The following is a 42,369-nucleotide window of genomic DNA, read 5'->3' as shown; positions in this document are numbered from 1 at the left end:
CCTGGCGGCCTACATCGCCAGCACCCGGGGCATCGGGAACGTGCAGTACCGTCTGAGGTTTGGCGATCGTTGGTTCATCGACGCCACCAACGGCACAACCGCCGGGGCGGGCACGCTGCTGCTGGATCAGCAGAAAATGGCCCTGAACTGGTACTACGACTCAAGCGTGACGGGGAAGGATTTGCCGCTCATCTCCGGCACGAGCGGACCGCTCAGCGGGGGGTGGACCGTCGACGGCGCGAACACCAACGTCTACAAGCGCACCTTCAACGTGCTGCCCAAGTGGGTTTTCTGGTCTGAAGACGATCCGGTCTATGGGCCGCTCAGCCCGGTTTTCAAAGGCAAGGGACGGGTGCTGGCCGCCGCGTCGGGTGCGATCAGGACGGCGATGAACGGCGTAGACGAAAACGCCTTCGTGGTCGAGACCGATACCAACACGATCTACGTGCGGGTTGATTCCACCCGGCTGGCGGCGATCAACAGCACGGTGCGCCTCGAGGTCGTGCTGGCCACCGGCAGCGGCGTGAAGATCACTTCGGGCGTGGACGGGTGCCGGGTCCGCGGTATACGCACGCACGGATGGGGGATGGAGAGCTTCAACAGCCAGGAATACGGCATCAAGGTGATGACCGACGGCCAGAACTGCGCCATCGTGGAGGACAGCGTTTCGCTCTTCGGACCCACGCACGCGCAGGGTCACTATTCGCCAAACGGGGGCGGGCGATGCGTCTTCAAGAACTGCGCCGCCGGCGGATGCCTCTCGAGCGCCGGGGCGTGCACCATCTGGGTGACGTACTCCCTGCTGGGCGGGAACCAGTGCGCATTTGTCAACTGCACCCCGCTCTACGGAGCGCTGGACGACGGGCAGGTCTATACGGGCGCCACCACGGTCTTCTTCGGGCACGCCGGAACGGGCTCGCCGGTGGTCTATGTCAACTTCGCCATGACGTACGGCTGCAAGGTGCGCAGGGATCTCCCGAGCGCATCGCCGGTCATCATGGCCAACTTTGACGTCGACACGCCGTCGGACCCCCTCGACCCGGCGGCGTGCCGGAACATGATCGTCAACTGCGTGCACGACGGAGGCAGCACGGCTCAGTGGGCGGCGCCACAGAAGGGCGCGGCGGTCAACAGCCAGTGGCGAGAGATGCACAACCCGATCGACAACGCCAAGGCGGGCAACGCCTGCTCGTACCACACGACCAACGCCGGCGACGTGGCGCACTGGATCAACTGCACCAACCACGTCCGGGGCGACAAGATCACCACCAAGCTCTACATGACCTTCGCATCGGGCGGGGCCGCAACGTGGTACTGGCACAGCCAAAACAGCCGGTGGCGCTGCGACCTGAAGCCCCGCGGGCAGTGGTGCGGCATCGCGCCGGACACGAAGAATCACACCGGCTCACGCTGGTACAACAACCGCGTGGAGTTCAGCGTGCACGACGTGGCGGGCGTGCCGCGCAACACCTGGGGCTTTGTCAACAGCGCTTTGTATGCGGCGGGCAACGTCTTTGTGAACTGCCAGCGCCCGGCGTTCGCCTCGTACTACGGCTATGACCAGACCGGCACGCCGATCGACTTCGCGTCGAACCCGGCCGTGCTGGACAATCGCGCCGACTTTGACGACGTGAACCCCGATCTGGAGAATATGGGCGCAAGCCCCGATTTGCCGTTCCTGGCGGTGGGTTACGACCAGGAGGGGCGGCTGCGTGTGAACGCCAAGCCCACGCCAGGCCCGATCGAGGTGCGCACGCTCTACAAAGAGACCCAGCCCGGAGGAACGCGCAAGGTTGGGTAGTTGACAGCCTCCGGCCGCGTGGTACAGTTCTCCACCTCGTCATGCGGTTATGCGGGACGCCGACGCACGGGCTCCGAAAGGACGCCCGGCTTTGCCGTTCTACACGCTGATCAACACGAAGACCGGAGAACGCAAGGAGCACTATGCCCCCATGGCGCAGGCTCCAAGCTCGCCGTGCGTGATCGACGGCACGCAGTACGTCCGCGACTTTGCGGGCGATCATGGCGCGATGGTTCCGATCGTGCGCGAGTACGGCGTCCGGGCCGCGCCCGGGAAGCTGCCGGTGAGCAACACGCTGCCGACGGTCAAAGAGCCCGGAGCGCCGGCGATCATCAACGGCCACAAGTGCATCAAGTACCCCGACGGCACCGTCACCGATCGGTTCGGGCGGCGTGTGATTGCCAATCGGAAGGACGCCGAAAGGGCCGAGGCCCTCACCGGATACAGAAAGGTCTGAACATGAACAAGTCCACTCTGCGCGCGCTGGCCGATTCGATGCGAAATCAAGACCGCCTGGTCCACGCCGATGAGCTGGTCCGTGCGATCGACGCGCTCTGTGCCGAGGAGGTTGCCGAGCCCAAGCAGCCGGGCAGTGATGCGGGCCGGACGATCCAGGACATCGCCGACGAAGGGGCGAAGAAGGCCGCGGAGGCTGAGGCCAAGGCGGAGGCCGACAAGAAAGCCAAGGCGGAGGCGAAGGCCAAAGCCAAGGCGGACGCTGAGGCAGCCAAGAAGCCCAAGTAATCCACCGGCGAAAGAACTGAGGCGAACACACTCCGCCCTTCGCATCCACCCATGACCACCAACGCCACGACAACCAGCACGCCCTCAATCCCCGGACCCGCCGCGCCCGCGTTCGACCCGCACGAACTGATCGGGCGGCGGGTCCGGTTCGTGGACTTCCGGGATCCGCTCATCCAGCGCGGAATCATCGCGGCGCGTGCCGGGTTCATCACGGGGCTTGGTGATTCTCCGGGCAGGGTGCACGTGACGTTCTTCCTCGATCCGCACCTCGAGGCGCGCGAGCAGCGTCACACCGGGGTTGCGGTCAACATCCTGCTGCTGCGCTCACGCGAAGACGGATTCGCCCTGCGAACCGCTACCCGCACGGCGCAGAACTACTGCTACCCGCACATCGACCCGATCAACAAGGCCGCATTCTTCAAGGTGTAACGCATGGCAGACCAGGACGGTCAAATCGTGCAGGGCGATCAGCCCAATCCGACCGGGCAGGGCGGTGCGAATACTCCCGCCGCTGGTTCTGCCGCGACTGCGCAAGCCGGCGGCGATGAATCCGCTGCACCGAAGGGTGCCGCCACCGTTGAGCGGAGCGATGCGGACGCGTTGAAGGAGATCCTGGGCACTGGGGCCGCACGCGAACCGGCTCCGTGGGATGAACCTGCCGCGGGTGAGGCCGATCAGGGCGGAGAGGGCGACGAGGCTGCCAAAGGTGACGGCACGGGCGAAGCCGATGCGCAGACCGGCGCCGCCGGGGATCAGCCCAAGACCAGCGACAAGGCCGGGTACGCCACCGAACAAGGCGGTAGGCCTCTGCCGCCGGCGTATGTCGCTCCCGCGTTGACGGTCCTGCGAATGCACGGCTACAGCGATGCGGAGCTCGAGACCATGACGCCGGGCGAACTGGCCCGGCGGACCTGCGCCGTAGCGCGCGATGCGCTCGGGCGATCGGGCGTGTTCGAAAAGGACGAGCTCGATTCGATGAACCTCAGCACCCTGCTGAGCAAGGGCCTGAAGCAGGCCCGCGTGCAGGCGAATCGTGACGCGGATTACCGCGATCTGACGCGGCTGCGCCGTGATGCTGCAAGCACAAAGCAAACAACCACACGCCCCGGTACCGGTGACACGACCGCCCGGGGCTCATCCACCGCCGCCGGACGTTCCGGGAGGGCGAACTCATCTGTATCGGATCGGCCTGGGACAGACCCCCAGATTGTCGAGCGGTACACCCGACTGATCGATGAATCGGTCGTTGACCCGCGCGCAGCCGATGAGCTCCGCGGGCTGGCTCGTGAACTGGTCAATGCCAGCGCAGCGAGCCAGCAGGAAACCCGAACCACCGAGGCTTCGCCGAGCGCGATCGCCGAAGAGGCCGGGCGGCTGTTCAACGAAACCGCTCAATCGCTGTCGGAGCAGTTCCCCGCCCTGAAGACCCATTCGGGTTTGCAGGCGATGGTGACGCGGATGAACCGCCTGGACCCCGACGGATTTCTCGTCGGTGATCCCAAGGCGTTTCTCGATCGCTTCCAATTCGCCTGCGAGCTTGAGTTTGGGCGGGATTCCGTGCGTTCGGCGCAGACCAAGCTGCTCGAGCGGAGCAAGGCGAACGCGGACGGCCAGCCCAGCAGGCCCAAGATCAGCACCACGACTCAGCCGATGACTCGGGAACGCTACGACGCCATTGCGGCGCGTGCGGCCATCGAGTCCAACGGCGACGAGGAGCTGTTCAAGCGCATGATGGCGAAGGTGCCGGTGCCCGCACAGTCTTGATCCATCGGGGCGGATTGATCGGCGTGAACGCGGAGGAACCGCGTCATGTCATTCACCGAAGCTCAGTTTCGCACGTTCTTCGCCACCCAGCGCGGCAAGGCCCTCTTGCCCAAGGATCTGTACCTCTCGCTCATCCAGCAGCGCAGCTACGCCACCACGTGGCTGCTCAAGGGGCGCGAGAAGGATCTGATGGCCGAGATGGGGGGCCCGAACTTCATCATGTCCCTCTCGGCCGGTTACGGCGTTGCGGGCGGGGCGATCAACCCCGGCCAGAAGCGCAGCCCGAACATCTCCAGCGACCAGCGCAACCGTGTGCTGGCGCCGCGGTTCTACGAATCGCACGTGGGGTGGACCGAGCAGGAGATCATGCTCGCCCAGGGGGCCGACGCCGAGGCGATCGTCCGCTACGCGGATGTCGTCGAGGGCAACCGCTTGCTCAAGTGCCTCGACACCATCGAGGACGTGTGGTTCAAGCGGCCGGATTCCTCGCTGATGGAGAACCCGGATCCGGCGTCGAACACTGCGCCGCTGGCGTACTCGATCCCGGCGATCCTGACCGAATCGGCCAACGGTTTGCCGCCGGCCTACACGACGGCCACCGGCCCGGTGTGGAACGCCGCGACGGTCGGCGGCTACGACCCGACGCTGCTGCCGGACGACAAGCCCCAGCGTGCCACGTACGACTCGGCGGCGTGGAACAACGAGGAGACGGGCATCCTGCCCGCCTTCGACCTCATGCTCGAGAACATGACGTACGAGCCGTTCAGCTTGGCCGCCAAGGCGGTCAAGCCCTCGGACATGAGCACCGTGACGGTCTTCACCAACACCGACGGGCGCGTGAAGCTCACTTCGCTCTACCGCGGCAAGCAGGACATGTGGGAAGACCCCAACGACGCCAACCAGGGGATGCCCAAGATCGGCGGCGCCTCGATCGTCAAGATCAGCAAGCTCGACAAGGAGTATCTGGATCAGAACAACGGCGGGCCAGGCGGTGCGGCGCAGTACACCGAGCAGCCGTACCCGAAGGACAAGCCGCGCTTCTTCTTCTGGAACAACGCTTTCGGCGGGCCGCGGTTCAAGGGCTCGAAGAACGACCTGTTCAAGGCCAAGGCGCCGAAGGACGGCGGGATCGAGTACCCCGACACCACCGTGGTCTACACGCGCTTCATCATGCAGCTCGTCTGGTCGCTGCGCAATCGCCACGGCATTGTCTGCCCGCAGTGATTGCCGTTGATGACCTCATCCCCCGGCCCTCGCACGCCGCGGCGCGGGCCGGGGATTGCCTTTGCGGCGCGTTCACAGGCATCGATCGATTGCAGTTCTGTCTGAAAGGTTTGAACCATGAAAGACCTCATCCAGTTCGGGCCCGGAGATTCGGGCAACCCGGAGTTGGTGACGGCGACGTACCGCCAGCCCAACGCCGATACGCTCAACACGGCCTTCAACACCATCAACGCCGGCGTCGTCGTGGTTTACGACGAACGCCAGCGCGGCAAGGCCACGCTGAGCGGCACCACGCGCACAGTCGTGGGCGGCACGCCGGACTATTCGGCGGGTAACGGCCCCAACACGCCCGTCGGCAACGTCACGGTGCTGGACTCGTCCAACCCCGTGGCGGCCAGCAGCCCCACCAAGGCCTCGCGGGCCAAGGCGCTGGTGTATGTCGGCGGCAAGGCGCTGAGCAACGGTCAGGAAGGCCAGTTTGTCAAGGAGGGCATCGTGCAGGCCCTTCTGAGCGGCGCGGCCGATCCGGGCGATCGGTTGTCGCTCGATATCTCGGGCGCGACGGCGGCCACCGCCGGACGCCTGAAGGTGGCGGCGGCGAACGACATTGTGCAGGCGGTCTGCCGCCAGAAGGCCAGCGGCGCGGGCAAGTACTTCGTGGAGATGCTCGCAACTCCGTACCAGACCACCACCGCCGGCAACGCCTGAACGGTCTCTACTCACTCTGACAACATCTGGGGCGGGGACACACGTCCCCGCTCCTCCCTCGTCACGGCCTTGCGGGCTTGTCGCTCTCAGGGCCGTTTGAAAGTGAAAACCCCATGAGCATGAACGCCGGACAGATCATCGAGATGATGAAGCACGCTCTGGGGGCCAAGCCGGACCCGCGGCTGAACCTTTACCGCACGCTCAACTCGGCGGGCATCAAGCTCGTTTCGGCCCACCGCTGGAGCTGGCTCGAGAACGCCGAGGCGTTGATTCAGTTTGCCGCCGGGCAGGAATCGGCGGATCTGCCGGCGGACTTTGTGATCCTCAGCGCCCTGGCACGCAAAGGGCAGGGCAGTGCGGTGCGACCGGTGACGCTCGAGCGCATCGTGACGCTTCGCGCGAGCTCGTCGTCCCTCTCGGGCGGGCTGGTGACGCACTACGCGGTCTCCTCGCGGCGGCTCTCCTCCGGCGCCGTCGTGGGCACGCTGCACGTCTGGCCCACGCCCTCGGCGGCGATGACCCTCAGCATGGTCTACCAGCGGGGCTGGGCCGACATTGCGGACAACGACGCGGGCGCCGTGCCGGGTGTGCCCGCGCAGTTCTTCCCGGCCCTCATGCACAAGGCACGCGCGGAGGCGCTGCTGCTGGAGAACCAGACCGAGGGGGCCGACGAGGCGGCGTATCAGAAGGAACTCGCCAAGCTCATCCACGAGGACGGTCTGCGGCAGATCGAGATCGGGCCGTGGCGCGGCGGGGCGTCGAAATACGAGCGGTGCGACGGCGACGGGGTGTCTTTCGAAAAGATCACCTGGAACTGAATGGCGAAGCAGAACCGTTATCCCGTGACGATCGCCCTGCCGTTGCGCGGGGTTGACGTCTCCATGCCGGCGCACCAGCAGCCCGAACTGACCTGCCGCGATGCTCGCAACGTGCGGGTGCGCAGCGCCGAGGACGGCAGCGCGTACCTTTCCCCGCGCGAGGGGTACGAACGGCTCTTCGGCACGGCCGCGGGCAGCGCAACCCCGACTGGGCGGCGTGTCAACGCGGCCGTGCCGGTGCCACGCACGATCGTGCTCCCCCCGGAGGTCACCGGAACCAAGCAGGCGATCAACGACGACCTGACGGGCTACCCCGCCGGTGGCAACGGGGTATGGCTGGCGGCGGACTTCCGCGGTGCCTACACGATCTTCCGCAAGCCCGAAAGCGGAACGGGGCTGGCGTGGGTGCTCGGCCCGAAGGTCGGCGACGTGCGGGCGCAGCTCGCGTACAACCAGTTTGCCGCCAGCAGCCCGATCTGCAAACTCTTCTGCGCGGCGGGGAACCTCACGGCCGACGGGGCCAGCGGGGTGGCGATCGCGTATCCCACGACCAACGAGATCGAGGTGGACCTGTGGGCCGACAGTGAAGTTCTGGGCAATATGTTCCAGGCCTTCGGGGTGGATGGCATCGGCCCGTTCGTGCGGGGGTCGGGTGATCTCAAGTCGTTCATCACCTGCTATTTCGAGTGGACCGGACAGGCCAACGTGGTGCGGCTGGCGATCGACAAGCACGACAACGGCGCGGTGACGCGGTTGGCCACCAGCCAGCGCGAGTTTCAACTCCGCGGGCTCTTCGGGGCGGCGCAACAGAGCACCTGCACGATGAAATTGACCGCCACCGGCACGCAGGTTGTCGCCACGGTCAATTGGCCCGAGGGGGCTGCCGGCGGGGTGATCGAAACCCTGTCGATCGACAACACCGACCTGGCGAGCCAGAACCGCGGCGGGGTGACGCTGCGGACCAACGCGGGGAGCGGGGCCGAGCCCGGGCGCTCGTTCCGGCGCCTCGCCTACACCCGCGTGCTGCCGTACGCCTACAAGGTGGCGCCCAACGGCGAACTGCGGGCCGCGCTGGTGCCCAATCAGGCCAGCCCCAACGTGTGGTTCCTGCCCCCGAACATCTCATCGAGCACGCACGCGGCGGGGATTGCCAACCTGCCGGTGAAGACCGACGGCGGGGCGCTGGGCATCGCCTACGGCGCGGCGCAGAACTTCACCACCGCCAACACCTCAACCGAGCAGCTCACCGCGGCGGCCGGATTGGGCACCACCCGCGACACCCGCACGCAGGTGATCGCGCCGACCGCAACGCCGGCGGGCATTCTGGCGGTGGACGTCTTCCACCGCGACATTGCGGCGGGGGTCGATACGGTCAACCCGGTCTTCAGGCTGACGAGTGATCACCGGTACATGATCCGCATCGAGCTGGAGCGCCAGATCGACGCCACGATGCTCCAGCACAAGCAGAGCGGGATCACCAAGCTCGAGGTGGCGGCCGTTTGGGATAACGGCGGCACGCGGACGCGCACGAGCTTGGGGGCCTTCACGTTCACCACCGCGGGGAGCCTGGGCCAGCCGATCTTCAACATCAACACCCCGGTGCGGTTCACCCACACCGGCACGGTGATCAAGCTGCTGGTCAACGGCGTGGAGATGTTCAGCTACGACTACTCGACGTCGGGCTCGTGGGCGGCGGTCTCGGCGGGGATCGGAGCGGGGACCAATGCGGGCGTCGACATCGGTTCGCAGGGCCTCGGAGACGCCGCGGCGGCGGGGTATCGCATCGTCGACCTGACACCGCCGCCGATCACCCCGGTGAGCGAGGGGATCGACATTGTGGTCGTGACGCCCGGGGCGGCGCAGGTCGGCCAGCTTGAAAACCTCCCGGCGGGGCTTTCGGCCATCACGGCGGAGGGATCGGCCTCGCCGGCGGACGCGGAGATCGTTTGGACGCTGCTGTTCAACAAGGTCTACATCGTTGACGGAGCCTCTACGCTGGTGATCGACCCGATCAAGCGGACGATCAAGCCGCTGGTGGCTTCGCGCGGGGTGGTTCCGGCGAATGGGACGTGCCGGGTGGCGGCGACGTTCCGCGGGCGGTTGGTGCTCGCCGGTGCGCAGGAGAACCGGCCCGGTGGGATCCTGTCGGCGGTGGGGCAACCGGACAACTTCGATCTGGGGTTCGGCTCGGAGGCCACGAGGGCGAGAACTTTCAGCCCTGCGGACGCCGGGCAGCCCAGCGAGGGCATCCGGGCGCTGATCCCCTTCAGCGACGATTACATGCTGGTGGGGTGCGACTCGAGCATCTGGGTGCTCGAAGGCGATCCCGGCGCCGGGGGTGTGCTGCAAAACGTCAGCTATCAGACCGGGATCATCGGCCCGCGGGCCTTCTGCTTCTCCGAGACCGGCGTGATGTTCTTCCTGGGCAGCGGCGGGCTGTGCGTCATGAAGGGAACGCGGGTCTATGAGCCGGTGGGCTCGCGGCGTCTGGGCGGGCTGGTTGACCGGCTCGATATCAACGCCACGCGCGTGGGCATGGTCTACGACCCGATCTGTCAGGCGGTGCACTGCTTCCTGACGCCGAAGAACGGCGGCAGCGGGGTTCACGCGGTCTATCTGGTCCCCGAGGACGCTTTCTGGCTCGACGATGTGCCGGCTGGGTATGACCCGCTCTGCGTGGCGCAGCTCCCCGGCGCGGCTCCGAATGACCGGCGATTTATCATCGGCTCGGCGGACGGGTATTTGCGCCGTCCAGCGGGCGGGTTCTCTGACGACGGGCAGGAGATCCGGGCCTACCTGCGATTCCCGCCGGTGGAGATCAGCGACGGGATGAACCGCTCGATGGCGCGGGAGATCCAGGCCACGCTTGGGGCTGGGAGCGGGCCGGTCGATTGGGCGTGGCTCACGGCCGATTCGTGCGAGGGGATCGGGGCGGTGCCGACCAGCGAGGCCCGCATCTCAGGGACGTGGCAGGGTGATGGGTATCAGGAGCCCGTGGGCATGCGCGAGGGTGGGGCCGCGCACCAACTGGTGGTGTCGCGCACGAGCGGCGAAACGCGGTTCCGCATCGCGCGGCTGGTAGCCCTCTTCGAAGGGCTGGGCAGGAGGCTCAAGGGTGAGTAGGTTCGGGGCACTCAACACGCTCTCGCGGGTGCGGCGGACGTTCAACGGCGCCGATGCCCGCGTGCCCGCGCAGATTGACCGGGCGGTGCTGCCCGACCGTATTGCGCAGGTGGCCAACGCGGGGTGGATCGGGCAGGAGGTTGATTTCTCGATCATTCAGCGGGGTGTTGGCGCGACGGCCACGACGTGCGATCTGGTGTTGGCCGAACTGCCGGCGGGCTCGATCGTCCACGAAGGGCTGGCGGCCAACACGCAGGTGTGGGAGAACGACGCGGCGACGGGAACGCTGACCATCGAGGTGGTGGTGGGGTTCGGCGATCCGTTCACGCCGGCGTCGATCTCCCCGTTGCCCTCGATCTCGGTGCGCGGGGTGGCGGCCTATGGGGCCCAGAGTTATCAGGTGGCGGGAAAGTCGAGCCTCGAACTCAGCAAGCCCCTGCTGGTGCTGCTGCGATTCACCACCGACGGGTGGCTGCTCAACACGTTGGCGAGCGGATCGGTTGTCGCGGGGCTCTTGGTCTCGCGTCCGCTGGCGGCCTTTGCGCTCAAGCGCTCGGCGCTGCAGGCGTTGAGGAACAGCACGGGCGGAGGCGGTGGTGGCACGGTTGGCGTCGGACCCGGGGGCGTGGTGTCGGGCGAATCGGTCTCGGCCGCCGAGACGGTGCTGGTCGGCGGGGCGGGCGAGGATGAACTCAAGGGCGCGATCGAGTCCCTCTTTCGTGCATGAAGGGAGCTGTATATGGCTGGCAACACGGGCGGATTCTGGAACCTTGCGGCGGGCGATATTCTCGGTGGGGCGGGGTCGCTGGCGTCCATCGGGATGGGCGTGTACGGCATGCAGCAGAACGCCAAGGAGGCCAAGCGGGCCCGTGAGGCGGCCGAGCGACGGCAACTGCTCATGCTCGATCTGGCGCGGCGATCTGGCCAGGCCAGCAAGGGGGCCAACGCGGCGGCGGCCGAGCAGGAGATGGGTGGGGCTGAGCAGAGCGCGATCAATCGCGGTCTGTACAACTCCAGCGTGCTGGACTCGCTGAAGGGGGCGGTGACGGAACGGCAGCGGCGGGCCGATCTGGCGGTCGACGAGGGCACGATGCGGGCCCAGATGGGTGTACTGGCCGACACGCAGGAGGTCGGTCCGGACCCCGGGGCCAGCATGGCGGCGGGCCAGGCGGTGGGGCAGGGCATCTACGGCCTGACCTCGCTGGCGCCGACCTCGCGCGAGCTGGAGCGGCGGGGGGAGATCGAGGCGATCCGGCGTGACAACTCCGATCTGGTCAAGGCGCAGATCCGGGCGCTGAACGGCGGGGCCGAAGACGGCGGCGGAGCGGTGGAAGGCCCGTACGGGATGCCACGACGACCGGCGCGGCGGCCGGTGCGCCAGCGCGGGCTCGAGGGTGCGGCGTACGGCGGCGGCCCGTACGGCGGGCGGCGCGGCGAGTATTGAGCGTCGGATCGAAGGGCGAAACGGGACGCGGACAACGACGGGTTTGCAGAGGAGCGTTCGGCATGGCCTACATCTTCCACTACGGTGATCCGCGGGGTGACTTTGCGGTCGGGCTCGCGCAGGCCTATGGGCAACAGGTCGCGCAGGCGGCCCAGCGGCGGCAGTCGCTCGACCAGCAGTCGCTGGCGGGGCAGCTCGAGCAGGCGCAGGGCCAGCTTGCCCGGACGCAGGAGATCGGGCTCCGCGGGGCGATGAGCCGGCGCGAGCGGGCCGATCAGCAGGCTTTCACGCGCGAGCGCGACGCCACCGAGCAGCAGAATCGGCTTGCCGCGCAGGCCAATCAGTTTCAACTGCGCCAGACGGCGGACGACCAGGAGCGGGCGTTGCGACGGACGCAGTACGGCGAACTCATCAAGCGCTTCCCCGAGATGGCCCAGGACCCCGAGGCGGCGATCGCCGAACTGGATTACCTCGAGGGGCGCGGGCTGGGGACGTTTCAGAGCATCCGTGCCCGGCGGGAGGCCGCGGCGGCCAAGCAGGGCGAGATGCGGCAGCGCGGGGAGGCGGCGGCGAATCTGTATGACGTGAGCGCCGCGATGCCGGATGGTGTGTTGCCGGCAGATCAGGCCGGGCCGCCCACGCCCGAGGGACAGGCCGGGCTCGCTCGCCGCGGGGCGACGATGGAGATGCTCAGGACCAATCCGGCGCTCATCACCTCGCCGGGTATCCGCAGCGAGATGGGGACACTCACCCCCGGGGAACGCAACTCGGCGGAGAGCCTTGAACTGCGACGGAGGCAGGAAGAGCGGCTTGAGCAGCAGGCGGCGGCGAGCGATCCGGTCTTCCGCGAGCTGCGGACGCAGCGCGACCTGGCGAGCCGTGAACTTGCCCGGGCGCTGGGCAACAAGTTCCTCGGCGCCGACGAGCTTGCCGCCGCTCAGGAAAAACTGCGGGCCGCTCAGGAACGCGTCGACGAACGGCTCAACCAGTTGCAGCCGCCCGCGCCGAACCCCCGGCTGCAGCAGCCGGGGATGGGCGGGCCTGGGGCCGGAATGGGCGGCAGCGGGGTGGGCCAAGATGGGCTTGGTTCACCCTCTGCCGCCTCCGTCGCCGCCGCGGGTGGAATTGCCGACGGAACGGGATCCGTGATGGGTACGCCGGGGGCGGTGGGGGCGGCGGGTGGTGCGTTGCCCGATCTGATCACACTGAAGTTGCCGGATGGCAGCGCGGACGAAGTGCCGCAGGCGTTTGTTGCGGATTTATGGAGATTGGCAGAGTCGCAGTTTGGTGTTCAGCAGTGGCCCACCATGACGGCTCAGCAGCGAAAGCAGGTTGTGGATCGGCTGTGGCTGGAACGAAAGGTGCGGATGGGCAAGGCATCGCGCGAACTGCTCATGCCGCAAGCTCCGCCGGTCCAGAACAGCCTTGACGAGATCACCCGCGGCATGATGGCGGGCGGGCAGTAACCGCGATTCGAGTTCAGAAACGTCTGTTTTTCATGCACTGGTTCATGCACACCACCCTTTTTCAAGGATCACCCCATGCCGACCGTCACGAACGTTCTGACCACCAGCACCACGATCGGCGGGGAAGACCTGCGGATCAGCCTCAACCGCACGTTGGCGGCGATTACCCAGAAGGTGAGCGATTCGGTCATCACGCTGCCGGAAGGTCAGGCCTCCACCAGCCCAACGACCCTGTGGGCCGCGGCGACGCACGGGGTGGCGACGAACCCCCAGCCCGAGACGTTCAAGCTGGCGGTGCTGATCGTCGACCCCGACGGGGAACTGCCCACGAGCCTGCCGATCGACGTGGAGATTGCCAGCACGCGGCACAACTCCACCACGGTGGACAAGGTGGTGCGCGAGGTGCGGCGTGAGACGCCGCTGCTGATTGGTTCCAGCGTGAGCGGGCAAAGCATCAGCGAAGTCGGCGACGGCACGGACCTGTTCGCTCTGCTGAACGGAACGACGCCGACGAACCCGCCGCGCGTGACGCGGATTCGGGCCCGGAACCCCAACCCGGCGGCCAGTGGCGCAAACAACGTCAAGGTGCGGTTGGTTGTGCTGGCGTGATTTTCGGCTTCGTGAGTTTGAATGCCCACATCGTCAGGCCAACGACCGGCCATCCGACCAGCGCCGAACCGTACGTCAGGGTTGGACCGAACCACTCTCCGTAGAACAACGGCACAATCGGAAAGAACAGCGGAGCCGGTGTAAGTGGCACGCTTGCCGCCGAAACCCAAAACCATCCCCAATGCGGAGCGACCGTTTGCATGCACAGCCAGTACCCGTACAAGCTGACGATGCCAAAGCCCATTATGAAAACGAAAGTCAGAGCACATCCACACATGTCTGAAAGCGGGATGGGCTCGTTTGATTTCATGGTTGATACTCGCGCCGACTAGGGCTCAATGCCTTTCCAGATGAACCCACCAACCACCAGCACAAACGCGACGTTCCAGAGCGACGACGACCAATCGACCACCGGGGTCGGAGGCGGACGGTATTGCGAGAGCAGGAGTTGCCGATGAGCGACCGAGCATTGAAAGAAGGGCGGCGGGGTGACGAAGACCCACGCACGCTCACGCTCAAAAACGGCAGACTCATGGTCGTTCAGCGGAATGAACCGGTACCACTCGGATCGTGGCGTATCGGTGGAAGGGAAACCCTCGGAAGGTGGAAGCGACACCTCGCCGGTCATCACCTGGAAGCGCGGATCGTCGTACGTCCACTTGGGGTAGATCCCGGCGCGAAACAGCAGAATCAGGGCCAGCAGCACGACCCACAGACGTTTTTCTCTGAGCAGCCGCGAAGATCGAAAACCCGAGAGTTTCATGAAATTTGTCGTCGTTGTGAAGCGCCAAAGAGCAGGCCGCCCAGACCACAGCACACCACACCGGCCAGCGCAAACGAGCGGGTGGCGGGCCAAAGAGGGGCTGGTGTTGACATCATGAGCCGATCGAGCTTGGCGAAGCCGTCTTCTTTGAGCACCTTATCCGCCAAACGATCGATCGGATCTTTCGAAGGTGGTGGCGTGAAATCGCGGCCTTCGTACCACGCCCATCGGGGACCGGTTTCCAACGTCGTGCGCGATTCAAGGTAAGCGAAGACCAGAAGGCTCAGGCCTGTGAAGAGCGAGGCAAGCCCAAGACCTCGGAGCAAACGGAAAGCAGCTTCCATAGATCGAAAGGTACATCATGGCTACATTCCCCGCAATCCCAACCAGCACCCCAACCGATCCGTTTGGGGCGTTGGATCAGCAGTTGTTGAATGGTGATCCCTTCGATCGTCTTGATGCACAGCTGCGCAGGGAAAACCCTCAAGAGTCCGCCCAGCGGGCTGCTAGGTTTATGCAGGAACAGCGGGCCATGGGGGAGTTGGCACGCTCAAACACCGGGATGCTCAGCCCTGAGCGGTTCCGCCAGCTTGTGCCGTCGACACCCGCCGAACGGGCCGAAAGTGACCGCGCCACGGCGATCCGTCGGGCCCAGATGCCTTTCATGGCCCAGGTGGGCGATGAACTGATCGCCGGGGCGGGCGACGTGGTGCGCGACACCGCGCGGTCGGTCGAGATGCTTGGCGGAATGGTCAGCCCGCGGATCGGGGAGGACTTGCGGCAGACCGCCGCGAAGGTGGCCCAGAATGCCGACGAGTACAGCCAACTTGCCCCCACGCCCGAGGGGGCGGGGACGGTGCGGGGTGTTCTGCTCGGTGCGGCGCGTTCGGTCCCGGGGCTGGCGACGCAGATGGTCGCCGGGCAGGGGGCGGGGATGATCTTCCAGAATGCCCCGAAGCTGGCGGGGTTTGCGGCCTTCGCGGGGACCGCCGCGGCGCCGGTGGTTGGGCAGACCTTCCAAGAGGCCCGCTCGGCGTGGCTGGATCGCGGCGCGGACCCCGCCACGGCCGAGGAGATGGCCCGCACGGAGGCGCTGGTGGCCGGTGGCGTCACGGTGGTGACCAACAAGCTGCCGTTCGACAAGCTGGTGATGAAGAGCCCCGAGGCGCAGGAAGCTCTGCGGTCGTCGGTCACGCGGGCGATCAAGCGATTCGGGGCTGGTGCGGTGGCGGAAGGCTCGCAGGAAGTGCTCGAGCAGGTGGGGCAGGATCTGGCGCAGTACACCCTGCGGCAGGACAACAACGCCTTCGGCGACAAGGGCGTGATGGGGTACGTCGGCGGCACGCTGGTGCCGACCTTCGGCAGCGCGGCGATCGCCGGCGGCACGCTGAACGTCGCGCGTGGCGGGCAGGGTCTCGATGCGGGCGAGAGGAAGTACACGGGGCCGGACGGTGTTGAACGCACCATCACGGCCGAGCAGGCGGCGCAGCTTGACGAGCGGGCCCGGATGAACGAACAGAGCCGCGTGGAGCGGGAAGGGATGGGGCTGGAACCCTCCCGGCCCGAGGACCTGCTGAGGCGGCGGGCGCTTGGCGTTGGACCCTCAGCGGCGGGGACGACGGCGGAACCGGCGGCGACGGCGAACGGGGGGCCGATCGTCGGGATCGATGGCCGTTCCGTCGTCGATCAGGCATCGCAGCAGCAACCACAGAATCGACAGCAACCACAGCAAGGACAACCCTCCCCAGCGTCACCACCCACGCTCGACCAGCTCAGCAACGCCGACCTGGCGCGGCTGGCGGAGATGAACGGGATCAAGCCTACCAAGAACCGCGTCACGATGATCGGGCGGCTGCGCGAGCTTGGGGCCGATCCGGCGGACCTGGGCCCACCGGCTTTACAAACGCCCCCGGCGGCTGACTCCGCTTTACAGCCCGTGGAAAGTGGGCAAGCGGCCAACTCTCCGGCAACTCCGGAGAGTTCAACGACTGTTGAATCGGCGGGGCCCGAGTTCAACCAAACGGGCCAAAACGAGAATTCGACCGCACCGATGGGCACCACGGCGTTCGATGAACCCAACCCGCAGGCCGAGCGCCGCACACCACCCCCGCCCTCGTCAACCCCACCCGCCACCCTTCCACCCCCGCAACGGGAGGTGCGGTTTGTGGAGCCCCGGGCCGGGCGGGAGGCGATGAGCCCGGAGGAACAGGAGGCCGTGCGGCTGGTGAGCAGCCTGAGCGAGACGCCGGTGCGGTTCATCGGGGCCGACGGGGAAGAGCTTGGCGGGGCCAAGGGGCTGTATGTGCCGGGTGAAGAGGGGCGGGCCGGACGGATCTACATCTCGGACGCGGAACGCAAGGGACGCCTGCCCGGGCTGCTGCCCGACCGCGAGAGCTTTGGGGCCGAGGTTCAGGCGATCGCCGAGCGGATCGGCAGCGTGGGCGAAGGGGAGAGCGGTCTTGGCGAGCGGGCGTGGGCGATCGAGCAGGAGCGGCGGCGGGCCGTGCGGGCCGACCCGATGACCGCCACCGCGCTGCACGAGGTGACGCACGCGCTGGCGGAAGAGCAGCCGTACCTGGTCGAGCAGCTCGCCGAGACGCTTGCTCCCGAGGTGAGCGCCGCGGCGCACGGGTACATCGCCGACCTGCGGCGGCTGGCGCAGCAGTGGGTCCGCAAGGGGGCGGGGAGTACGGTGGGGAGCGCCGCGCGGGCGAACGCCGAGCGGACGGCCCGGGGGCTGTACGCCGAGGCGAACCGTCTGGAAACCCAGCACCGCCAGATGATCGAGGCCAACACGCCGTACGCCAGCGACCTCATGCAGGAGGGGGTGGCGCGGCTCATGGAGGCCCGGGCCGACGGGCGCGGGGTGGCAAGCCTCTACCGGGCGGCGACGAACCAGGGCATTTTGCAGCGGGCGATGAACCGCATCCTCAACCTGCTGGCCAAGGTCGGCCTGGGGGACCGGATCAACGCGCAGCTCCGCAAGGCCCTGACGGACGCGGCACGCTACATGGAGCTCAAGCGGACGGGGGATGCGAAGCTGGGGGTGACGAGCGAGACACAGACCGCCACCGCGACACGTGAGCCGCGCGGGCGGGGGCGGATGGCGCCGGGGCAGGTCGATCAGCAGGGCGGGACCGAGCCGACGCCCGAGGAGCTTGCGACCGTCGAGCGGGCGGTGAAGACCGCCGTGAGCGAGCGGGGGCAGGGGCGGAATGTCGGGCGGCCCGAACTGGCCAACCCGGGGCTCAACGAGGAGGCCCGGGGGCTGGTGGACGCGGCGGATCGGCTCCGCAAGGACGCCAAGGAGCCCGAGACCCGCCGGCAGGCCGAGGCGTTCGCCGAGGGTTCGAAGATGCTCAGCGGGGACTACGCCGGGACGCGGGAGAAGATCATCGCCAAGGCGCGGCGGGGAGAAGTGCTGACCGACGCCGAGACGGCCGCCGCGAAGGCCATCACGGACAGCGAGGGGTGGGCCGCGGTGGTCAGCGGGGACGCCAAGCAGCTTTGGCGGGCGATGCAGTTCGCCGAGGCCTATCGGGCCACCGGGACCGCCGCCGGGCGGGCGCTGGCGATCCGGCGCGATCAGATCATGAGCCCGGCCGAACGGGCGCGGGCCCAGATCAGCGAGGCCCTGCTGTACCCGGACAACTTCGCCGTGGCGGCGTTGAAGCGACTGCGGGCCGCGCGCGAGAGCATCATCGAGCAGCCAACAACCACCGAGCAACAGAAGATCGACAGGCAGGAAAAGCTCGACGCGGTGGACCGCAAGATCCGCGATCAGGCCCGAAGGGTCGCAAAGAAGCGGGCGGAGGTGATCCAGAACCTGCGGGGGCTGGGGATCAACATCGAGACCCTGACGGACGCGCAGCTCACCGATGTGGAGTTCGTGGCGCGGATCACCAAAATGGCCTCGATCGCGGGGGCCGACTGGTCGGATCGGATGTACGAGTTCTGGATCAACTCGATCCTCTCGGGCTGGCAGACCCACACGGTCAACATCGTGGGGACCAACATCTACGGGGCGTGGGAAGTCTGGGCCCAGCGTGCGCTGGAGGCGGCGGCGGGCAAGGCCATCGGCAACAAGAACGCTCCGGTGTTCGGCGAATATGCGGCGATGATCGCCGCCATCCCCTCGGCGGCGGCCCAGACGGCGCGGAGGACGCTGCGGGCGTTGCGCACAGGGGTGCCGCTCTTCGAAGACGAAGTGATGGGCACCGTTGGGGAGTCGCTGGCGAAGATCGAGCAGGGACGCGGCGCCAAGATCGCCGGGGTGAAGGGCGAGATCGTCCGCATTCCGACGCGCATGCTGGCGGTCGAAGACGACTTCGCCAAGTCGTGGATCGGCACGCTTGAGGCGCACGCCTACGCGTACCGGCTGGCGACCCAGAAGGGCCTGAAGGGCCGCGAACGGTGGGCGTGGGTGAATGAGAACGTCAACAGCATGAACCCCGAGGTGTGGGGGCACGCGGTGGACTATGCCAAGGAGAAGACGTTCAACAACGAGGCGCAGGGGCTGGCCACGCTGGCGCGGCAGATCCGCCGCGGCGTGCCGGGGGCGGCGTATGTGCTGCCGTTCATCAACACCCCGCAGAACCTGTTTGTGCGGGCGATCGAGAAGACGCCGTTTGGTGTGCTGATCAAGGGCCTGAAGGCCCTGGCGGTGCACAGCGGGGCGATCAACTGGCACCCGTCGACGGTTGGGTGGACGTATGACAAGAGCGAGGCCACGCGGGACATCGCCAACGCGATCTTTGCGGCGGCCATGACGGCGCTGATGTGGGAACTCACCGAGCCGGGCGAAGACGATTTGCCGATGATCACCGGGAGCCGCACGCCGAGCCAGGGCGGCGGGCCCGACACGGCGGGGCTTGCCAACCGGACCGCGCCGCCGATGAGTATCAGGATCGGCGGGACGTGGTACAGCTACGGACGCCTCGACCCGTTCAGCACCATTCTGGCCACCACGGTGGACGGAATGAACGCCGTACGGGCGGTGGGGCAGGGGGGAGATCCGATCACGCCCATCGCGGGCACGATCACGAGTCTCAAGCAGTCCGTGATGGATCGCACGTTCCTGCAGGGCGTCGGTGATCTGGTGCGGGCGATCGACGACGTGGGGCCGAACCCCAAGGCGATGGTGCGGTGGGGGCAGAACTTTGCGGTGTCGTGGGTGCCGAACATCGTGCGCTCCACCGCGCGGGCGACCGACGAGAACGTCCGTAGCAGCCGCATTGCGGCCGATCCGGGGTCGCCGTTCTGGAACGAGGCGCTGCTACGCCTTCGGCAGGGGGCATTGCCCGCGCCGGGGCTGGGCAACGCGCCGCCGATTCGCTATGACCTGTGGGGGCGCGAGATGAAGAACGCCCCGACGGGGAACCCCGCGACGGACTTTGTGTATCGGCTGCTCAGCCCCGTGCAGGCCCGGCAGATCCCCGACGATCAGGCCAAGCGGCTGGACCTGCTGCTCACACGCTGGAACCAGGCCAACCCGGACAACCTCAAGGCCCCGCGGAGCCCGCAGGAGTACATCGCCCGCGAGGTGAACGGCAAGAGCGTGACGCGGTACATGAGCGACGAGGACTACGCGGCGTTCGTTCGCGACAGCGGGCGCGAGGCGGTCAAACTGCTCTCGCGCGCCCGGCTCAACTATGACAAGCCGGAACTCAAGGACGTGCAGCTCATCGAGGAGGGCATTCGGGCGGCGCGGCAGAAGGTGCTGGCCGAGATGAAGATCGAGAAGAAGCTCTTCCCGGAGTTGTACACGCGCACGCTGAAGCAGCAGGAAGGCCGCAAGTAAGCCGCACGGTCGGGCGGACGGTACCCGAACAGGTCATCTATGAACCTTGATTTCACCCGCATCGTTCACCACCCGCTGGGCGTATATCCGATGGGAGGTATACTCCACGAGTGAGCACCTGCACCATGACGAACCAGCCGCCAAGCAACCCGCCGCCCGCAGGCGAAAAGCCGCTCGATCACGAGATGGCGGTTTACGCCAAGAACCTGCCCAACTGGGTGGACCGTGAGGGACAGTTCGTCGTGATCTTCAAGGACGAGGTGCTGGGGTTCTTCAACGATTTTGGCGATGCGCTGCAGGTGGGGTACACCAAGGCCGGGCCCAAGACGGCTTTCCTGGTTAAGCGCGTGATGCAGAACGAGAAGCCCATTTTCATCCGCGGGTGCGTGGCCTGACCTGTGCCGCACGTCACGCTCGATATCGCCGCCGATGGATGCCGTGTTCAGGTGATCGTTTCGGCCACTGCGCGCTGGGCTGAGTTTCTCAAGCAGGCGAAGCTCGATGTACCGGAGCCGGTGATTTGTCAGGCACTGATCGACACCGGCGCGACGCGCACATGTGTTGATCCCACCGTGCTCAATCAGCTTTGGCTCACTCCGAAGGGCCGATTGCCGGTCCTGACACCATCGACCGGAGCGATTCCGCACTACACCAACCTTTTCGATGTCGGAATCCACCTGTATTACGCGGGAACGGTGCTCAATCCCGAATCGAAGTACCTGCTTTCGCACGAGATCGCCGCGTGCGAGTCTGACCTGCTGGCGCAGGGAATCCATGTGCTGCTCGGCATGGATGTGCTGAGCCGGTGCCTGCTGATCGTCGATGGCGCTCACCAGCGATTCACGCTGGGGATCTGACTCCGCCCGCGCGGGCGGGTATACTTTTCACGACGAGGGCGGACGCGGAGATTTCCGTGCTTCGCACACACGACCGCCCCCGCTGCCATCAGCGACAACACGATGTTGCGCTCGCCCGCGATTGCGAAAGCGGGGTGCGGTCATGAACTGCACGACCTGGCTGCGCAAAGCCCTCCAGCGCCTCGGCCTCGACAAGTGGGATTCGGTGGCCTGGACGTTCCGCCTTCAGGGCGTCTTCTTCGCCGCGCTCATCATCATCGTCATCATCGTGCTGGGCATGTTGCTCTCGGGCTGCTCGGCCCGCTCGAGCATCAGCGGCGGGGAGAGCTATCTCAAGACCGAGACGACCATCACGCCCGGATCGACGACGACGACCGTGACGGAGCGTGTGGAGCTGACCCCCGACGGCAAGCCCGCGGCGGTGACGACCACCAACCAGACCACCGTGGTGCAGCCGGTGACGAGCAAGAGCACCGAGGCCCGCGCGGTGGGCGGGCGAGCGGAGACCAGCGGGCAGGACGTCAAGCAGGACGCCACGATCGAGGCCCCGCGCGTGAAGGGTGAGAACGGCCAGTTTGCCGACGCGGGAAGCGCGGACAGCAAGAGCGAGGCGACCGGGGACGGGGGCCGCTCGATGTTCATCGTCGCGTCGATCGTGGGGATTGCTCTCGCGGCTGGGTGCGCACTGAAGCGCTGGTTCTCCGCGATGTTCGCGTGCCTGGGCTTCTCGGGGTGCTGCTTCATGGCGGGGGTCTATCCCGAGGACACGAAGCTCATCATCTTGATCGGCGGCGTGCTGGTGCTGGTGCACGTGATCTACCTCAACCGCGAGAAGCTCGGGTTGCTGCGGCGCTCCACGCTGCTGATCGACTCCATCGACAAGGCGCCGCCCGAAGCGAAGCAGGCCGTGAAGGCCGAGGTGGCCAAGAAGGCCGACGCGAGCGATGTCTCGTTCATCCGCCGCGTCAAAGACAAGCTGAAAGCAAAGAACACCGTCAAGGCCGGGGACAACCCGGCGTAACACAAGGGGATGACTATGTGCGGAAGCGCAGGCAACGAGGAATGCAAGCTGGCGGCCTTTGAGGCGTGCAACGAGGCCTATGTGGCCGCGTGGGAGCTCTATCAGGACGCGCTGAAACAGTGCTCAATCCTTGAAGGCCAAGAGAAGACCGAGTGCATCTCCGCCGCACGGGACGACTACATGGCGCGGCTCAACGCCGCCGATCGTGCGCTGGTGCGCGCGCTGGCGGCGTGCGGATGCAAGGGCGAGGGCCAGCAGTAAGTCACCCGCACCACCAACCGGCGAGGCGACGACCCGATGGCCGACACCTGTGAATGTGTACCCAAATCGCAGAAGCAAGCGCGTGTCTGGTTCAACGCCAAGGTCGTCGGTGCGGTCTGCGGCGCGCTCGCCACCGTCGCGGGGGCGGGCGTGACGGCCTACTTCTCCAGTCGCAGCGCCTCGATCAGCCGCGAACAGATCCGCGAACAGCTCCGCGAGGACGTGCGGGCCGACGTGCGGGCCGAGGTGCTGCTCATCACCGCCCCGCTCTCAACCGAGGTCAAGGAGCTCGCCCGTAGCGTCTCGAGCCTTGTGGAGGAGATGAAGAAGCTCACCGAGCGGACGAACCAGACGGCCATGCAGCTCAACGGGCATTCGATCATCATCGACGAGCTCTACCGCTACCGCGAGGAGACGCGCAAAGACGTGCGGGCGATGACGGCGGCGATCCAGGACATCAAGGCCTCACAGGCCCGCATCGAGGGCTTGCTGGAGGGCAGACGGAAGAACGGGGCCGAGGAGCCCAAGGTCGACGAGGACGGCAACCACGAACACCAGGCCGCCAACGGCCGTAGGAGCACGCCATCATGAGCACGAACTCGACCAGTTTTCGATCGAACAGCTATCGCGCGGACGTTCAGGTGGTGCTGTCTCGCACCAGCAACGCCACGCCGGGCGCCGTCACGGGCTTCTTTGCTGGCGATACTCCGCCGGCGGGCACGGTTGATCTTGGGCCTGGCGACGGTCTGCGGCTCTTCCTCGCATCTGCCGTTGGGGCTCCGGCCGCGTACAACCTCATGGTGAGCGTGCTCGTTCCGAAGCTCGATGCTTTCGGGAAGATTCTCGGGTTCTTTGAGCACCTGCTCTTTCACGCCACGATGAACACCACCGGCGGCCTTGCGGTCAACGCCGCGGGCGCCGCGCTCTTCCCCGCTGATCTGGTGGCGGGTGATCTGTTGACCGCAACACCGACGTTTGTTGCGGGGTCACGAGCAGACGCCAACACGACCGGGCGCCACGCGGTTGGGGCGGTTGCGGCCGTCGGGGCGAGCAACAACGCCTACATCGAGATCAGCGGCGTGGAGGCGAAACGCGTGCGGGTCCAGTCGTGGGGCGCCGGCGGAGCCCACGCGGTCCTGGGGTATCGTGTTCAGGGTGACGCCCAGCGCGACAACTAGCCCATTTTCCGGGCTTACCCCAAGTTCACAAATCGGTGCAGCCAATCAGGCATTTCACCGAATCATCACGCATGGGGTGGGTTCCTGAAATATGGTTCATCTTTGGCGATTTGTGCCAATGCACCCCCATTCGGGTGGTCATTGCGCTCAACGGGCGCACAGTCTCTAATGCTGAAATATCAGCCTTGGAGCCTGAAAAGATGCCCGCAGAGACCACCACCAACGCCAAGCCCACACGCCTCTGCGAGCTGCTGGACGCCTGGGCGGCGGAACGCATCGCCACCGAGGGGACCAAAAAGGCCAACGCCCACAAGCAGGCCAAGAGGCTCAAAACGCTCTTCACCGATCGGGGCTGGACAACCACCAACGACCTCACGCGCGCCGGGTTGGTGGAGGCCTTCAGCGATACGGCGCTCTCGATCAAGACCCGCGCGACGCTCATGAGTACGGTCTCGAGCTTCTGCGCGTGGGCGGTCAAGGCCGGGCACCAGAACGTTTCACCGATGGCCACCATCGCACGACCGACGGCCCGCGGGGGCCGCCGCGGACCGACCGCCCGGCGGGGCATGAGGCCCCTGAGCAACGCCGAGGTGCACGCGGTCCTGACGGCCACGATGGCCGACGAAGCGGCCGAGCGGCCACGCCTGAAGGCCTACCGGTCGCTGCGGATCGCCCTGGCGTGGATGACGGGCGGCCGCCTCGATCAGATCGCTGTTCTCCGCTGGCGGGATCTTGAGCTCGACACCGCGGCGCCCAGCGTGGTGTATGACGCCGACGAATCGAAGAACCAGGCGGGCTGGAGGATCCCCCTCACGCCGCGCGTGGTCGAGATCGCGCGGGCGTGGCGCACGCGGTGCGAGGTGGCGGGGGCGGACGACCTGGTCTTCCCGGTGTATCCGCGATACCGCATCCGCGAGTTCATCAAAGACCTGAAGGCCGCCGGCGTGCCGCGCGTGCGGGGGGGCCGCCCCGCCGGGTTCCACTCACTCCGCAAGACCTTCGCGCGGAACCTTGTTTTCGGTGGCGTGCCGATCAACGTGGCGCAGCAGCTCATGCAGCACAAGACGCTGGAGATGACCGTGAGCGTCTACGCCGAGTGCCAGCAGGAGGACAAGATCGCCGCCAGCGAGGCCGCAAGCGTGCATGTTGAAAAAGAAATTGTGACGGCGATTCATCAGCCGAATACCGGTGTTATTACCGGGCGTGGCGTGGTGGAAAATCCGCCCAACGAGGAAAAAGAGTTGACGAGGATGGGCGGAGATGCCGAAAGTAACAGCGCTCAGACTATGGTTGCCTTCCCACGCCAACTCGACTCCGCACCCCGCGCAGAGCTGCCGGCCGCACTCAAGGTGACCGGTCTGAGCAACTTGTCTCCCGCCGCCGGTAGCTCTGCGGTGGGTGCGGTGGGTTCGATCCTGGACGTGGTGGCTGGCGAGAACCGCCTCACCGGTGAACCAGAGACCTCCACCTCGAATCGGGCTGGGCGGATTCGAACCGCCCAACCTGACGCCGAGGGGCGGTTGGGGTTTGGGACGGATGCGGGCGGGGCGGGGCATCTGACGGCAACCGAACGTGCGTTGATCGCCGCCCTGCGGCGTGAGGAAGCCCTGCGGCGCCAGGTGGCCGCGTTGTCGTCCGCCCAGATGGGGCGGATCGGAGGTGTGCTGTGATACCGATCGACCGAGAAAAACAGCGTACACAGATGCAGATTACCCACGCGGTCGAGCAGGCCGACGCGGTGGGGGCCAACGACAAGGTGCGCTGTGACATCGGGTTGTATGACCTGGCCCGCCTTGTCGAACTCGCCAAAATCGGGTCGCTGCACCTGACGCTCAGCAAAGGGAACCCGTGCGGAGAGGTGCGGGCGAAGCTCTGTTCGTTTCGAGACGCCCTGATGGCGGCTGTTTATGAGCGCATCGTCGAGGTCTGCCCCGAGCATCGGCGCAGCGAGCTCTTTGCGTTCTTTACGGCCTGCAACAGCGAAATGCTCGGGCGCGTGGAAGACATGATCGACGAGATTGCGAAGAACGCCGGAGATGAGGCGTGATCCTGCACCTCGGACACGTCGACGAGTTGCCGCGCGAGGCGCGGCGGCTGGCGGCGGTGGAGCACCGCATCGCGCTCTATCGCCCCTGGCTCGAGGCCCTGCGGGGCGTGCCGGGGCTGCACGGCGTGCGCGAGCACCTGCAGCGCCGCATCAACGAACTGGAAGTGGTCGCCCGGCGGCTTGATGGCCGGGTGGGACGAACGACGGAGAAACGACCATGAGCATGTTCACCAAGGCCACAAAGTCCGCCGCCAAGCTCCGCATGTCGATTGACGGCATCAGCGGCAGCGGCAAGACCTATACGGCCCTCGCGGTCGGGTCCGCGCTGGCCAAGGCCGCCGGTGGCCGTCTGTGCGTTGTCGACACCGAGAACAACAGCGCCAGCAAGTACGCCGATATCTTCGACTTCGACGGGCTCAACATGCGCGGCCCGTTTGATCCACGCAAGCTCATCGAGGTCATGAAGGCCGCCGAACGCGAGAACTACGGCGCGCTGGTGATCGACTCGCTGAGCCACTTCTGGGCCGGGCCCGGCGGTGTGCTGGAGATCGTCGACAACGCCGCGGCACGCTCCAACAGCAAGAACAGCTTTGCCGCGTGGCGCGAGGGCACGCCGGTGCAGAACAAGCTCATCGAGGCCATCGTGCAATGTCAGATGCACCTGATCTGCTGCATGCGGTCCAAGGCCGAGTACGTCACCGAGAAGGATGAACGCACCGGCAAGGTTGCACCCCGCAAGGTCGGGCTCGCGCCGGTTCAGCGCGATCAGATGGAGTATGAGTTTGACGTGGTGGGCTCGATGAACGAGCAGCACCAGATGGTGATTACCAAATCACGCTGTCCGGCGCTCGACCGCGCGGTTATTCATCTGCCGGGCGAGTACTTGGCCACCACCCTGCTGGGGTGGCTCTCCGATGGTGAGCCAGCGCCTGTTGCGCCGCGGGCCGACGCTCCGGCGCCGGTGAACGCCCAGGCGCAGGCCACCGAGAAGCCCGAGAGCGCCAGGACCAAGCTGCTCAAGGTGCTGATGATCTGGGGCCAGTGCAAGCTGACCGAGAAGGAGAAGCTCATCGACCTGAGCCGCAAGGCGTGCCTGCTGGCCAAGATCGACCCCGAATCGACGATCGACGAAGCCGCCGCCACGGCGTGCCTGCTGGCGGTGAACAACGCCATCAAGGAAGAGGTCAAGCCCGCGGACGTTCTGGAGGATGAACTGCCCGCGGACGACCTGCCGGCAAAGACCGGCAAGAAGGCCGCGAAGAAGTCGCCGAGCGTCAAGCAGATGAACGCCGCACCGAAGCGGCCAAAGAATCTGCCGGAGTACGTCGAGCCCAGGACGATCGAAGAGGCAACCGCGATTCGCACCGACTGGACCAACCGCTACAACGCGGTGGAGAACGCCGACCAATGGGACCGCGAGGCTTCGGTCTATATCGACTGGTGCCTGCGGAACGTGAACGACTGGATCAACCGCAACGGCGCTCAAGACCCGCGCACCGGTGAGGTGGTTGGTGATCCCGATCCCGAGCCCCAAGAAGAAGAAATCCCCTTCTGATCTCTCTCCTCCCGGAGGGGCTTGGCGAACGCCTCGCCCTTCCGTTTCTTGGCCCGGGTGCTGGCTGATTGGACGCTGATTTTCGCATACGCAGCGGCCGAAAGGCGTGTGCTCTGAGGTTCGAATCCTCGCCCGGGCGTTTCCGCTACGTGAACCCACCCGCCGGTGTGTTGCCGGTGGGTGGGGTTTGGAATGCCCAATAGCTCAACTGGCAGAGCACTGGCCTTTGAAGTCAGTGGTTGCAGGTTCGAATCCTGCTTGGGCAGTTGATCGACAACCACAAGGGAGCACACCGATGACCATTTCGAAAGTCGACTGGCTGAGTATCCGGACCGCCCACGAGGAGGCGACCGCCGCCCAGGCGGCCGCCGAGCACGCCAAGAGTGCCCGCACGTCCGCGAAGGACGCCGTGGAGGACGAACGCGAGTCGATCGACCAGATGCAGACCGAGCTGATCGAGAAGTACGGCGACAAGTTGCCAGGCGGCGAGGACGGCCAACGCCTCATGAAGCAGTGCCGCGCGGTCCGCGAGGCCCTCGACCGCTTCGAGATGGCCGACCGCCGGGCCCGCCAGGCCAACCACCACTTTGGCGAGATGACCGAACGGTTCTTTCAGATCGTCGGCGAGATCGCTACCAACGAGGGCAGCCTGCCCTTCGACGCCAAAGACACCGCCCGCAACGGCCCCGACGCGTGGAAGCGCGTGGAGCTGAAGAACCTCATGGGCGATCTTCAGGCCCTGCCGTTTGAGAAGGTGGGGATCCGCACCGTCGGGGAAGCCGAGCTGGCCATCCGCGAGAAGACCCTCGGGCCGCGAGTCTCGGCCGGTGAGTTCAGCGCGGAGCAGGCCGACTACCTCCGCTTCAAGGTGATCGACCTGCTGAACCGCTTTGCCATTGAGCACCAGCTCGGCGGGCTCGACCCCAGCGTGAGCGAGAAGTTCACCATCGCGCCGCCGGAGGTGCAGAAGGCCGCGAAGACCGCGGCGGCGGTGGAGGATGGGGGGGGTGAGGGGGGTGAGGAGGAGGCGGGCGACGAAAGCCAGCCCGAAGCGAAGCCCCGCCGTGGCAAGAACGCCAAGCCCGAGATCCCCGGCGGCTACACGGTGGCTCAGTGGACCAAGGACGATCCGCCGCAGGTTGCGCAGATCGTGCTGCACCACCGCAAGGACTTCAAGACCGATCCGGCCTATCTGACGCTCACCAGCTCGTGGTTGAGCCTTTACCGCGACGACCAGCCGGACGGCAATCGCCCGGCGTGGCGGGAGATCATCACGAAGGCGATGGGTGATATGCCTGGGCACGACGAGACGATGATGGGCGTGCAGAAGCTGTTGACCGGCCGCGAGTTCCCCACGGTCGGCACGTTCGTGGACCGCATGGAACGCATCTTTGACCAGAAGAACCCGCGTGATGTGCTGAGCGATCTGGACGAGTTGCCGCATTTGGTAAGGGACATCATCTCCACCGTTCTCGAGACCGAGATGCACTACAGCGGGTCGCCCGCGCTCTACACCTTGGTGGACCGCATCGTGGCGCGCCACGTGGACGTCGTGCAAGAGCTCTTCCCCAGGCTGGTGCGGTTTGCCGAGCGGCCCGCCGAGGAGCGCTATGGGCGGAGCGACCAGCCCAACCGCGTGAAGCAGGCCGAGACGCCCAAGAAGGCGAAGGCCTCGCGGGGCAAGAAGTCGGCCAAAGAGAGCGCCGCGAGCAACTGACCCCAGAGATGAACGTCCGTGCGGCGCGCGATTCCCGATCGCGCCGTGTGGCGAGGACCGCGCCCGGTGGCTGACGCCGCCGGGCCGGATTAGGAGAACACGATGGCACGGCGAAAGTTTCTTGTGACGTATACCACGACCGAGCGGGCTCGCATTGAAACTTTCATCAAGCGCTGTCTGATCTCGCACCAGGCGATCGTGAACAGGGAGAGTTTCTATCAAAACGTCGCGCCCGAATCCAAAGTTGGCATCGTCGCCGAGCGTGTTGCTGATGATCTTTTGCAAGAGTTCCGCATCATTCGGCGCAAGTGATCGCCATGACGACCAACACTCTACAACCCGACGACGGCCGGCCCATGAGCCCCGAGGAGTTCCGCGCGAAGTACCTCCGTCAGGGTGGCGGAGCGGCGGGGATCTCATCGCCGGTCGTCGACGCCGCGCGGATGCTGGCCGGGCAGAGCGCCCAGGCGGGCGGCGAGGCTTTCGAGAAGCACCTCGCCCTGTTGCACGGGTTCTACGCCACCAAGCTCTACGCCTTCATCGACCGGCTGCCGGTCCCCACCGCGCCGGCGCCGAGGAGGTGGGGCGCTGCTGACCGCAATGGCCCGCCGCTCTTGATGCGCACCGCACGCCAGCTCAGCGACTTCGCGGGCGTCGTGGGTTGCCGCATCGCGGCCCTTGTTCCCGCCGCGCGCGGGAGCATGATCGGCCGAGCGGTCTACATGGAGGCCAAGGCGAGCAAAGAGACGGACAAGAGGCTGCCGATCCGCGGAGAGCAGCAGGAGGGGTTCGGCCTCAAGGCCCACCAGCTTCTGGGGCTCATGGCCCGCGCCCAGCAGGCCCGTGCGCTCGCCGCGGTGGTGTGGCGGAACGGCCCAAAGGACGTGCTGGTCCTGCCCACCACCGAGGTGGTGCGGTTCGGGCGCGGGTTTGTCGCCGGAAAAGAGAAGAGCATCCCGATGGCGGCCTTCCTGCCCGTGCCGGCGGACGGCGGCTGGCTCGAGTCCGTGGTGGTCGATGCGGTCATTCAGGAGGTTGGGAAGTGAAAAGCACGATCATCCCCGTCGACGCACTGAAGAGCCACGCCGCGATCCTCGGCAAGACCGGATCGGGGAAGACCTACGCCGCCAAGAGTCAGATCGAGCTGCTCCTGCGTGAAGGGCGGCAGGTGGCGATCGTGGACCCGACTGATGCGTGGTACGGCCTGCGATCCGGAGCCGACGGCAAGGCCGAAGGGGGGCACGATGTCCTGATCCTCGGCGGTCCGCACGGCGATCTGCCCCTCACGCCAAGCTCGGGCAAGGTCTGCGCCCGCCTGGTCTACTCGCCCAAGCCGCCCAACGTGATCTTCTGCACGATCGAACTGACCATCGGCGAGCGCACGGCGTGGTTCACCGACTTTGCGAGCGAGCTTTTCCGCATCTCCGATCGTCGCCCGCTCCACCTGGCGATCGACGAGGTGCACTGTTTCGCCCCGCAAGGGAAGGTGCCGGACCCGCAGACCGGCAAGATGCTGCACGCCGCCAACCAGCTCTTCTCCGGCGGACGCTCGCGCGGGCTGCGCGTGCTGGCCATCAGTCAGCGACCGGCGAAGGTCCACAAGGACGCCCTGACGAGCATCGAGACGCTGGTGGCGATGCGCATGATCGCTCCGCAGGACCGGGAGGCCGTCAAGGCCTGGATCGACGGGTGCGGAGATCCGGCGAGCGGGAGGGACGTCCTGAACTCCCTCGCCTCCCTGCGAGTCGGCGAGGCGTGGGTCTGGTGGCCTGCCGGCGGGCACCTGCAGCGCGTGATGTTTCCGAAGATCGAAAGCTACGACTCCTCATCGACCCCCGACGATGACCGCAAGGGCGTCCGGGCGCTGCCGGTGACCTGGCGGGCGATCGACCTGGAGGCCCTCAAGGGTTCGCTGGGCGAAGCCGCCAAGGAGGCCGAAGAGAACGACCCCAAAGCCCTGCGGAAGAGGATCGGCGAACTGAAGACGCAGTTGGAGCACGCGAGGACCGACAAGCCGGTTGGGGCCGACCCGCAGGTGATTGCCGACGCGAACCGTCTGAAGTTCATCGCGCCGCTGGTTAACGAAAACGCCCTTGAGATCGGTGCCTGCGTTGGGCAGATTCGTGCCGTCATGGACCATCTTGAGAAGATCAAGGTGCGGTTGCTCGATATGTCGCGGCTGGAATCCGTAGCCACCACACAGCCAAGCCTGACGTCTGCGGAGCCTCAGCAGCCCCGCGCGAATGCCCAGAAGAAGGCGTTGCCGCCCGGCGGTGAAATCGCTGGGCTCCCCGAAGATGCTCCGCTCGGCAAGGCCGAAAAGCTCATCATGGCGTACCTCAGCCGCGGCCCTCGCGCCGGGATGAACAAGATCACGCTGGCGATCCTGTGCGGGTACGCCCATTCTGGTGGCGGCTTCAACAACGCGCTGAGCAGGCTCCGCACGCTGGGGCAGATCACGACCGTCGGCATCGGAATTGTGCGACAGGCCACGCGGGGGCCAGGCTCGCTTTGCTCGCTTTATCAGATTCATGACACTCGATCCGCCTTGCGGTGGGCGAACGAAGTAGGCAAAGCCGAAAGGCTCATCCTCAACGCGCTCGCTCAAGACGGCGCGATGCCCAAGGAAGAACTGGCCAAACGCACCGGGTACGAAGCGACCGGTGGCGGCTTCAACAACGCCCTTTCGGCCCTGCGTTCGCTGGGCCTCATCACCAGTTACGAAGGCCGGATTGATCTATCGGCGGAGATGAATGAAGCCACCGAGTGGGAGGAGCGGTACACATGAGCACAGGCAACCACCAGACGAACGACGCGCTGAAGGCCGGGGAGCACGTTTGGATGCTCGACGACGGACGAACGATGCAGATTGGCCAGATGCCGCCGATCGAGCCCGTGCTGGTCACCAGCCCGCACGGGGGGATCAGGAGGACCGACGGCTCGGCGTGGTATTGCCCGCTCGATGGGCTCTTCCGCACGCTCGCCGGCGCGTTGGCGGCCGCGAGGGACCGCTGCGGGGTCGACGTCGAGCCGTACGTCCTGAAAGCCGCGCAGGAGGGGATCGACCTGAACAGCGAGCAGGAGGCCGCGGCGGAATACCTCAAGCGGTCTACCGAACTGGGAGGGGGCTGAGGTGCGAAAAGCGCAGTCCATTCAGGAGTTCACCGAGGTGCTGCTGGTGACGCTCATGAGTTCACCGCAGAACCTCATGAAGCCCGACGGCCGCACGGTCATGCTGAGCGGGACCACGCACAAGATGGTCCTCGTGCAAGCCGCCGTGCTGTCGGCCGATAATCGATACTTCTCGCGCGATCAGCTCGGCGCGTCGCTCATGATCCAGAGCGACGTAGCGATCTCTTCGATCTACCGCTGGCAGGAGGGCGGGTACTGCACGGTAGACCGCTTGGTCCTTTCGGCGCTGAAGACCGCCCGAAATGTCTTCCGCTACAACGTCAGGCTGAACGCCGAGAAACTCCGTGGTCTGCCGCGGCTTGAACTGCCACGGCGGTACGAAGACGAGTGTCTCGATCCGCTGGGATACGCCACCGGACCGCTGCTCCCAGAGGTGCTCGAGGCCCGCGCGAAGCTCCTCAAGGCGCAGTGGCTGGATCTGAAGTTGCTGAAGCAGAAAACCCGGGAGGGGTATCAGGAGCGACTCAAGGCGATCGACGCTATTAGGACGCACCTGCCCGATTGCCGCGTGGAACCCGTGTGGGCCGCGCTGGGTGTGCCGACCAGCCTGCTGTGGCGCGCGGTGCATCGGCGACCAGGACGAAAGGCTTTGGCGCAGGCGGGAGGTGCGGCGTGAAGAAGCACGTAGACCTGCGACGGTCACGACGGATCACGGTTGCCGAGGCGAAGTGGTTGCTCGTCAGGATTGACGACGCGAACGAGGCGATCGCTACCCGGATTCGGGAGAAGCTGGAGGCGGCGGTAGCTGAGGCCACCGCGCCGCTGACGGCCGCCGAGAAGAAGTTGGCCGAGTTTCGCGCGAAGAACTTCCGCAGGGCTCTGGAACGCGGCAACGTGCGACCCAAGAGGCCCGCGCCGAGGATCATCAGGTTTCCAGGCACCACCACCACCACCGAAGGGGGTGGGAAGTGAACGCGCGTCGCGTGATCCAGTTCTCGTGTGGCGCGGCCTCTGCTGTGGCCGCCAAGCTCACGATTTCAAAGGACCCCTCGGCGGTTGTCGTCAACGCCTACGTAGCCGAGGAGCACGAGGACAATCGGCGCTTTCTTCACGACGTGGAGCGGTGGCTCGGTGTCTCGATTGAGGTCCTGCGAGATGAGAAGTACGGCGCATCGGCCTACGAGGTCTTCCGCCGCGCGAAGTACACCAAGGGGATGTACGGTGCGCCGTGCAGTCGAGCGCTGAAGCGAGACCTGCTTGAAGCCTGGGCGAAGCCCGATGACATACCCGTGCTCGGATTTACCGCTGAGGAAGAAGACAGGGCCGAGCGGTACTTGGACGCCAATAACGGGCGGGCAGAGTTTCCGCTGATCGATGCCGGTTTGACGAAGGCGGACTGTCTTGCGCTGATTGAACGTGCTGGAATCCGACCGCCGGTGATGTACTCGCTCGGATACAACAACGCCAACTGCATCGGGTGCGTGAAGGGTGGCGCGGGGTACTGGAACAAAATCAGACGCGATTTCCCCGAACGATTTGAGCAGATGGCACTGATTGAAGACGCGATCGGCCCGAGCGCGTACTTGATGCGCAATCGACAAAGCGGAGTGCGGATACCGCTGCGACAGCTCGATCCGAAGGAAGGTCGGCACAACGTTGTGGTACCCGAATGCGGGTTCGCGTGCGCGGCCGCCGAAGAGGCGATGAGTGCCACCACTACCGAAGGGAGCGAGGCGTGAATAAGTACGACACCGACCTCTGTCTGGCGAAAGGATGCACGCGCAAGGCTGACATGCAGTCACCCTATTGCACCCCGCACCGCCGAGGCTGCTCGAACTCAAAGCTCGGCAGGGCGTTGCAGGCGCTCTGCGACGGAAAACTAGATGCGGTTTCGACTGTCAAGGTCGGCGGGCGATTGGTGGTGGGAACCCGGCCAAGTGTTGCGAGGAGAATCACGAAGGAGAAACCATGAGCGAGCAAAACAAAGAGATCGGCGGCGAAGCGGCCAAGCAAACACATGATGAATGGAGACGGGAGCAGGGCGACCAATGGATGGCGCGGCAACGTGAAGCCGTCGCCGAACGCGAGCGTGCGGACGTTCACGGTGGACTGGTGCGGATCAGGGAGCTCGAAGTAGAACTCACCACACTCCGCGCCCGCTTGGCGGAGTTGGAGAAGATCGAGGCTGAGGCGAAGGCGGCGGGGATGATTGGGCCAGATGGCAAGCTGATGCCATTTCGATATCGAGGCGACTTTGGTGGTCCGCTGGTTTCCGTCAGGGCCGTTTACGAAGACGGAACTGAAGTTTCATTCCCCCAGGTCGTCAGGGCACTTAAGGCCGCCGAGGCCGCGCGGGCGGCGAAGGAAGGGGGGGGGGAGTCATGAAACCCACCCAACCACACCACCGCAACGAACGACGACGCCGGCGGGGCCAAGCCGGCGCCACGCCGGCGGTCGCCGCGACGACCCCGCGGATGATCGTCTCCGGCGCGCAGTATGAGATCGTTGTGGGCAACCTTGCGGCCCTGGTGGAGCGCGACACTCGCGACCCGATGGCCCTGGGGTTTGTTCCGCTGTTCATCACCGGCGCCTACCGCCGCGCGGGGAAGCCGCTCGAGACGATGTTCTCCGCCATCGAGCTGCTCGCCCCGTTCCCCACGGCGGCCACCGGCGGGGACCACCTGCACGCCACACTGACGCGGCTCTTCGTCACCGACCCGCCGGAGCTGCGGATGGGGAGCGCCGAATCGGGGCTCAGCCGCGGGTTCCGCGTCTGCACCCTGCGGCTGGACCGCGTGCCCAACCTGGCGACCAATCACGCCGGCGTGCCGATTCGCATACAGCGGTTCGACACCGGGCGCGATGAACGCGGCGCGGCGTGCAACTTCGGCTGGGTAATAGCCATGACGACCGGCCCGATGGGCCTTCAGGCCTTCATGCGCTGGCGGTGGGGACGGGTCTCGAACGGTGGGCAGATTCAGCACAACCAGCTTGTGCTCCCCGGCGCCAGGGTCGTCCCCACACCCACCGAGCGTGATCTCTTCCACTTGCTGCGCCTGGATTACCTCGAGCCCGAGCACCGCGACCAGTGGGCCAAAATCTACGCCAGCGAGCTGAACGGCTTCAAGCTGCCCGAGTGGGCACGGGGCACGGTGGTCGTGAAGGGTTCAAAAGGGGGGCGCAGGTGAACAGAGACTATCGAAAAAGCACATTTCGCTTTGGCACCATTCGACTCCACCGGTTTCGTCGGGGTGCTGCTTTGTCGCTTGTTCCGTGTCCGCACGCCACAGCTCAGGATCTTGTCGATCTCTGTGATGTCGCGAATGTTCTTGTGTGGCAGTGGCTTGGACCGCGCGCGTTTGTAAAAGAGGTGGTGCTCCTTCGCAGGTATCGCGATTTGCTCTGGGATTATGTGCAAGACCTGAACTATCCGCATGCGCAACAAGGCGAGTCACGCGACAAGATGACCTTTGCGAACGTTCCCGTAGTGGTCGGAAAGAACTGCCAGTTTATTTGTGGATACAGGGAGGCCAGCCAATGACCACCCACACCGAACACGTTGACCGCCTGGCGGCCCGCATCGTGGCCGAGGCCCCGACGATCGCCCGGCTGCTGCTGTCGATCCTGGGCGATCTGGGGCCCGCTGGTGATGCCGCGCAGCCGGTCCTCGCTGCAGCGCCGCGAACGGCGCTCGAGCGTGCACGCGAGCGCGACCGCCTCAAGAAGGCACGCAAGCGCGCACGCGAGCGCGGCGGGGAGGGGGACGCCAAGGGGGGACAAAGGGGGACGGATGGGGGACAGGGCACGCTCAACCTGTCCCCCCTTGTCCCCCATCGTGAGGGGGACAATGTGGGGGACAAACGGGGGACGGATGGGGGACGCGCTCCCCTCTCAGACTCTCCCCTTTCCTCCTCCAACAACTGCAAAACCATGGAAACACTTCCGGAGGAGGAGGAATCCGTCCCCCTTTGCGCGTCCCCCCCCGTCCCCCTGTCCCCCTCTGTCCCCCATTCGGCGGCGCGTCCCCCTCTGTCCCCCATGTCCCCCAGCGCGTCCCCCACCACCACCCCATCACACGACGCCGAATCGGAGGCCTTTGAGACCAACCCGGCGAACAACCCTGAGGAGATCATCCGCGCATGGGTCGGCGAAGACCTTAGCTTCAGCGACAACTACCGCCTCACCAACGCCGTGAAGGCCATGCGGGGGCAGCCGCCGGTCAAGATCCATACGCGGCTGGTCAGCCGCCTGGAGCTCTTCGTGCGGGCCCTGATGAGCATGCGGGATGACGGCAAGCCCTACGACACGATGGTCCGCACGCTGAGCTACTGCGCCTCGGTGGTGGCACGCTGCGAGCGCGACCGGCTGATGCCCAACGAATGGCCGCAGAGCCCCAAGGGCCCGAAGGGCGCCGCCGCAACGGCCGCGCGGAGAAGCCGACGCGAACAGGACACCGACTGGGGCACAGAGGCCGCAGGGCAGAAAGCGAGGGCGGCATGCTGAGCTTTGACCATGAATCGTTCGCACGATTGTTCTGCAAACCCGACCCACGGAAGGGTGTTGAGGAGTTTGATTGTCCCGTTTTCAGGCTGCGCCGCTATCTGGGCAATGGTGGGAAACCCGGCACGCCCGAGCATGAACGCCTTGTGTGGGCGGTTCGAAAAGATGACGGACCGATGAACACCATGCTCGTCAACGGTCCAAAGCGTTTCATCGCTGGTCGTGGTCCGATGGTTGTACCGGGCTTTGTGATCACGACCGTGATCGTGATGTGCATACCGACGCTGCACTCGCGTGCACGCCGCAAACTGATCCGCGATGCCTTGAAGTCGGTAAACCATACCTGCCGCCGCGGCCGCCGATTCAACCGCGGCAAGGGCGGATAGCACACACCTGGGGGCAGGAGGAGCAAGGCGTGAGCCTGCGGATTGATCACTCAAACGGATTTGAGCTGGTGAAGTGTCCGCAGTGCGGTGGCCTTGGGCGCGTTCCCCAGCCGCCAACGTGGAGCGTTCGCACGCAGAATCACAACGGACCGTTCAAGCAGCAAGGAACTGGCCATCCGATCCCGTGTCCGTCGTGCAAGGGCAAGAAAGTGATCACACGCCCCAAAGGGGACATATGACCGCCGCACCGCAAGCCAACCGACCCGAACCGGGCCCGCGGCTCACGCTGGCCGACCTGCGGGCCATTGAGGACCGTGACCACGTGCAGCCCGACCCGCTGGCCTGGCTGGACCACGAGGCCCACGCGCTCGAGCTGCGCGGGTTCCCACGCCGCCAGCTCGATCAGATCGTCCGCATCGGGCGGCAGGACCGCCGCTGGCCCACGTGGCCGATCGCCGATCGTGGTGACGACCCGGTGGGCCTGCTGGCCGACGACCTCCAGCAAGGCTCGATCGTGGTCCTGATGGGCGGGTATGGGACGGGCAAGACCACGCTGGCCACCACGCTGGTCTGGCGGGCACTACACGCGATGGGCCGGCGGGACGCGGCGGCGAACCGGCGCCCCTTCAGGCTCCCCGCCAGCCGGGCACGCTTTGCGGCCGCCCAGGACTACATCGAGGATGTCCGCACACGGGGGTTTGCCCCGGGCACCAACGTGGGAAAGATCATCAGGGCCGACACGGAGGCCGTGCCGCTCTTGGTCCTCGACGAACTGCACCAGGTGCGCGGCAGCGACGACGACGATCTGACGCTCGACCGCATACTGAACGACCGCTACGAACGCATGGCCGGCACGGTGCTGGTGACGAACCTGAAGCCTAAGCCCTTCGAGGAGTTCATGCGGGCCCGCAACCTCTCGCGGTTGGCCGAGGCGGGGCAGATCATCACGTGCACCTGGGGGAGCTTTCGGGAGCCATGAGCATGGACGCGAAAAAACCAGCCAATAAGGCGGGGAAAAGGCGCGAGCACAAGCCGCTGGATGCCACGCTGAAGGCCATCATTTGGAACCGGCTTGAAGAGGGTCAGACACGCGTGCAGATCGCCAAGGAACTGCGGATCTCCACCGAAACCATCTGGAAAGTGACCAAAGAGGACCCGGTCAAGTACGAATCGATCCGAATGCAGCTCAAGGAGGACCGGGCGGCACGCTGGCGTGAGATCAACATCAAGACCCTTCAGCACACGCAGGCCCTGGTGGACCTGATCGGCCGCAAGGCCACCAAGCGGGGCCGGCTGGACGAACGCGATCAGGGCGATCTGACCGCACGGGCCGCCGCGCTGCGGACCCTGCGCTCCGTCGCGGGCGATTCGCTGAAGGCCTACGAGCTGCTCACGGGCGGCGCCACCGAGCGCATCGAGTCGCAGGTCTCCACCAACGCGGCCGACATGCCCCCGGATCAACTCATCGAGCTGGCGATCGCCGAGAACGATCTGTCGGTCCTGCCCGTCCAGCTTCGTGAAGTCGCCAAGAAACGCATGGAGGCCAAGAAGGACGCCCACAAAGCCGACGCATGAGCGATCTGGAGCACATTTCGCCCGAGGTGATCGACCAGGCACGGCGCAAACGCTTGTTGCGTGATGCCGCGAAGGCCCGCCGGCTCAAGTACCCCGCCGAGTGGCTGGAGATCAGCCGCCCCACGCCGGCCAACCCGTGGGCCAACCAATGGGGCTACCTCACGGCCCGCCAGCGCATCCGCGTGCTCACGCCGGGCAACCGGTGGGGGAAGACCACCGCGATGGGCCTGGACGCCCACGAGACCGCCATGCTGTCGGGGCGCTTTCAGCCCGCGCTGCCGCGGCCGGCGCTGATGATCTGGTTCTGCAAGCGCGTCGAGCAGTTTGAGATCGTTTGGCAGCAGCTCAGCCGTGAAGTCTTTGGGGCGTGCGCCCGGTGGAAGAACGACGCGTTCACCTGGGAGAACGGATCGAAGCTCTACGTCGCGGTGGCCGACAAGGGCGAAGAGTGGAAGAACTACATGGGGATCGAGGCCGACCGCTTCTATTTCGACGAGATCCCCAAGATGCCCCATATCTACCGCGAGATGTTCGCCCGCCGCACAACCGCCCGTGATGCGCGGATCACCATCAGCGGCACCGTCGTGGACGGCACCGACTGGACCGAGGAAGAGCTCTTTCATCCCTGGCTGGCCCATCACGGATGGGAGGCCGGCGAACTGACCCCCGAGATGTGCCTGACGCAGAACCACCCGAAAATCTGGTACTGGCCTCACGGGGGTATCCGCGACAACCCGGCCCAGTCGCGCGAGGTCATCGAAGACTTTGAGAGCCAGACGTGGGGCGGCGACGCGAACATCAAGAAGGTCCGCAACCACGGCGGGTATGCCCGGATCGGCGGACTAACGGTCTTTGATGCGCAGGCGACGGCGTGGATGCGGGCCGAGGCGCAGAAGCTCGAGCAATCGAACCCCAGCCAGGTGGGCGTGATCGGCATTGCGCCGTGCCCCAAGAAACCCACGCTGAACCCGCGGCTGCTCGGCCGTCCGCTCTGTGAACTGGACTACAACGATCTGAAGGACTTGCCGCCGGCGTGCTTCGTCTTCAAGCCCGACCGCACGGTCGAGACCATCACGGCGAAGGAGACGGGGCTCTTCCGCGGTCAGGTCCGCATGTTCGAACCCCCCAAGCCCAACCGCCAGTACGTCGCCGGGCTCGACGCGGCGTATGGCGTTGGGCGCGACTGGGACGTGCTGAGCATCTTTGACAAGACCGGAACCCGCGACGGCAGCCCGCTCAGGCAAGTCCTCGAGGCCCGCGGGCAGTGGGGGCCGAACTTCCACCCGATCGTCTACGCCCTGCTGCGGATGTACAACGACGCGTGGCTCCTTCCCGAGCGGCAGGTGGGGCATTTCACCATCCGCGTCCTGTGGGACAACTACGCCTATCGCGCGATCTACCGCGAACTGCCGAAAGACGCGGTGAACCAGATCGAACCCGCCAACGCCAAGCTGGGCTGGCCCAAGGCGGCCAACGACCACATGGTGAGCCGGTTCCGTGAGGCCGTGGCCCGGCGCCGGGTGTTGATCCGCTCCGCCGCCACGCTGGCCCAGATGGACGATCTGCGTTGGCAGGCCGATGATCATCGCGGGCACGAGGAGGATTGGAAGCTCAGGATGACGCTCTCGAAAGGCTCGCCCGACCTCGTGTGGGCCGCGGGCTACGGATACTTCGCCTCCGAGCAGATCGTGCTGGCCCCGAAGCCCAGGGGGCCGATCTTTGCGCCGGGGACCATCGGGGCCGACTGGGACGAGCTCCAGAAGCTCATCGACCCGGAGAATCTGCCGGATTGGTTGCCGCGGCCCTCGTGATGGCTATTGTTCTGCGACGAGGTTGCGCCCGGAGCCGGGGCGGTGCTGGACCTCGAACCCACCAAACTCGCCCAAGAGATTTCTACGGCGCTCGAGCTGCGCCGCGAGATCACCCGCAACAGCGAGCGCGTCATCCGCTCGATGGCGGGCGATTACTACCGCACCAGTTGGAACAAACCGGAACTCAACCAGTTCTGCACGCACGTCTACGAGTTTCTGCGCATCATGGTGCCGCAGATGGTGATGAACAACCCCAAGGTGCGCGTGAGCGACATGGGGATCACCGATAACAGCACCGAGGCGCTGCAGCTCGGCCTCGAGTCCGTCATTCACCTCAACCGGCTCGCCCACACGCTCGTGGATATGGCGGTGGACAACTTCATCGACTTCACGGTCGGGATGGTCTGCCTGGAACCCACGCCCGGATACCGCGGGGACCGAAGCCCCGGAGCATTCACACCGAAGTTTCCGGCGATCAAGCGTGTGTCGCCCCGGCTCTACTTCCGCGACCCTCACGCCCCGCTGCACGAACGCCCGCGCTTTGAGGGGCATCTCTGGGTGAAGGACCGCCGCGAACTGCTGGCGCTGGTCGAAGAGGACGAACTCAACGGGCAAGAGCCTCGATTCGACGCGGAAGTCCTGGCCGCCCTGCCGTCGGCCACGCTTTCGAGCATCAAGGAAGACCTGATTGCCGACGGCCTGGTCTTCCACGACCCGACCGAGCAGGTGGTGGGCCTGGATGTCTTCGTGCACGGCACGGGCGAGCTGCTTGAGTGCGCTTATGCCGGCGAGGGTGATCTGCGGGTTCTGCGGCGCGCCCGCAAGTACCGCGGGGATCGGTCGGGGCCTTACCACCTCTTCCGCGGCCAGCTCCGTCCGCCCGATCAGGTCTATCCCCTCTCGGCCCTTGCGGCCACGCTCAAGAAGGTCGACGAGTACAACACCCATCGCGCCAAGGCGGACAACGACGCCAAGAAGGCCAAGATGGTGGGCATCACCAGCGGGCAGGATCGGGTCATCACCCACAAACTCACCGAGGCCGATTCGCACTCGATCATCTCCGTGCCGGGCTTCAACGGCCAGGTCCAGTTTGTGACATTCCCGGGCGTGATGCCCGAAACCGCCCAGTGGATCGGCAACATCCAGCAGGAGCTCGAGCGGACCAGCGCGCTGACCGCCACCATGCGGGGCGAGATCAGCACCGACAGCACCGCCCGCGAGGTCTCCGAGGCCGCCGGCTACGCCGACGTGCAGACCAAGAGCGCCGAGGCTCGCTTCACCGAGGACGTGGCGGTCCTGCTCCAGAAGGCCGTTTCGCTGATGGACAACAACCCCGATGTGATCTTCCCGCTGGCGGCGGTCGACCCGGCCACCGGGAAGAAGATGCGGGCGGAGTTCCGCGGCGAGGATCAGGATCCGAACGATGTCTACCCGTGGGAGCGGTCTCTCACCGTCACGATCGAGCCGTACAGCATGCCCTACACGCGGGCGGATGTGCTGGCCCGCCAGACGCAGGACGCCCAGGCGTATGTGCTGAAGCTCTTGCAGGTCGAACAGGCCACCCCGGGCCTGAAGGCCGAGGCGATGATGAACGACGTGCTGGACCGCATCAACATCCCCGACGGGGCGGACCGCTACGTCGATTGGAACGCACGCAAACAACTGCTCGCCTCGGCCCTCATGGCCCGGCAGCAGCAGCAACTCGCGGCGGCCGTGCCCGCCTGAACACCACCACCACGTACTGAGGAAGCTCACCATGACCTGCGATCTGCACTCCGTCACCGGCAAGACTCCCCGCGTCGGCTCGCTGGCCTTCCTGGTCTTTGCGGCGGGCATCGTCAACGTTGCGGCGGCGAACAGCCCGCTCAATCAGCCGCTGACGCTTTACGTCAAGCAGGGGGTGAACAACTCCGCCGACGGGTTGACGCCCGCCACGGCTCGCCAGTGCAACACCACCAACGACCTGGCGGCCTACATCGCCAGCACCCGGGGCATCGGGAACGTGCAGTACCGTCTGAGGTTTGGCGATCGTTGGTTCATCGACGCCACCAACGGCACAACCGCC

General features: G+C 66.1%; 43 protein-coding genes and 1 tRNA gene. 42 read left to right on the top strand and 2 right to left on the bottom strand.

The genetic code is table 11. The features are described from left to right. The 13 genes from AABK37_RS19060 to AABK37_RS19000 all read left to right on the top strand — a co-directional run. The coding region (locus AABK37_RS19060) for a hypothetical protein (RefSeq protein WP_432553117.1) at nucleotides 1–1,801 on the top strand (1,801 nt) is incomplete at its 5' end. Between the two features lie 49 nt (nucleotides 1,802–1,850). Next, nucleotides 1,851–2,258, top strand: coding sequence for a hypothetical protein (locus AABK37_RS19055; protein WP_432553116.1), 408 nt, complete (start codon nucleotides 1,851–1,853; stop codon nucleotides 2,256–2,258). A 2-nt stretch (nucleotides 2,259–2,260) separates the two neighbouring features. Next, nucleotides 2,261–2,545: a hypothetical protein gene (locus tag AABK37_RS19050; RefSeq protein WP_432553115.1), complete on the top strand. Its 285-nt coding sequence runs from the start codon at nucleotides 2,261–2,263 to the stop codon at nucleotides 2,543–2,545. Nucleotides 2,546–2,596: 51 nt separating this feature from the next. Next, the gene (locus AABK37_RS19045; RefSeq protein WP_432553114.1) at nucleotides 2,597–2,974 is read left to right on the top strand and encodes a hypothetical protein; all 378 of its coding nucleotides are present in this window, start codon (nucleotides 2,597–2,599) and stop codon (nucleotides 2,972–2,974) included. Nucleotides 2,975–2,977: 3 nt separating this feature from the next. Then, on the top strand, nucleotides 2,978–4,309 hold the full coding sequence (locus tag AABK37_RS19040; RefSeq protein ID WP_432553113.1) for a hypothetical protein: 1,332 nt from the start codon (nucleotides 2,978–2,980) through the stop codon (nucleotides 4,307–4,309). Nucleotides 4,310–4,354: 45 nt separating this feature from the next. After that, complete coding sequence (locus AABK37_RS19035) at nucleotides 4,355–5,533, top strand: hypothetical protein (RefSeq protein ID WP_432553112.1); 1,179 nt, start codon at nucleotides 4,355–4,357, stop codon at nucleotides 5,531–5,533. A 117-nt stretch (nucleotides 5,534–5,650) separates the two neighbouring features. Further along, nucleotides 5,651–6,241, top strand: a complete 591-nt coding sequence (locus AABK37_RS19030; protein WP_432553111.1) for a hypothetical protein — start codon at nucleotides 5,651–5,653, stop codon at nucleotides 6,239–6,241. 113 nt (nucleotides 6,242–6,354) lie between these two features. Then, entirely contained in the window at nucleotides 6,355–7,059 is a 705-nt protein-coding gene (locus AABK37_RS19025; protein ID WP_432553110.1) for a hypothetical protein, read from the top strand. Next, the gene (locus AABK37_RS19020; protein WP_432553109.1) at nucleotides 7,060–10,182 is read left to right on the top strand and encodes a hypothetical protein; all 3,123 of its coding nucleotides are present in this window, start codon (nucleotides 7,060–7,062) and stop codon (nucleotides 10,180–10,182) included. It abuts the gene before it with no gap. Then, on the top strand, nucleotides 10,175–10,909 hold the full coding sequence (locus AABK37_RS19015) for a hypothetical protein (protein WP_432553108.1): 735 nt from the start codon (nucleotides 10,175–10,177) through the stop codon (nucleotides 10,907–10,909). The genes AABK37_RS19020 and AABK37_RS19015 overlap by 8 nt, the downstream gene beginning before the upstream one ends. 12 nt (nucleotides 10,910–10,921) lie before the next feature. Then, a complete protein-coding gene (locus AABK37_RS19010) occupies nucleotides 10,922–11,626 on the top strand; it encodes a hypothetical protein (RefSeq protein WP_432553107.1) in 705 nt (234 codons plus the stop codon). A 62-nt stretch (nucleotides 11,627–11,688) separates the two neighbouring features. Further along, a complete protein-coding gene (locus AABK37_RS19005; protein ID WP_432553106.1) occupies nucleotides 11,689–13,092 on the top strand; it encodes a hypothetical protein in 1,404 nt (467 codons plus the stop codon). 75 nt (nucleotides 13,093–13,167) lie between these two features. Next, nucleotides 13,168–13,701 carry a hypothetical protein gene (locus AABK37_RS19000; RefSeq protein ID WP_432553105.1) on the top strand — a complete coding sequence of 178 codons (534 nt, stop codon included), beginning with the start codon at nucleotides 13,168–13,170 and terminating at the stop codon, nucleotides 13,699–13,701. Between the two features lie 328 nt (nucleotides 13,702–14,029). Here AABK37_RS19000 and AABK37_RS18995 read toward each other — a convergent pair whose 3' ends face one another. Next, the gene (locus AABK37_RS18995; protein WP_432553104.1) at nucleotides 14,030–14,464 is read right to left on the bottom strand and encodes a hypothetical protein; all 435 of its coding nucleotides are present in this window, start codon (nucleotides 14,462–14,464) and stop codon (nucleotides 14,030–14,032) included. Beyond that, the gene (locus AABK37_RS18990) at nucleotides 14,461–14,808 is read right to left on the bottom strand and encodes a hypothetical protein (RefSeq protein ID WP_432553103.1); all 348 of its coding nucleotides are present in this window, start codon (nucleotides 14,806–14,808) and stop codon (nucleotides 14,461–14,463) included. Before AABK37_RS18990 ends, AABK37_RS18995 begins: the two co-directional genes overlap by 4 nt. A gap of 17 nt (nucleotides 14,809–14,825) precedes the next feature. On the opposite strand from AABK37_RS18990, the gene AABK37_RS18985 reads away from it, so the two are divergent. The 29 genes from AABK37_RS18985 to AABK37_RS18845 all read left to right on the top strand — a co-directional run. Continuing rightward, nucleotides 14,826–20,264, top strand: a complete 5,439-nt coding sequence (locus tag AABK37_RS18985; protein WP_432553102.1) for a hypothetical protein — start codon at nucleotides 14,826–14,828, stop codon at nucleotides 20,262–20,264. A 125-nt stretch (nucleotides 20,265–20,389) separates the two neighbouring features. Then, complete coding sequence (locus AABK37_RS18980) at nucleotides 20,390–20,659, top strand: hypothetical protein (protein ID WP_432553101.1); 270 nt, start codon at nucleotides 20,390–20,392, stop codon at nucleotides 20,657–20,659. A gap of 3 nt (nucleotides 20,660–20,662) precedes the next feature. Then, nucleotides 20,663–21,121, top strand: a complete 459-nt coding sequence (locus tag AABK37_RS18975; protein WP_432553100.1) for a hypothetical protein — start codon at nucleotides 20,663–20,665, stop codon at nucleotides 21,119–21,121. Between the two features lie 142 nt (nucleotides 21,122–21,263). Next, nucleotides 21,264–22,142, top strand: a complete 879-nt coding sequence (locus AABK37_RS18970) for a hypothetical protein (RefSeq protein ID WP_432553099.1) — start codon at nucleotides 21,264–21,266, stop codon at nucleotides 22,140–22,142. 15 nt (nucleotides 22,143–22,157) lie between these two features. Continuing rightward, on the top strand, nucleotides 22,158–22,403 hold the full coding sequence (locus AABK37_RS18965; RefSeq protein ID WP_432553098.1) for a hypothetical protein: 246 nt from the start codon (nucleotides 22,158–22,160) through the stop codon (nucleotides 22,401–22,403). 36 nt (nucleotides 22,404–22,439) lie between these two features. Further along, complete coding sequence (locus AABK37_RS18960; protein WP_432553097.1) at nucleotides 22,440–22,994, top strand: hypothetical protein; 555 nt, start codon at nucleotides 22,440–22,442, stop codon at nucleotides 22,992–22,994. Next, on the top strand, nucleotides 22,991–23,581 hold the full coding sequence (locus AABK37_RS18955; RefSeq protein ID WP_432553096.1) for a hypothetical protein: 591 nt from the start codon (nucleotides 22,991–22,993) through the stop codon (nucleotides 23,579–23,581). The genes AABK37_RS18960 and AABK37_RS18955 overlap by 4 nt, the downstream gene beginning before the upstream one ends. Before the next feature lie 200 nt (nucleotides 23,582–23,781). Beyond that, nucleotides 23,782–25,251 (top strand): tyrosine-type recombinase/integrase, encoded by a 1,470-nt coding sequence (locus AABK37_RS18950; RefSeq protein ID WP_432553095.1) that lies wholly within the window; start codon nucleotides 23,782–23,784, stop codon nucleotides 25,249–25,251. Beyond that, nucleotides 25,248–25,628, top strand: a complete 381-nt coding sequence (locus AABK37_RS18945) for a hypothetical protein (protein ID WP_432553094.1) — start codon at nucleotides 25,248–25,250, stop codon at nucleotides 25,626–25,628. The genes AABK37_RS18950 and AABK37_RS18945 overlap by 4 nt, the downstream gene beginning before the upstream one ends. Beyond that, nucleotides 25,625–25,849, top strand: coding sequence for a hypothetical protein (locus tag AABK37_RS18940; protein WP_432553093.1), 225 nt, complete (start codon nucleotides 25,625–25,627; stop codon nucleotides 25,847–25,849). Before AABK37_RS18945 ends, AABK37_RS18940 begins: the two co-directional genes overlap by 4 nt. After that, nucleotides 25,846–27,183 (top strand): AAA family ATPase, encoded by a 1,338-nt coding sequence (locus AABK37_RS18935; protein ID WP_432553092.1) that lies wholly within the window; start codon nucleotides 25,846–25,848, stop codon nucleotides 27,181–27,183. Before AABK37_RS18940 ends, AABK37_RS18935 begins: the two co-directional genes overlap by 4 nt. Nucleotides 27,184–27,376: 193 nt before the next feature. Next, a tRNA-Gln gene (locus tag AABK37_RS18930) sits at nucleotides 27,377–27,449 on the top strand. Nucleotides 27,450–27,478: 29 nt separating this feature from the next. Next, on the top strand, nucleotides 27,479–28,900 hold the full coding sequence (locus AABK37_RS18925) for a hypothetical protein (RefSeq protein WP_432553091.1): 1,422 nt from the start codon (nucleotides 27,479–27,481) through the stop codon (nucleotides 28,898–28,900). A gap of 102 nt (nucleotides 28,901–29,002) precedes the next feature. Next, nucleotides 29,003–29,212: a hypothetical protein gene (locus tag AABK37_RS18920; protein WP_432553090.1), complete on the top strand. Its 210-nt coding sequence runs from the start codon at nucleotides 29,003–29,005 to the stop codon at nucleotides 29,210–29,212. 5 nt (nucleotides 29,213–29,217) lie between these two features. Next, a complete protein-coding gene (locus AABK37_RS18915; protein ID WP_432553089.1) occupies nucleotides 29,218–29,946 on the top strand; it encodes a hypothetical protein in 729 nt (242 codons plus the stop codon). Further along, a complete protein-coding gene (locus AABK37_RS18910; protein ID WP_432553088.1) occupies nucleotides 29,943–31,688 on the top strand; it encodes a helicase HerA domain-containing protein in 1,746 nt (581 codons plus the stop codon). Before AABK37_RS18915 ends, AABK37_RS18910 begins: the two co-directional genes overlap by 4 nt. Continuing rightward, the gene (locus AABK37_RS18905; protein ID WP_432553087.1) at nucleotides 31,685–32,032 is read left to right on the top strand and encodes a hypothetical protein; all 348 of its coding nucleotides are present in this window, start codon (nucleotides 31,685–31,687) and stop codon (nucleotides 32,030–32,032) included. Before AABK37_RS18910 ends, AABK37_RS18905 begins: the two co-directional genes overlap by 4 nt. Before the next feature lies 1 nt (nucleotide 32,033). Next, complete coding sequence (locus AABK37_RS18900; protein WP_432553086.1) at nucleotides 32,034–32,708, top strand: hypothetical protein; 675 nt, start codon at nucleotides 32,034–32,036, stop codon at nucleotides 32,706–32,708. Continuing rightward, on the top strand, nucleotides 32,705–33,004 hold the full coding sequence (locus AABK37_RS18895) for a hypothetical protein (RefSeq protein ID WP_432553085.1): 300 nt from the start codon (nucleotides 32,705–32,707) through the stop codon (nucleotides 33,002–33,004). The genes AABK37_RS18900 and AABK37_RS18895 overlap by 4 nt, the downstream gene beginning before the upstream one ends. Then, nucleotides 33,001–33,771 (top strand): hypothetical protein, encoded by a 771-nt coding sequence (locus tag AABK37_RS18890; protein WP_432553084.1) that lies wholly within the window; start codon nucleotides 33,001–33,003, stop codon nucleotides 33,769–33,771. The genes AABK37_RS18895 and AABK37_RS18890 overlap by 4 nt, the downstream gene beginning before the upstream one ends. Before the next feature lie 229 nt (nucleotides 33,772–34,000). After that, on the top strand, nucleotides 34,001–34,417 hold the full coding sequence (locus tag AABK37_RS18885; protein ID WP_432553083.1) for a hypothetical protein: 417 nt from the start codon (nucleotides 34,001–34,003) through the stop codon (nucleotides 34,415–34,417). Continuing rightward, a complete protein-coding gene (locus tag AABK37_RS18880; protein ID WP_432553082.1) occupies nucleotides 34,414–35,220 on the top strand; it encodes a hypothetical protein in 807 nt (268 codons plus the stop codon). The genes AABK37_RS18885 and AABK37_RS18880 overlap by 4 nt, the downstream gene beginning before the upstream one ends. A 349-nt stretch (nucleotides 35,221–35,569) precedes the next feature. Continuing rightward, nucleotides 35,570–36,535 carry a hypothetical protein gene (locus AABK37_RS18875; protein ID WP_432553081.1) on the top strand — a complete coding sequence of 322 codons (966 nt, stop codon included), beginning with the start codon at nucleotides 35,570–35,572 and terminating at the stop codon, nucleotides 36,533–36,535. Beyond that, nucleotides 36,529–36,918, top strand: a complete 390-nt coding sequence (locus AABK37_RS18870; protein ID WP_432553080.1) for a hypothetical protein — start codon at nucleotides 36,529–36,531, stop codon at nucleotides 36,916–36,918. Before AABK37_RS18875 ends, AABK37_RS18870 begins: the two co-directional genes overlap by 7 nt. 235 nt (nucleotides 36,919–37,153) lie before the next feature. Beyond that, complete coding sequence (locus AABK37_RS18865) at nucleotides 37,154–37,897, top strand: hypothetical protein (RefSeq protein ID WP_432553079.1); 744 nt, start codon at nucleotides 37,154–37,156, stop codon at nucleotides 37,895–37,897. 2 nt (nucleotides 37,898–37,899) lie between these two features. Next, the gene (locus AABK37_RS18860) at nucleotides 37,900–38,493 is read left to right on the top strand and encodes a hypothetical protein (RefSeq protein WP_432553078.1); all 594 of its coding nucleotides are present in this window, start codon (nucleotides 37,900–37,902) and stop codon (nucleotides 38,491–38,493) included. Further along, a complete protein-coding gene (locus tag AABK37_RS18855; RefSeq protein WP_432553077.1) occupies nucleotides 38,490–40,304 on the top strand; it encodes a hypothetical protein in 1,815 nt (604 codons plus the stop codon). The genes AABK37_RS18860 and AABK37_RS18855 overlap by 4 nt, the downstream gene beginning before the upstream one ends. A gap of 6 nt (nucleotides 40,305–40,310) precedes the next feature. Continuing rightward, entirely contained in the window at nucleotides 40,311–42,029 is a 1,719-nt protein-coding gene (locus tag AABK37_RS18850; RefSeq protein WP_432553076.1) for a hypothetical protein, read from the top strand. Nucleotides 42,030–42,060: 31 nt separating this feature from the next. Further along, nucleotides 42,061–42,369, top strand: a 309-nt coding sequence (locus tag AABK37_RS18845) for a hypothetical protein (RefSeq protein ID WP_432553075.1), incomplete at its 3' end; no start/stop codon positions are given.

Origin of the sequence: Tolypothrix sp. VBCCA 56010 (genome assembly GCF_050875635.1) — a bacterium.
In the GTDB taxonomy this organism is placed as follows: Bacteria; Cyanobacteriota; Cyanobacteriia; order Cyanobacteriales; family Nostocaceae; genus Hassallia.
Note: the sequence above shows the minus strand (reverse complement) of the source record. Positions and strands in the feature narration are given on the sequence as shown.

Bases quoted from the DNA above. Each gene is read 5' to 3' on its own strand.
- AABK37_RS18990 (WP_432553103.1), bottom strand. From the start codon at position 14,808: ATGGAAGCTGCTTTCCGTTTGCTCCGAGGTCTTGGGCTTGCCTCGCTC.
- AABK37_RS18950 (WP_432553095.1), top strand. From the start codon at position 23,782: ATGCCCGCAGAGACCACCACCAACGCCAAGCCCACACGCCTCTGCGAG.
- AABK37_RS18970 (WP_432553099.1), top strand. From the start codon at position 21,264: ATGAACTGCACGACCTGGCTGCGCAAAGCCCTCCAGCGCCTCGGCCTC.
- AABK37_RS19005 (WP_432553106.1), top strand. From the start codon at position 11,689: ATGGCCTACATCTTCCACTACGGTGATCCGCGGGGTGACTTTGCGGTC.
- AABK37_RS19035 (WP_432553112.1), top strand. From the start codon at position 4,355: ATGTCATTCACCGAAGCTCAGTTTCGCACGTTCTTCGCCACCCAGCGC.
- AABK37_RS18980 (WP_432553101.1), top strand. From the start codon at position 20,390: ATGACGAACCAGCCGCCAAGCAACCCGCCGCCCGCAGGCGAAAAGCCG.
- AABK37_RS18925 (WP_432553091.1), top strand. From the start codon at position 27,479: ATGACCATTTCGAAAGTCGACTGGCTGAGTATCCGGACCGCCCACGAG.
- AABK37_RS19040 (WP_432553113.1), top strand. From the start codon at position 2,978: ATGGCAGACCAGGACGGTCAAATCGTGCAGGGCGATCAGCCCAATCCG.
- AABK37_RS19010 (WP_432553107.1), top strand. From the start codon at position 10,922: ATGGCTGGCAACACGGGCGGATTCTGGAACCTTGCGGCGGGCGATATT.
- AABK37_RS19020 (WP_432553109.1), top strand. From the start codon at position 7,060: ATGGCGAAGCAGAACCGTTATCCCGTGACGATCGCCCTGCCGTTGCGC.
- AABK37_RS18960 (WP_432553097.1), top strand. From the start codon at position 22,440: ATGGCCGACACCTGTGAATGTGTACCCAAATCGCAGAAGCAAGCGCGT.
- AABK37_RS19000 (WP_432553105.1), top strand. From the start codon at position 13,168: ATGCCGACCGTCACGAACGTTCTGACCACCAGCACCACGATCGGCGGG.
- AABK37_RS18875 (WP_432553081.1), top strand. From the start codon at position 35,570: ATGACCACCCACACCGAACACGTTGACCGCCTGGCGGCCCGCATCGTG.
- AABK37_RS18915 (WP_432553089.1), top strand. From the start codon at position 29,218: ATGACGACCAACACTCTACAACCCGACGACGGCCGGCCCATGAGCCCC.
- AABK37_RS18905 (WP_432553087.1), top strand. From the start codon at position 31,685: ATGAGCACAGGCAACCACCAGACGAACGACGCGCTGAAGGCCGGGGAG.
- AABK37_RS18985 (WP_432553102.1), top strand. From the start codon at position 14,826: ATGGCTACATTCCCCGCAATCCCAACCAGCACCCCAACCGATCCGTTT.
- AABK37_RS18995 (WP_432553104.1), bottom strand. From the start codon at position 14,464: ATGAAACTCTCGGGTTTTCGATCTTCGCGGCTGCTCAGAGAAAAACGT.
- AABK37_RS19045 (WP_432553114.1), top strand. From the start codon at position 2,597: ATGACCACCAACGCCACGACAACCAGCACGCCCTCAATCCCCGGACCC.
- AABK37_RS18880 (WP_432553082.1), top strand. From the start codon at position 34,414: ATGAAACCCACCCAACCACACCACCGCAACGAACGACGACGCCGGCGG.
- AABK37_RS18965 (WP_432553098.1), top strand. From the start codon at position 22,158: ATGTGCGGAAGCGCAGGCAACGAGGAATGCAAGCTGGCGGCCTTTGAG.
- AABK37_RS18920 (WP_432553090.1), top strand. From the start codon at position 29,003: ATGGCACGGCGAAAGTTTCTTGTGACGTATACCACGACCGAGCGGGCT.
- AABK37_RS18955 (WP_432553096.1), top strand. From the start codon at position 22,991: ATGAGCACGAACTCGACCAGTTTTCGATCGAACAGCTATCGCGCGGAC.
- AABK37_RS18885 (WP_432553083.1), top strand. From the start codon at position 34,001: ATGAGCGAGCAAAACAAAGAGATCGGCGGCGAAGCGGCCAAGCAAACA.
- AABK37_RS18860 (WP_432553078.1), top strand. From the start codon at position 37,900: ATGGACGCGAAAAAACCAGCCAATAAGGCGGGGAAAAGGCGCGAGCAC.
- AABK37_RS19030 (WP_432553111.1), top strand. From the start codon at position 5,651: ATGAAAGACCTCATCCAGTTCGGGCCCGGAGATTCGGGCAACCCGGAG.
- AABK37_RS19050 (WP_432553115.1), top strand. From the start codon at position 2,261: ATGAACAAGTCCACTCTGCGCGCGCTGGCCGATTCGATGCGAAATCAA.
- AABK37_RS18865 (WP_432553079.1), top strand. From the start codon at position 37,154: ATGACCGCCGCACCGCAAGCCAACCGACCCGAACCGGGCCCGCGGCTC.
- AABK37_RS19055 (WP_432553116.1), top strand. From the start codon at position 1,851: ATGCGGGACGCCGACGCACGGGCTCCGAAAGGACGCCCGGCTTTGCCG.
- AABK37_RS18870 (WP_432553080.1), top strand. From the start codon at position 36,529: ATGCTGAGCTTTGACCATGAATCGTTCGCACGATTGTTCTGCAAACCC.
- AABK37_RS19025 (WP_432553110.1), top strand. From the start codon at position 6,355: ATGAGCATGAACGCCGGACAGATCATCGAGATGATGAAGCACGCTCTG.
- AABK37_RS18935 (WP_432553092.1), top strand. From the start codon at position 25,846: ATGAGCATGTTCACCAAGGCCACAAAGTCCGCCGCCAAGCTCCGCATG.
- AABK37_RS18855 (WP_432553077.1), top strand. From the start codon at position 38,490: ATGAGCGATCTGGAGCACATTTCGCCCGAGGTGATCGACCAGGCACGG.